The following is a 56438-nucleotide window of genomic DNA, read 5'->3' as shown; positions in this document are numbered from 1 at the left end:
TGGTGCCGGCGGCACCCGCGAGCTTCGTGGCCTCGTTGACGAGGCTGTGGAGCTGCGGGTACTTCTCGAAGTGCGGCGGCTTGAAGTAGTCGGTCCACAGCACCCACAGGTGCTCCTTGACCAGGTTGGAGCGCTGCTCCTTGATGACGATCGCACGCGTGCGGAAGTCGGGGTCGGAGCTGTCGAGCGCCTTCTGGATGACAGCCTTGACCGACTCGGCCTCGATCCGGGCCTGCGCCGGGTCGTAGACACCGCAGGGCAGGTCGCAGTGGGCGGACACCTCGATGGTGGGGGCGAAGAAGCGCGAGAACATGCGGGTCCTCTCTCGTGGATCACGTTGACGGGGGTTGGTTACCCAACTGACTGCGACACTACTCGTCGTGGTGGGGTCGCGGCACGAGGGGCGCAGGCTGGGCTTCGCCGTGGTCCGCGGCGAATCGATGAGCCCGACGCTCTCGCCCGGCGACCGCCTCCTGGTGAGGTACGGCGCCGCGCCCGCCCCAGGACGGGTCGTCGTCGCCCGCTTCGCCACGGGCACGGTAGCGGTGAAACGGATCGCCGAACGCCGCGACCAGGGGTGGTGGTTGCTGTCCGACAACGCTGAGGCGGGCGAGGACTCGCGGGCACGAGGCGCCGTCCCTGAAGACGACGTGCTGGCCGTCGTACTCCTGCGGGTGTGGCCGCGCCCACGGCTGCTCTGACCGTCACCGGAGGCCCGGTGTGAGGCCGGTCACGGTGGTTGCAGCAGTCCGTTGGACTCTGGTCCTGCTCGCGGCCCCGCTGTGGAAGAATCGTCGCTCGTGGCCGCCGACGTCCCTTCCTCCCACCCCCGCGCGGGTGAACCGGTCTTCGACCTCCACGTCGGCGGCAAGATGGAGACCGTTGCGACCGTCGGTCTGACCAACAAGGCCGAGCTGTCGCTCGCCTACACGCCCGGCGTCGCCGAGGTGTGCGAGGCCATCGCCGCCGATCCGTCGTTGACCCGGCACTACACCTGGGTCCCCAACACGGTCGCGATTGTCAGCGACGGCACCGCGGTGCTCGGTCTCGGCGACATCGGCCCCGCTGCCGCGATGCCGGTGATGGAGGGCAAGGCCGTCCTCTTCAAGCAGTTCGGCGGTGTTGATGGCGTGCCGATCTGCCTGGCGACGACCGACGTCGACGAGATCATCGAGACCGTCGTGCGGCTCGCGCCGAGCTTCGGTGGCATCAACCTCGAGGACATCTCCGCGCCGCGCTGCTTCGAGATCGAGGACCGGCTCAAGGAGCGCCTCGACATCCCCGTCTTCCACGACGACCAGCACGGCACCGCGGTCGTCACCCTCGCGGCCCTGGTCAACGCGCTCAAGCTCACCGGCCGCAACGCCGAGTCGACCCGGGTCGTGATCTCGGGTGCCGGCGCCGCCGGCGTCGCGATCGCCAAGATCCTGCTCGAGGCCGGGATCAAGGACCTCGTCGTGACCGACCGCAAGGGCGTCGTGAGCTCCGAGCGCCACGACCTCACGCCGTCGAAGAAGGCGCTCGCCGAGATGACCGCCGACCTCACCGGTCGCAGCGGCACCCTGGCCGACGCCTTCGTCGGTGCCGACGTCTATGTCGGTGTCTCCGGCGGGACGATCCCGGAGGAGGTCGTCGCCACGATGGCCGACGACGCGATCATCTTCGCGATGGCCAACCCCAACCCCGAGGTGCACCCCGACGTGGCGCACCGCCACGCTCGCGTCGTCGCCACGGGCCGGTCCGACTTCCCCAATCAGATCAACAACGTGCTCGCCTTCCCCGGCATCTTCCGCGGGGCGTTCGACGTGCACGCGTCGGCGATCACCGAGGGCATGAAGGTCGCCGCCGCCCAGGCACTCGCCGATCTCGTCGGTGACGACCTCAGCGAGGAGATGGTCATCCCCTCGCCGTTCGACCCGCGCGTCGGCCCGGCCGTGGCCGCTGCGGTGTCCGCCGCTGCCCGGCGCGACGGGGTCGCTCGCATCTGAGCGATAGCGTCTGCGGCATGTTCGCCGTCTACGCGCAGTCCTTCAGCACCGACGACCCGCTCTCCGGCCTGGTGCTGGGCGAGCGCCCCGACCCGGTGGCTCCGGACGGCTGGACGACCGTGACCGTCAAGGCGGCCTCGCTCAACCACCACGACCTCTGGTCGCTGCGTGGCGTCGGGCTCAAGGAAGACGCGCTGCCGATGATCCTGGGCTGCGACGCGGCCGGCTACGACGAGGACGGCAACGAGGTCGTCGTCCACGCGGTCATCTCCGACCCGTCGTGGAATGGTGACGAGACGTTCGACCCGCGTCGCTCGCTCCTGTCCGAGCGCTACCAGGGCACCTTCGCCGACAAGGTCGTCGTGCCGAAGCGCAACGTCGTCCCCAAGCCCGCCTCCCTGTCGTTCGAGGAGGCCGCGTGCCTCCCGACGGCCTGGCTCACGGCCTACCGGATGCTCTTCACCCAGGGCGGTCTCAAAGCCGGCGACACCGTGCTCGTCCAGGGCGCCGGCGGCGGGGTCGCCACCGCTCTGATCGCGCTCGCACGCGCGGGCGGGCTCAAGGTCCTCGCGACCAGCCGCGACGAGGGCAAGCGCGCGAAGGCGCTCGAGCTCGGCGCGCACGAGGTCTACGAGTCGGGCGCGCGGCTGCCCGCCAAGGTCGACGCGGTCATGGAGACGGTCGGCCGGGCCACCTGGGCCCACTCGATCCGCTCCCTGAAGCCCGGCGGCAAGATCGTCATCTCCGGCACGACCTCGGGCCCGAACCTCGACGACGCCCTGCTGACCAACATCTTCTTCCTGCAGCTCAGCGTGATCGGCTCGACGATGGGCACGCGCGACGAGCTCGCCTCGCTCGTGACGATGCTCGATGCGACCGGCGTCCGTCCCGTCCTCGACCGGGTCCTGCCGATGGAGCAGGCCCGCGACGGGTTCGCGGCCATGGCCGAGGGCGACGTCTTCGGGAAGATCGTCCTCACCCGCTGAGACCTGGGTCACGCCTCAGGCGTGACCGTCCGGAAAAGACTTCGACCACTGTCGGTGGTCTCGGGAAGCATGGGGCCTCCCGACGTGTTGTGGCCCGAGCGATGAATTTTCTCGCGCCGCAATGTCGAAAACGGCGTCGCCTGTTCGTGGAACACATGTACGGCGACCCGGACAGCTCGCGGCCGGCTCGCGCACCCCGACGAAGACAGGACCCCAGAGATGACTGCCCCCACCGAGGCCGGAGGCCTCACGCCGGAGCAATCGGCGGCTGACGTCGCCGACTTCGAGCAGGAGTTCGTCGCGACCAGCGGCAAGACCCCGCTGGTGATCAAGCTGCTCGTCGCCGCGACGTTCGTGGTGATCCTCAACGAGACGATCATGATCAACGCGATCCCGACGCTGATGGCCGACTTCAAGATCGACGAGCGCGCCGCCCAGTGGCTCTCGACGGTCTTCATGCTGACCATGGCCGCGGTGATCCCGCTGACCGGTTGGTTCCTCCAGCGCGTCAGCACCCGCACCGCCTACAAGGTCGCCATGGCGACGTTCTGCGCTGGCACCGCGCTGGCGGCCGTCGCGCCCAGCTTCGAGATCCTCCTCGCCGGTCGCGTCGTGCAGGCCGGTGGCACCGCGGTGATGATGCCGCTGCTCATGACGACGCTGATGACGGTCGTCGCCGAGTCCGACCGCGGCCGGGTCATGGGCCAGGTCACGCTCGCGATCTCGGTCGCTCCCGCGCTCGGTCCGGCCGTGTCCGGTGTCATCCTCGAGCTCGGCTCGTGGCGCCTGATCTTCGTCTTCGTGCTCCCGATCGCCGCGCTCGTCGCCCTCGCGGGTCTGCGCCAGCTGGAAAACGTCGGCGAGGCCGAGGTCAGCAAGGTCAGCTGGCTCAGCGTCGTGCTCGCCGCGAGCGGGTTCGCCACGCTGGTCTACGGCCTCAGCGAGATCGGCAATGGCTCGGCCGGCACGGTCACCACGCTGGTCATCGTCGGCGCGGCTCTGGTTGCGGCGTTCGTCGGCTACCAGCTGCGCCTGCAGCGCACCGACGCTCCGCTGCTCGACCTGCGCACGCTGAAGCACCGGACCTACGCGGTCTCGCTGCTCCTGATGTCGGCCGCGTTCATGGCATTCCTCGGCTCGATGATCCTGCTGCCGCTCTACCTGCAGAACATCCGCCAGCTGACCGAGCTCCAGACCGGCCTCCTCGTCATGCCCGGTGGTCTCGCGATGGGCCTGCTCGGCCCGCAGGTCGGCAAGCTCTACGACCGGTTCGGTTCGCGCCCGCTGGTCATCCCCGGCTCGATCGGCATGGTCGTCGCGCTCGGCGTGCTGAGCCGGATCGACCTCGACACGCCCTACTGGCTGATCCTCGCGACCCACGTCGTGCTGATGGCCTGCCTCGCGGCGATCTTCACCCCGGTCTTCACCATGGGTCTGGGCGACCTGCCGATGAACCTCTACTCCCACGGCAGCTCGCTGCTCGGCACGCTGCAGCAGGTCGCCGGCGCGATCGGTACCGCTGCGCTGATCGTCGTGCTGCAGAACCGCAAGGAGCACCTGGAGGCCGGCGGCTCCACGGCGTCCGAGGCCTTCGTCGGTGGGCTGCAGTGGGCGTTCGTCGTCGGTGCCGTGATCGGCGTGGTCGTGATCGTGCTGGCGCTGATGCTGCCCTCACGCGTGGAGACGCCCGAGGGCGCCCCCGTGGGTCACTGACCCAGGAACACGTCGAGCGACGGCCAACTCAACATCGGCGCCTTCGGGCCGGCCACCAGACCCAGGTGGCTGAGCCCGTCGGCCGCGACGTAGCGGGCACCCGGGATCACCTGGGTGCCCGCTTCGACTGCGGGGCCGTTGGCGATGTTGTCGGTCGCGCTGCCGACGAGCAGCACGCGGGTGGTGATGTCCCTGAGCCGGACCTCGCGGTCCTGGGTGAGCCGCACGGTGCCCTCGGCCAGTTCGTTGCGCGCCATCAGGCGGGAGTGGAGCTGGTGGTAGGCCCGGCCGGGGTAGCCCGGCATCGACCCGATGAAGTCGTCGATCGCCTCGGTGCGGGCCAGCGCCTCGACGTCGAGGATGTTGCGCGCCAGATGGAGGGCCTTGGTCAGCTCGCGGCGAGGTGCCATCGCGCGATAGCTCGCTCGGACCAGGTGGCGGGGCACGCCACCCATCGCGCCGGTGAGGGTCATCGCGCGGCGGGTGCCGAGCAGCCGGTCGATCGTCAGGAGCGGCTGGACGGCGGGGATCAGGGTGTAGTCGAAGGGCGTCCCGAAGGCGGTCAGCGAGGCGATCGGCAACCGGGGATGGCTCGCGGCGGTCAGCAGGCTCATCGTGCCGCCGAGCGACCAGCCGACGACGTCGACCCCGTGACCGCCGGATGCGGCATTCGCGGTCATGATCGCGGTCGCGAGGATGTCGTCGATCCAGTCCTCGAAGCCCATCTCGCGGTCGGCGAAGGTGATGGCGCCGTAGTCGATCACGTAGGTGGCGCGGCCTGAACCGACCAGGTGGGCCGCCAGGCTCTGGCCCGGGCGCAGGTCGTAGCAGCGCGTGGAGACCGCCAGGGGCGGCACCAGCAGCACCGGACGGCCGGCGGGCACGCGGGTCTCGGGGCAGTAGCGACGCAGCTGCCGGTGCGGCTCGTCGTAGAGGATCTCGGCGGGCAGGCCGTCGTAGGACTCGATGCCCTGGCCCAGCGGCGACACCGCCCAGGCATGCCGGGCGGCGGTGGCCAGCTGCTGCCTCACCGCGAGGAGTCCCAGCTGAGGGCGCCGATGAGCACGATGTGCAGCTGCCGGCGGGCGGTGTCCTCGATCCGGCGTACGACGTCGGGGCGGCCGTTGGCCAGCGCCAGCTCCTCGGCGTGGGACAGCATCGCGTTGACCAGGAGGTTGGCCAGGATCTGCAGGTCGTCGGCCGACCAGCGACCCGCGCCCGGCACCCGCGCGATGTCGGTGGCGAGCTCGCGCTCGATCAGCTCGAGCTGGTGGCGGACGGCCTCGCGCACGAGGAGCGAGCCGGCCAGCCGCTCGCGGGCGATGAACCGGAAGTGACGCTCGGCGCGGGGCACGTGGCTGACCAGCGCCTTGACCGAGTTGTCGACGACCGCGAGGAAGAGGGCGCGGTCGCTGGACGGGGGAGTGTCGAAGGTGCGCGCTGCCTTGAGCAGATCGCGCAGGGCCGAGAACGACTCGTCGACGAGCTCGAGACCGAGCTGGTCGATCGACTCGAAGTGGCGGTAGAAGGCGGTCGGCACGACGCCGACCTGCTTGGCCACCTGGCGCAGCGACAGCGCCGCCAGCGGCTGGCCCTCGCACAGCTCAAGAGCGGCGTCGAGGATCGCACGGCGGGTGCGCTCCTTGCGCTCGACGCGGGTCTCGGTCACCGGACGATCGTACCGTGAGTGAACATGTGTGCACCCTCACGTCCCGAGGTGCTTGCTTCCGCGCAGGGGGAGCAGGCAGAGTTCTCGGTGTACACACGTACACCGAAACTTCTGGAGGAACCCGATGAGCATCGTCGCCAACGCGACCACCCGGGTCTTGCGCTCCCGCTTCGCCGCCACCCTGGCCACCCCGCACGGTGTCGACCGCTATCTCGAGCTGGTCAACCCGATGTGGGCCGCGAACGAGGTCCGAGCCCGCATCGTCGACATCACCCGTGAGGTCGACGTGCCCGGCCACCCGCCGGTCGCCACGATCACCCTGCAGCCCACCTCGACCTGGCGCGGCCACCGTGCCGGCCAGCACGTCCAGCTGGGCGTCGAGGTCGACGGCGCGCGCCGTACGACGCGCGTCTTCACAGTCTCGAGCCCCGACTCCAAGGGCGGCGACCGGTTCACGATCACGATGCGTGCCAACCCCGACGGCGTCGTCTCGCGCTTCCTGGTCGAGCGGGCGCAGGTCGGCACCATGGTGCACCTGTCCCAGGCGCAGGGCGAGTTCGTCCTGCCCGACCACGTGCCCGACCACATCATCTTCATCACCGGCGGTTCCGGCATCACGCCGGCCATGTCGATGCTGCGCTCGCTGCAGCGCCGCACCCACCGCGGTCGCGTGACCTTCCTGCACTACGCGCAGAGCCCCGAGCACCAGATCTTCGCTGCCGAGCTCGAAGAGATCCGCCGCTCGGGCTACGGCATCGACGTGCACCTCGTCTATCCCGAGCAGGGGGGCCGCAACTTCTCGGCCCTCGAGCTCGAGCGGATCGTCCCGGGCTACCGCGACATCGACACCTGGCTCTGCGGCCCGGCAGGCCTGGTGGACGCGGTCCGTCCGGCCTTCGAGGGCTCCGACAAGCTGCACGTCGAGTACTTCAAGCCGCCGGCCGTCAGCAACGGCAACGCCGAGGGCGACGTCTCGTTCACCCGCTCCGGCGCGACCGCCGTCAACTCCGGCGCCACGCTCCTCGAGCAGGCCGAGGCCGCGGGGCTCACCCCGCAGTTCGGCTGCCGGATGGGCATCTGCTTCTCCTGCACCGCCACCAAGAAGGAAGGCACGGTCCGCAACGTGCTGACCGGCGAGACCTCCTCCCTGCCCGACGAAGACATCCGTATCTGCGTGAGCTCGCCTGAGGGCGACTGCTCCGTCGACCTGTGACCCGAAAGGAACTGACATGACCAGCGTCATCCAGCCCAGCATCGAGCGCCCCCCCGTCAAGACCAAGACCGACCAGGTGCTCAGCGACAAGTACACCCTCACCGCCGAGCAGCTCGACGCCTTCGGTGACGAGATGGACGCCATCCGTCAGCGCGTCGTCGCCGACCTCGGCGAGGTGGACGCCAACTACATCCGCAAGGTCGTGAAGTACCAGCGGGCCTTCGAGGTCGCCGGCCGCGTGATGTTCTACCTCCCGCCGCTGTGGCCCGCCGCGGTCGCTTCGCTCTCCGTGTCGAAGATCCTCGACAACATGGAGATCGGCCACAACGTCATGCACGGCCAGTACGACTGGATGGGCGACCCGGCCCTCAACTCCCGGATGTTCGACTGGGACACGATGGCCCCGGCCGAGAACTGGAAGTACGGCCACAACTACATGCACCACACCTACACCAACATCGTGGGCAAGGACCGCGACGTGGGCTACGGCATCCTCCGGATGGACGAGGAGCAGGAGTGGCGCCCCTACTACCTGGGCAACCCGGTCTACGCGTTCCTCCTGATGATGTTCTTCGAGTGGGGCGTGATGCTCCACGACCTGGAGACCGAGGAGGTCCTCGCGGGCCGTCGCCACCTGTGGAAGGGCGAGAACGCCCCGATCATGCGCCGCATCCGTAAGAAGGTCGGCAAGCAGGTCCTGAAGGACTACGTCGTCTTCCCGCTCCTCACCGGACCGTTCTTCCTGAGCACCCTGGCCGGCAACGCCGTCGCCAACCTCGTGCGGAACATCTGGACGTTCAACATCATCTTCTGCGGTCACTTCCCGGCCGGCGTCGCGACGTTCTCCATCGAGGAGACCGAGAACGAGTCGCGCGGCGGGTGGTACTACCGCCAGCTGCTGGGCTCGGCCAACATCACCGGCAGCAAGCTGATGCACGTGATGAGCGGCAACCTCAGCCACCAGATCGAGCACCACCTCTTCCCGGACATCCCGGCGCGCCGTTACCCGGAGCTGTCGGTGGAGGTGCAGGAGATCTGCCAGCGCTACGGCCTGCAGTACAACACCGGCCCGCTGCACAAGCAGCTCGGCAGCGTCGCGGCGAAGATCTTCCGCCTCGCCCTGCCGGACCGCAAGGCGAAGGGCGACTCGCCCGCCGGTGTGACTGAGACCCCTTTGGCCGCATGACGCCCGACCGGCAGAATGTCCGCATGAGTTCCGACGGTCAGGACCACCTGAGCAAGGCAGAGATCTCCAAGGACGCGATGCAGGCCGGGGCCCAGGCCGCAGCCGGCGCGGTCGGTGAGGTCGCGACGATCATCACCGGAGCCGTCAAGGACGTCGCCGGCGCGATCGGCGGCCTGGCCACCGAGCTGTTCGAGATCCGGGACGCGTCCAAGCGAGCCATCGCCCAGCACGTCGACCTGGACGACCAGGACCTCGCCGAGGGCGAGAACCTGCTGGACGACGAGGACTAGTCGAACCGCAACCGGAACGACTTCATCCGGAACGACCCGATCTGACGGGCCTCTCGCAGGAATGCGAGGGGCCCGTCGGCATTGAAGCTCCAGTGGCCCCGGCAGGGCAGTGCTCGCGCCGAGCCGCTCATGGCGGTCGTCACCGGCTGGGTGTGGTCGTCGATGGGCGGCTGCATGACCAGGCCCTTGGAGGGTGCGCGCGGGGCGAGGCGCGACACGTCGGTGAACGACGCCTCGGCGATCGGGCGGCGCTCGATGGTGGCGGACCAGTCGGTAGTCGTGACCGGGCCGCGGAAGGAGCTCTCCATGTCGAAGTCGCACAGCTCCTTCGGGATCGCCCACAGCTCGCGGCCGCCGGCCATCGACGCAGGGGAGTCGACCCAGATGTCGGTGATCGTCACTGCGCGCTTGCCCTCGTAGGTACGCGTCGTACGTGCGACGAGGAGCTCGCCGTAGGTCAGCGGACTGGGGTCGACGTAGTCGACCAGGGCGACGCCGTAGATCCCGGCGGGGTGGCGGGGGCTGGCGTCCTGCCCGAGCCGGAAGACCGACATCCACATCGAGCCGCGCATGTGCCACGGCGCGGCGGGATAGGCGACCTCCGTCATGCCTTGCTCTTCGGCGCCCGTCACCTCTCGGCCGATCCGGAGGGTCCGACGCCCTTCGCAGCCCGCTCGATCGCAGCGCCCACGTCGATGACCATCGCCTCTTGCAGGTAGGGCTTGGCGAGCTCCTTGGTGACGTACTTGGCCACGAAGCGCTTGAGCTCGCCCTCGACGCCCGCCGCGGCCCCGAGGAGCTGGGCGCGCAGGCCCTGGGCCTGCAGGTCGACCCGCACTGTGTCCTTGGTCGGCGGCGTGATCTGGATGACGATCGCGAGGTCGTCACGTGCCCGCGCGGTGATGGTCAGCGGCACCTCGAGCAGGGCGTTGAAGCGCTGCTTGTCCATGCCGAGGTCGATCGTGAACTCGATCGGTACCGGCAAGGTCACGTGGAAGGAGACGGGGTCGTCGCCGACGCGCTGGCCCGTCGCCGTACCGATGGCGCCCTTGGCCGTCACCTTGACCAGGCGGCCCGGACCCACGCCCATCGGGCCGACGTCGATCGGCCGACCGGAGAGCACGTTGACGCCCCGCAGGACGCGCTCCTCGGTGACAGCGCGGTGGAAGAACTCGACCCCCCAGGACCGGTAGTCGATCAGCTCGTCGCTCACGATCGACAACCTAGCGGTGCCGGTGCCGCTCAGTCCTCCGGGTCGTCGAGACGGGCCAGCCACGTGGCGAACCTCTCGACAGCGGTCTCGAACTCCGGGTGGGTGTCGGTGAACTCCTGCAGCCGTTCGGCCAACCACGCCAGGGTGACTTCCTCGTCACCCCGGCGCTTCTCGAGCTCCTCGATACCGCGATCGGTGTAGTACATCGGCTCGCTCAGCCGATCACTCGAAGGCCTTGGCGATGAGGACCTTCGCCTCCTCGAGGTGGCGCTTGGCCGTGCCGACCGCCGTCGTGGAGGACGCCTTGCGCGTGACCGCCTCGACCGGGCGGTCGAGCGCCGGCACCACGTTGAGGGCGTACGTCGGCCACGGGCCCTGGTTGAAGGGCTCGTCCTGGACCCACTTGATCTTGGCGTCGGGGAAGCGCGCGAGCTCGGCCTTGAGCTCCTCGATCGGCCACGGGTAGAGCTGCTCGACCCGGACGATCGCGACGTCGTCGCGCTCGCTCTTGGCGCGCTCGACCATGAGGTCCCAGGTCAGCCGGCCCGAGACGAGCAGCACCGTGCGCACCTTCGACGCGTCGGCCACGTCGTCGCCGATCACCGGACGGAACGAGCCCGAGGTGAAGTCGGCAGGCTGCGAGGCCGCCTCCTTGCGCTTGAGCATCGACTTCGGGGTGAAGACGATCAGCGGCTTGTGCTCGCCGCCCAGCGAGTGCGAGCGCAGCAGGTGGAAGTGCGACGCCGGCGTCGACGGTTGCGCGACGACCATGGCCTCGTCGGCGCACAGCGTCAGGAAGCGCTCGATGCGTGCCGAGGAGTGGTCGGCGCCCTGGCCCTCGTAGCCGTGCGGCAGCAGCAGCACGACGCCGGAGTCCTGGCCCCACTTGGTCTTGCCCGCGGAGATGTATTCGTCGATCACCGACTGCGCGCCGTTGACGAAGTCACCGAACTGGGCCTCCCAGAGGACCAGCGCGTCGGGGCGGGCGACCGAGTAGCCGTACTCGAATCCGAGCGCGGCGTATTCGGACAGCAGCGAGTCGTAGACGTGGAACTTCGCCTGCTCGTCGGTGAGGTTGGCCAGCGGCGTCCACTCGTCGGCGTTGTGGCGGTCGATGATCGTCGCGAACCGCTGCACGAAGGTGCCGCGGCGCGAGTCCTGCCCGGCCAACCGGACGGGACGACCGTCCATGAGCAGCGCGCCGAACGCGAGGATCTCGCCGGTGCCCCAGTCGATCGGACCGTCGGCGATCGCCGCTGCCCGGCGCTGCAGCTGCGGCATCACCTTCGGGTGGACGGTGAAGCCGTCGGGCGGCGTGACGTAGGCGTCGGCGATCGTCTTCAGCGTCTCCATCGAGACCGCGGTCTGGGTCTCGCCGGCCGGCTTGTCCGGGTAGTCGGGGACGGTCGTCCACGACGTCGGCGTCGTGTCGGCGTCACGGACCTCGGTGAAGACGCGCTCGAGCTGCGCCTGGTAGTCGCGGATGACCTGCTCGGCCTCCTCGATCGTGATGTCGCCACGACCGATGAGCGACTCGGTGTAGAGCTTGCGCACCGACCGCTTCTGCTCGATGAGGTCATACATGAGCGGCTGCGTGTACGACGGGTCGTCGCCCTCGTTGTGACCGCGGCGGCGGTAGCAGACCAGGTCGATGACGACGTCGGCGTTGAACGCCTGGCGGTACTCGAACGCCAGCCGCGCGACGCGGATGCAGGCCTCCGGGTCGTCGCCGTTGACGTGGAAGATCGGCGCCTGCACCATCCGGGCCACGTCGGTGCAGTAGAGCGAGGAGCGCGACGAGCCGGGGGAGGTGGTGAAGCCGACCTGGTTGTTGATGACCAGGTGGATCGTGCCGCCCGTGCGGTAGCCGCGCAGCTGCGAGAGGTTGAGGGTCTCGGCGACCACGCCCTGGCCGGCGAACGCGGCGTCACCGTGCAGCAGCAGCGGGAGCACAGGGAAGGCCTCGCCCTGGTTGAGCACGTCCTGCTTGGCGCGGGCGATGCCCTCCAGGACCGGGTCGACGGTCTCGAGGTGGCTCGGGTTGGCCGCGATCGAGACCTTGACCTTCTCGCCGGTGCCGGCGGAGAACTCGCCCTCGGCGCCGAGGTGGTACTTCACGTCGCCGGAGCCCTGGACCGTGCGCGGGTCGATGTTGCCCTCGAACTCGCGGAAGATCTGGTTGTAGGACTTGCCGACGATGTTGGCCAGCATGTTGAGACGGCCACGGTGGGCCATGCCGATGGTGACCTCGTCGAGGCCGGCCTGAGCGGCCGCCTCGCAGATCTCGTCGACGACCGGGACCGTGGTCTCGCCGCCCTCCAGGGAGAAGCGCTTCTGGCCGACGAACTTGGTCTGCAGGAAGGTCTCGAAGGCCTCGGCCTGGTTGAGCTTCTGCAGGATCCGCAGCTGCTCCTCGCGCGGCTCCTTGGTGTGCGGGCGCTCGACCCGCTCCTGGATCCAGCGACGCTGCTCCGGATCCATGATGTGCATGTATTCGATGCCGGTCGTGCGGCAGTAGGAGTCGCGCAGGATGCCGAGGATGTGGCGCAGCTTCATGAAGCGTCGACCGGAGCCGCCGAACTCACCGGTCGGGAACTCGCGGTCGAGGTCCCAGAGGGTGAGGCCGTGTGACTCGATGCGCAGGTCGGGGTGGCTGCGCTGCTTGTATTCCAGCGGGTCGGTGTCGGCCATCAGGTGGCCGCGCACGCGGTAGGCGTGGATCAGCTCGAGGATGCGCGCCTGCTTGTCGATCTCGTCGTCGTGGGACGTCGCGATGTCGGAGTTCCAGCGGATCGGCTCGTAGGGGATCCGGAGGGCGCGGAAGATGTCGTCGTAGAAGCCGTCCTCGCCGAGGAGCAGCTGGTGGACGCGCTTGAGGAACTCCCCGGACTGTGCGCCCTGGATGACCCGGTGGTCGTAGGTCGACGTGATCGTCATGACCTTGCTGATGCCGTTACGGGCGACGGCCTCCTCCGAGGCGCCCTGCCAGGCGGCGGGGTATTCCATCGCGCCGACGCCGATGATGGCGGCCTGGCCGGCCATGAGGCGCGGCACCGAGTGGACGGTGCCGAGGCCGCCGACGTTGGTGAGGCTGACCGTGGTGCCGGAGTAGTCGTCCATCCCCAGCTTGTTGTCGCGCGCCTTGCGGATCATCTCCTCGTAGGCGGTCCAGAAGCCGGCGAAGTCCATCGTCTCGCAGCCCTTGATCGAGGGCGCGACGAGCTGGCGGGTGCCGTCGGGCTTCTGCTGGTCGATCGCGAGGCCGAGGTTGATGTGGGCCGGGGTCACCATCGTCGGCTTGCCGTCGACCTCGGCGAAGGAGTTGTTCATCTCCGGCATCGACTTCAGCGCCTTCACCAGGGCGTAGCCGATGATGTGGGTGAAGGAGACCTTGCCGCCGCGCGCACGCGCCAGGTGGCTGTTGATGACGATGCGGTTGTCCCACAGGAGCTTGACCGGGACCACCCGGACCGACGTCGCGGTCGGGACGGTCAGGGAGATGTCCATGTTCTTAGCGGTCGCGGCCGGGATGCCGCGGAGCACGGTGTAGGTCGGCTCGTCGCTGGCAACGGCGGGCGCCGGCTTCGGCGCGTCCTTGGGCGTCGGCTTGTCCTCGGCCTTGCCAGAGGTCGGCGGGGTCGGGGTGGTCTTCGACGCCGGGCTCACCTGGGGAGCCGGGGTGGCCTTCGGAGTCGGCCGTGCGGCCGGGGCCTCGGCCGCGGGTGCCGCAGCGGGAGCCGACGCGGGCGCCTGCGCAGCGGGGGCGGCCGGTGCCGCCGCGCCGTTGCCGGTGGCGGCCGCAGCCGCACTGCCGAAGTAGGCGGCCCAGGCGGGATCGACGCTGCTGGGATCAGCGTCGAACCGCTCCTTCATCTCCTCGACGAGCCACTCGTTGGCTCCAAAATCCGACGAGCTGGGACCAGTGTTTGCTGATGGGCCTGTCGACTGCGACACGACGTGCTTCGCCTCTTCCGGTGAGCTGCTGGCGTAGGGTCTTGAGACCTGGACAAGACCGGAGCCAAGGCTAGACCCACAGCGAAGTTTTGTGGCATCTGTCCGCAAGCAAGGGAGTGGCGAGTCGTGCGGAGATCCTCCGGATCCCGGAGATGGGTCGCGGTCCCCACGACCGCACTGGTGCTGGGTGTCGTGATGACGCTCGCCGGATGCAGCGGCGACGACGACGCGAAGCAGCCGGACGAGAAGACGAGCTCGTCCAACACGACGGTCACCGAGCACGCGGGCATCGACACCCGGGTCGAGGTCGGCGACGTCGTCGGCAAGCTCGACAAAGCAGCGGCGAGCGAGGTCGCGGCCGAGGTCGCGACGGCCGTCGACCAGTGGATCGACGCGGCTTACGTCGGCGGTGACTACCCCCGCGCGAGCTTCGCTGATGCCTTCGCGAGCTTCACCGACGACGCGGCGAAGATCGCCACGAAGCAGAAGGACCTGATGAGCAACGCGGCCCTCGGCGACAAGCTCGACGAGGTCACTGCGGTCCGCCGCGTCGTGAGCGTCGATCTGCTCGCTCCGAAGGGCGAGACCGCCGGCGCAACGGCGCACGTCAACTTGGTGATCGACCTCGAGGGCGACGTCGACCGCACCGACCAGGTGCGCGGCCGCCTGGTGCTGACACCGACCAAGAAGGGGTGGCGGATCTTCGGGTTCGACATCGCGCGGGGCGAGGTGAGGGACTGATGAAGACCCAGCAGATCTCCCGGTGGAACCGTGCGCTGCGCACCTGCGCCCTGGCTCTGGTGCTCGGCGTCGCCGCACTCGTGGTGCCCAACGGAGCGGTCGCGCCGACGTACTTCACGTTGGTGAAGTACGAGCACGCCTCGGGTGTGGACACCGATCCCGACGTGATCTGGATCCTCGCGGTCGGCTCCGACGCGCGGCGCGGGGAGGACCCGCTGCACAGCCGGGGCGACACATTGCAGCTGGTCGGGATGGACACCAAGACCGGCGCAGCGACGTCGATCGGTATCCCGCGCGACAGCTGGGTCCCGATCGCCGGCTACGGCAGCAACCGCATCAACTCCGCCCTCTTCTTCGGCGGCCCGCAGCTGCTCGGCCAGACGGTGGCCGACCTGATCGGGATCGAGCCCGACTACGTCTTCGTCACCACTTTCTGGGGAGTGGAGGCGATCGCCGACGACATCGGACCGATCACCGTCAACAACCCGGTCGCGTTCGCCGACGAGTACCTCAAGCCGAAGGGCTTCCCGAAGGGCAAGGTCGTGCTGCGCGGCTACAACGTGGTGGCCTTCGGTCGCATCCGCCACGAGCTCATCGGCGGCGACTTCGACCGGTCGGCCAACCAGCAGCGGGTGCTCAAGGGTTTCCAGCGCAAGGTGGCAGACAACGCCGACAACCCCGGCTGGATCGAGCGCGGCGTGCTGTCGGTCATGGACAACGTGCACACCAACCTCGACCCCGCCGAGCTCTTCGAGATCGCCCAGGCCGTCGCGCACGTCGACCCGAAGAAGATCACCGGCTGCGTCGTGCCCGGCGGCATCGGCAACATCGGGGGAGCCAGCGTCGTGCTGCCCTCCACCTCGACCGCAGCGCGCTACGGCGACGACGCCCGCAAGGACGCCACGATCAAGAACTGCTGAGCGACTACTCGTCCTCGGCCTGGTCGATCGCGTCGTTGAGGTCGTCCAGCGCGGAGCCGGAGGGTGCTCCCTCGACGCCGGTCCAGTCGGGGGAGGGGAGCAACTGCTCGGACGTCTTGCCGTCACGGACGTCGCGGATCGCCTGCACGATCTCGTCGATGTTGTTGGGGACTGCCAGACCGCAGGCCTTGAGTTCCGACGTGAGCTCGAGGGTCAGCCGCGGGCGGCCGGCGTCGACCGCCTCAGCGGTGGTGCCTGACGTGTTGTCCTTGCCCGCGATGTCCGGAGCGTCGTCGCACACGTGGTAGACCGACCCGCTGGTGGACCACCAGACCTCGTCCTTGCCCAAGAGCTGGATCACGGCCTGCTGGTCGGCGGTGTACTCCTCTTGCGACGGCGGGTCGTAGTTGATGCCGAGCGCGACCGCGATGAGTCCGACGACGATGCCGACCCCGCCGGCCCAGCCCTTCTGCTGCTTGCTCATGTTCTTGTTGAGGAAGATGAACACGATGATCGGCACGAAGGCGACCAGCGGGATGATCGCGCCGAGCTGGCTCTTCAGGAAGAACGAGACCGGGTTCTGCTCCGAGGGCGGGTCGAGCGCCTGTGCCTTTTTCCAGAGCTGAGATCCGATGATCGTCACGATCCCCATGACCACGAGCAGCCCGATGAGCACCCAGAACGCCCAGTCAGGGAAGGTCTCGCCGGCCTTGAGGGTGCCGTCGCCCTCCACCGACGAGCTGGACTCGAGGATGCCGTCGTTGAGCAGGAGTCCGAAGATGCCGTAGAGCTCGAGGCCGATGGCGAGGGCCCAGAGGGCGGCAGCGACCAGGCGGAGCCGGGTGGCTCTGCTGTTGGCCTCAGCGGTCGGCTTCCACGACTGACCACTGCTTGCGGTGGTCTTGCGTCGGACGTTCTTGGCTGCCATGGCTTCCCCCGAGATGTCGGCGATGTCTGGCGAGGCTAGGGCGTTCGCCTTGCACCGTGCCAGTGGTCAGGGTCACGCACGAGATGTGGCGTGGCCCACGGTGCGGGTGCTTGCTGACAGCTAGCGTTGTTAGCGGTCGTGTTCCACGACCTGACTCCGGCCAGTAGAGGTCGGGGCCGCCCGTGTCGCGCCGAGGCCCGTCACGTCACGGGGAGACGTTGATATCGATGGGATGACGGGCACGGGGGCACCACGCAGTACGCCGGCTCAGCCGGCTTGGGGTGAAGGCCGAGATCCGCTCGCACAGGGGTCCAGCCCGGGCATCAGCAGCCCGAATCCGACAGGTCCACCTTCGCAGGCGTCGCTGCCCAAGGACTCTTCCGATGCACACCGTCGCTGTGCGCGCTGCTGCGCGCCTCTCCGTCGCATCCACCATCGCCGCGCTCGCCACGAGCGCCGTGTTCCTCGCTCCGACCGCCGAGGCCACCGCGCCCCAGGACGGTTCGGTCGCACCCGCCGTCGTGCGGGCCCAGCACCAGGCCGAGGTCCGGGCGCACCGCGCCGCCGTACGCCGGCACAAGGCGCACCGTGCCGCGGTCGCTGCCGCCCACCGAGGCGAGCAGGTCCTCGAGCTCGCCAGCCGCGAGGCCGGCGACCCCTATGTCTACGGCGCAGCCGGTCCGAACGCGTTCGACTGCTCGGGCTTCACGATGTTTGTGTTCGCCCAGCTCGGCATCTCGTTGCCGCACTCGTCGTCGGCCCAGGCCGCGATGGCGCAGCCGGTCAGCGACCCGCAGCCCGGTGACCTGGTCTTCTTCACCGGAGGTGGTGGGGTCTACCACGTCGCGATCTACGCCGGCGACGGCATGATCTGGCACGCGCCCCACACCGGCGCGGTCGTGAGTCTCGAGCCGATCTGGACCAGCAGCGTCTTCTACGGCCGAGTGCTCTGAGGCTCGGCTGAAACAACCGACGCAGGCCGGCGTCCGGGCAGCAGAGCGGCGCAGACGAGCGCCGCGCACAGGACGCCGGTGAAGACCACCAGCACGGTGTGGTGGGAGGAACGGATGTCGGCGGCGCTGCCGTCGAGGTCGAGCATCCTGCCGAGGAACGCGATGCCGGCGACCCCGCCGAGGTAGCGCATCGTCGAGCTGACGCCGGCCGCCATGCCGCTCTGTTCGGGGGCGATCGCCGACATCGACGCGGTCTGGGCCGCCGGGCTGCAGAGTCCCAGCCCGACGCCGAGGAGCGCCATCGGAAGTCGCACCTCGCCCGAGGTGGCGAGGTCGTCGGTCAGCAAGATCACCAGTCCGACGAGGGAGACGAGCGATCCGGCGACCGCGAGGGTGCGTGGGCCGAGCCGGTCGGTCAGCCGCCCGGTCACCAGCGACATCAGCACCATCGCGGCCATCAGGAAGATCAGCAGCTGACCGGTCTCCCGGGCGGTGAGGTCGAAGAGCTCTTCGAGGACCAGGGGGATCTCGAAGATCAGGGCATACATGACCAGGTTCTGCAGGCAGACCAACAACGTGCCGGCCGCGAACGGACGCGCGCGGAAGATCGCGAAGTCGATCACCGGGTCCGCAGCGCTCCGCTCGCGGACCACGAAACCGGTGAGCAGCACCAGCCCCGCGCCGACGAGAGCCAGCACGGCCCCGTCGGTGCTTTCGGCGCCGAGCACGAGGAGCGCCAAGGCAGCGGTGAGGAGGACCGACCCCGCCCAGTCGAAGGCCGCGGTCGGGCGTGCGTCGCGCGTGTGGTCGACGCCCGCGATCAGCAGCGCTGAGATCAGCAGGACCGGCAGGTTGGCGACGAAGACCGCCTCCCAACCGAAAGCGTCGACGAGGACACCTCCGATGATCGGGCCGAGCGCGGCGGCCGAGGCCATGATCGCCCCGAACGTCCCGAACGCCCGACCGCGTCGTTCGGGTGGGAGCTCGATCCTGAGGAGCGCGAGCGTCGCAGGTACGGCGAGTGCGCCGCCGGTCGCCATCAGCACCCGCGAGCCGGCGAGGACGGGGAGGCTGGGAGCGAGGAAACCGACGACGGCGCCGACCGCGACGACGACCTGGCCGAAGACACAGACTCGCCAGTGGCCGAGCCGGTCGCCGAGCTTGCCGCCCGGACCCTGCAGCGCGATCGCCGCGATGAGGTAGGTGGCGACGAGCGCCTGGGTCACGTCGGCAGGGTCGTGGTGGAAGGTGCGCGCGATCGAGGGCACCGCGACGGCGATCATCGTCGAGTTCAGCGGCATGAGCGCCGCAGCGAGCAGGGCGCCGGCCAGACCGCGGGCGGTGCGGGAGGGAGCCTCTGCCTGGTGCGACAGGGTCGGGTCAGCCATGCGTGATCGGGCGCCGTTGCAACAGGTAGAGGCGGTCCCCGACGAAGGCGAACTCGATGTCGTGGTCGGTGGCCTCGAAGACCGTGTCGCAGGCTGCCGCGAGCCGGTGCAGGGCCTGGAGGCGCCCGTCGTCCAGGCAGCGCGCCTCGACGAGATCGGCCGCGACGTCGTGCTCCTCGACGAGCCCGTCCGCACCCAGCTGCAGGGCGATGTCCTTCTCGCCGGTGGTGCACTCCAGCGGCACGCCGTCGGACGAGAGCCGGTACTGGTCGGGGGTCACCTGGCCGCTCACCACCACCTCGCCGAGTCCCCAGCTCGCCTCGATGAGCCGCTCCTGCGCGCCGGTGAGGGGATGGCGGGTGAAGAGGACCCCGGCCACCTCGGAGGCGACCATCTCCTGCAGCACGACGGCCATCCGCGGCGCGGGGTCGAGGCCGTGCTGCTCGCGGTAGGCGATGGCCCCCGGGTCGAGCGCCGAGTCGTGCACGCGTCGTACGGCGTCACCGACCGCCGCCGCTCCCACCACACCCAGCACGCTCAGGTGGGTGCCGGCGAAGGAGGCACCCTCGGAGTCCTCGCCGACGGCACTCGAGCGCACCGCCCACGGGCCGTCGCTGAGGCCGGTGAGCAGCGCGGGCAGGTCGATCGCGCCGGCCACGACGCCGCGGACCGCCTCCCAGCCGAGCGCGTAGCCGCCGGGCACCGGCAGGCCCGCGCGCAGGGCAGCGCCGAGCTGGGCCGCCTTGCCGCCGTACTGGCACTCGTCGGCGGTCGCCTCCAGCGGGGCGAGCGCGCTCGGTCCTCGGTCGTCACTCACTCCACGAGGCTCACTTCGCCAGTGGTCCCGTCGACCCGGACGCGCGCGCCGTCGGGGATGGTCGCGGTCGCGTCGCGGGTGCCGACGATGCCGGGGATGCCGTACTCACGGGCCACGATCGCGGCGTGGCAGAGCTGGCCGCCCCGGTCGGTGACGATCGCGCCGAGCATCGGCAGCACGACGTTGAAGTAGGGCGACGTCATCCGGGTGACCAGCACGTCGCCCTGCTTGATCCGGTCGAAGTCCGCGGAGCTCTCGACGAGCCGGGCGGTGCCCTCGTAGACGCCGGTGTTGACCGAGAGCCCGGTGAGGACGGTCGCCGTGTTGGGCGTGTCGGGCACACCGAAGAGGCTGCCGAGGAACGTGTTGATGGCCACGTGCGTACGGCGGGCCTGCTGGGGCAGCCACTCGGCCGGCGGGGGAGGAGCCGGGAGCGCCCGCAGGTGGTCGGGCACGTCGCTGGTCGTGGTGGTGGTGCGCCACTCGAAGCGGTCGGCGACCTCGTCGGCCGACGGCCCACCGCCGCCGACGAGCAGTGCTCGCGCCTCGTCGGCGCCGAGCTCGACGGCGTGCTCGGCGTCGTCGAGCTTGCCGATGGTGTGGAGCCGATGACCGACCTCGAGCATCGCGCGACGGGCCAGCCCGGTCGCCCAGCCGTCGGAGAAGACGCCGCGCTCGTCGCGGATCCGGTAGACGTGGCGGAGCTCGGCCAGCCGGTCGTCGAAGTCCTCGCGGTGCTCGGCGGGAACCCGCTCGCGCAGTGCGGCGAGGGCGGTGTCGTCGTCGGGGGCCGAACTCCAGCTGCCTGCCAGGGAGGTCTTGAGAGATTCGACGAGCACCTCGGGGAGCTCGCCGGCCACCTGGTCACCGACGTCGTAGCCCACGCTGCGCCAGCGCACCGCGTCGAGATAGGCGGTCACCTCGGCGCCGACATCGGGGTGGGACGAGAGGGCGGCGAGGACCGCATCGGCCGGGTCGCCGCTCGTCAGCACCGCCTGAGCGGCGTCCGACGTCGTCAGCGCCTTGGCGGCGGCGTCGAGCTCGGCGGCCGCGAATCCGCGGGAGATGGCCGAGCGGCCCCGGAGCAGCCCCATCAGCTCGCCGATGTCCGCGCCCGTCCACTCGATCGCGCCGGCGAGGAAGTCGCCGACCGGCAGGCACGCGGTCATCGTGTACTTGTGGTGCAGGTAGCCGCCGTCGGACGCGTGCTGGGCGCACCGGTCGACGTGGTCGGCGAGGTCGGTGTCCGACAGGGCCGCGACGTCGACGGCCTGGATCGCGAGGTGCGCCTTGATCGCGGCCGGCTTGTCGACCTGGTCCCACTCCTCGAGGTCCTTGCGCCACAGCTTGCCGGCGATCGCCGCGGCGGCCGCCTTGTGCCGCTTGCGCATCTCCGGGTGGAGCCGGCTGGCGATCATCAGGATCGGCTTCGGCGGCGGGCCCATCGCGCCCGGGGGAGCACCGACCGCGACCGGCTGGGCATAGAGGAAGGACTGCACGAACGCCGGCTCCAGGTGGTCGAGCAGCACGCCGTAGCGCGCCGTCCCCTCCTTGAACCCGCGCGGGAAGCCGTCCATGAACGCGCGCTGCGTGATGAGCGTCATCGGCCGCGCACCATGGGTCGACTCGAGCTCCCACGGCCCCTTGCCGGGAGGGTCGAAGGAGCGACCCTTGACGACGACGGACTGCTCTTCTGGCATCGGAAACCCCCAGGGAGTAGGTGTGACCGAAGTGTCCACCTGCTGTTCACCTGCGGGCGAGGGTTTTGATGAAAACCCACGTCGAAATGGCCGGGCCGGAAGTCCGGGTCAATGGGGCGCCTCCGGCAGGATTCGAACCTGCGGCACCTGGTACCGGAAACCAGTGCTCTATCCCCTGAGCTACGGAGGCATGCGCCGTTTCCCTTGCGGGAGTGGCGCGGTGAGGACCTTACCGGGCGATATCAGTGCGAGAGAAACCGGAGCCCGCCGATACCCTTGCCAGGTGAATCCTGCGGAGCTCTCCACCACCATCGTCGACGCGTTGTCGGCGCTCGTCGCCCAGGGTGCGATCACCCTTCCCGACGGCGTCCCGGCTGAAGTCACGGTGGAGCGCCCGCGACAGAAGGGCCACGGCGACTACGCGACCAACGTCGCGCTCCAGCTCTCGAAGAAGGCTGGCACCAATCCGCGCGCGTTCGGCGAGCTGTTGGCCGCCGAGCTCCTCAAGGCCGACGGGATCAGCGCGGTCGAGGTCGCCGGCCCGGGCTTCCTCAACATCTCGGTCGAGGCCGGTGCCCAGGGCCAGGTCGCCGCTGTGATCGTGGCCGCCGGGGCGTCGTACGGACACACGGAGACCTTGGCCGGGCGGAAGATCAACGTCGAGTTCATCTCGGCCAACCCGACCGGTCCGCTGCACCTCGGGCACACCCGGTGGGCGGTGCTGGGCGACGCGATCGGGCGGGTGCTGAGCACCGCAGGTGCCGAGGTGACCCGGGAGTTCTACATCAACGACCGCGGCGTCCAGATGAACCACTTCGCCGCGTCGATCGAGGCTGCCGCTCTTGGTGAGCCGGCACCCGAGGATGGCTACAAGGGCGACTACATCGCCGATCTGGCGCGTCGCATCGTCCAGGACGAGCCGGCGATCGTGGACCTGCCTGCCGACGAGCGGCGCACTGCGTTCCGGGAGCGCGGTTACGCCCTGCAGCTCAAGGAGCAGCAGGACCAGCTCGACGGCTTCAACACCCACTTCGACGTCTGGTTCTCCGAGCTCTCGCTCCACGATTCGGGCTCGGTCCCCGAGACGCTCCAGCGGCTCAAGGACCTCGGCCACGTCTTCGAGGACGGTGGCGCGCTGTGGATGCGCACCACCGACTTCGGCGACGACAAGGACCGGGTGCTCATCAAGTCCGACGGAGAGCTGACCTACTTCGCCTCCGACACCGCCTACTACCTCAACAAGCGGGCGCGGGGCTTCGACCACTGCATCTACCTGCTCGGCGCCGACCACCACGGCTACGTCGGTCGGCTCCGGGCGATGGCGGCCTGCGTCGGCGACGACCCCGACCAGACGCTCGACGTGATGATCGGGCAGCTGGTCAAGATCCTTCGGGGTGGCGAGGAGTTCCGGCTCCAGAAGCGCAAGGGTGATCTGGTCACCCTGGACGACCTGGTGCAGGAGATCGGAGTCGACGCGCTGCGCTACTCGATGGTCCGGTACCCGGCTGACAGCCCGCTGGCTCTCGACATCGAGCAAATCACCAAGCAGTCCAACGACAACCCCGTCTACTACGTCCAGTACGCGCACGCCCGCACCTGCCGGATGCGGGAGAACGCCGCCGACCTCGGGATGTCGCTGCCCGACGACTTCGACCCGGCCCTGCTCGCTCACGAGCGGGACGGCGACCTGCTGCGGGCGCTCGCCGAGTTTCCGCGAGTGGTGGCGAGTGCTGCCGAGCTCCGCGAGCCGCACCGGATCGCGCGCTACCTCGAGGACACCGCCTCGGTCTTCAACAAGTGGTACGACACCAAGGAGTGCCGGATGCTGCCCCAGGGCGACGAGCCGGTCACGGCCGCCAACCTGGCGCGGCTGGTGCTCGTGGTCGCGACGCAGACGGTCTTCGCCAACGGGCTCGGCCTGCTCGGCGTGACGGCCCCGGAGCGGATGTAATGACCCACGAAGCCGGCTGGGCACACGCGCCCGGAGCCCTGCGCGGACCTGCCTGGCTGCAGGCGCCGCGCGATGTCAACGCCCTGGTCCCGCTCCTCTGGTCGGGCACCGCCCACAAGACCGACACCGGTGACCTGGTCGTCGGCGGCGTGCCGATCGCCGACCTGGTGGCCGAGCACAACACCCCCGCCTACGTGCTGGACGAAGCCGACTTCCGGGCCCGCGCCCGGGCCTTCCGCGACGCCTTCAGTGGCTGGGACGTCTACTACGCAGGCAAGGCCTTCCTCTGTACGGCGGTCGCCCGCTGGATCTCCGAGGAGGGCCTCTGCCTCGACGTCTGCTCCGCGGGTGAGCTGACCGTCGCGCTGCGCGCGGGCGTCGACCCGGCCCGAATCGGCTACCACGGCAACAACAAGACTCATCCCGAGCTGCGGCGTGCGGTGGCCGAGGGCGTCGGCCGGATCATCGTCGACTCCTTCCAGGAGATCGACCGGATCGCGTCGATCACGGCCGAGACCGGGATGACCGCTCGGGTGATGGTGCGGGTGACCGCGGGCGTCGAGGCGCACACCCACGAGTTCATCGCGACGGCCCACGAGGACCAGAAGTTCGGCTTCTCGATCACCTCGGGCGCCGCCTTCGAGGCGGTCCGGCGGCTCAACGAGGCGCCGGGCGTCGAGCTGCTCGGTCTCCACTCCCACATCGGCAGCCAGATCTTCGACTCCTCCGGCTTCGAGGTCGCCGCGCGCCGGGTGCTGGCCCTCCACGCGAAGGTCTCCGACGAGCTCGGCGTGACCATGCCCGAGATGGACCTGGGTGGTGGTTTCGGGATCGCCTACACGACCCAGGACGACCCGTCCGACCCTGCGCAGCTCGCGACGGAGATGGGCAAGATCGTCGAGCACGAGTGCCGAGCCCTCGGCATCGACGAGCCGCACCTGTCCATCGAGCCCGGCCGCGCGATCGTCGGGCCCGCGATGTGCACCGTCTACACCGTCGGCACCGTCAAGGCGGTCGAGCTCGATGCCGGTGCGGTCCGCACCTACGTCAGCGTCGACGGCGGGATGAGCGACAACATCCGCACCGCCCTCTACGACGCCGACTACTCCTGCACCCTGGCCGGCCGGCGCTCCGAGGCGACCCCCGTGCTCTCGCGGGTGGTGGGCAAGCACTGCGAGGCCGGAGACATCGTGGTCCGCGACGAGTTCCTCCCCGGCGACCTGGTCCCGGGCGACCTCCTGGCGGTCCCCGGCACCGGCGCCTACTGCCGTTCGATGGCCTCTAACTACAACCACGCGCTCCGCCCGCCGGTGATCGCGGTACGGGACGGAGTCGCCACCGTCGTCGTACGGCGGGAGACTGAGGCCGACCTGTTGGCGACGGATGTCGGGTGAGTGTTGTGACTGTGGATCCTGACTTGCCCCTCAAGGTGGCGGTGCTGGGTTGCGGCGTCGTGGGATCGCAGGTCGTGCGGTTGCTGGGCGAGCAGTCCGGCGACCTCGCCGCACGGGTCGGCGCACCGGTCGAGCTCGCCGGTGTCGCCGTACGACGCCTCGACGCCCCGCGTGACGTCGACGTCCCGGAGGGCCTGCTGACCACCGACGCGCTCGGGCTGGTGAGCCGCGGTGACATCGACGTCGTCGTCGAGGTGATCGGCGGCATCGAGCCGGCACGCACGTTGATCCTGGCCGCGCTCGACGCGGGTGCCTCGGTCGTCACGGCCAACAAGGCGCTGCTCGCCGAGGACGGACCGACGCTCTACGAGGCGGCCGAGAAGGCCGGACGCGACCTCTACTACGAGGCCGCTGTCGCTGGTGCCATCCCGATCCTGCGGCCGCTGCGCGAGTCGCTCGCCGGTGACAAGGTCACCCGGGTGCTCGGCATCGTCAACGGCACCACCAACTTCATCCTCGACAAGATGGACACCCACGGCGCTGGCTTCGAGGAGGCGCTCGAGGAGGCCCAGGCCCTCGGCTACGCCGAGGCCGACCCGACGGCCGATGTCGAGGGATTCGACGCCGCGGCCAAGGCCGCGATCCTCGCGAGCCTGGCCTTCCATACCCGCGTGACCGCGGCCGACGTGCACCGCGAGGGCATCAGCGACGTCACCGCCGCCGACGTGCGCTCGGCCCGTGACATGGGCAGCGTCGTGAAGCTGCTCGCGATCGCCGAGCTCGCGCCGGCAAACGGCGGTGAGGCGGGCGTGAGCGTCCGCGTCCACCCGGCGATGATCCCGCGGACCCACCCGCTCGCCAGCGTGCGTGAGGCCTACAACGCCGTCTTCGTCGAGTCCGAGGCCGCCGGACAGCTGATGTTCTACGGACCCGGAGCCGGTGGCGCGCCCACCGCGAGCGCCGTCCTCGGTGACCTGGTGACCGTCGCCCGCAACCACCGCCAGGGTGCACGTGGAGTCGGCGAGTCGGCCTACGCCGACCGGGCGGTCGTGCCGATGGGGGAGACCCGCACCCGCTACCACGTCGCCATCGACGTCGACGACCGTGCCGGCGTGCTGGCTGCGGTCGCGACCGCGTTCGCGACCCACGGGGTCTCGATCCAGATCGTGCGCCAGGAGGGCCGCGGCGACGACGCGCAGCTGGTCGTGGTGTCGCACGAGGCGACCGACGCGCAGCTCTCGGCGACCGTTGCGGAACTGCGGGGCATGGACATCGTGCGTGACGTCACCTCGGTGATGCGTGTGGAAGGGACCGAGGAGTGACCGAGGCGAGTGGCCGCCACCAGTGGCGGGGCGTCATCGAGGAGTACCGCGAACTGCTGGCGATCCCCGTGGACACGCCGGCGATCACCCTGGGCGAGGGCGGCACTCCGTTGGTCCGCTCGGGCTGGCTCTCGGAGGCCGGTGACGCCGAGGTCTGGCTGAAGGTCGAGGGCGCCAACCCGACGGGCTCCTTCAAGGACCGCGGCATGACGACGGCGATCTCGGTCGCCGTCCACGAGGGTGCGAAGGCGTGCGTGTGCGCGTCGACCGGCAACACCTCGGCGTCGATGGCCGCCTACGCCGCGCGCGCCGGCATCACGCCGATCGTGCTCGTGCCCGAGGGCAAGATCGCTGCCGGCAAGATGGCCCAGGCGCTGGTCCACGGCGCCCAGGTGATCCAGGTGCGCGGCAACTTCGACGACTGCCTCAACCTGTCGCGCGGTCTCGCCGAGCACTACCCGGTCGCGCTGGTCAACTCGGTCAACCCCAACCGCCTCGAGGGACAGAAGACCGCGTCGTTCGAGGTCGTCGACCGCCTCGGTGACGCGCCCGACGTGCACCTGATGCCGGTCGGCAACGCGGGCAACATCTCGGCCTACTGGCTGGGCTACACGCAGTACCGCGACCACACCACCAAGCTCCCGAGGATGCGCGCCTTCCAGGCGGAGGGTGCGGCGCCGATCGTCTACGACCGGGTGTTCCCTGCCCCGGAGACCCGCGCCAGCGCTATCCGGATCGGCAACCCGGCCTCGTGGAAGCTCGCGACGGCCGCGGCTGAGGAGTCGGGCGGCGGCTTCGCCGCGCTGAGTGACGACGCGATCCTGCACGCGCAGGCCGAGCTGGCCCGCAACGAAGGCGTCTTCGTCGAGCCCGCGTCGGCCGCCGGGGTCGCCGGCTATCTCGCCGACCTGGCCGCGGGCACCAGCTATGCCGGCCAGACCGTCGTCATCACCGTCACCGGCCACGGCCTCAAGGACACCGTCACGGCGCTGGAGTGGTTCGGCGAGGTGACGCCCGTTGTCGTCGACGCCGACCTCGACGCGGCTGCCAGGGCCGCGGACCTCGTCTGAACGCGATGACCACCCGATGACCAACTTCGTCACCGGGCCGGTGCGCGTCTCCGTGCCGGCCACCTCCGCCAACCTCGGCCCCGGCTTCGACTCGCTCGGCCTCGCGCTCGACCTGCGCGACCGGCTCGAGGCCGAGATCATCGACAGCGGCCTCGTCGTCGAGGTCGAAGGCGTCGGCAGCGAGGACGTGCCGCTCGACGAGCGCCACCTCGTGGTGCGCTCGATGCGCGCGGCCTTCGACGAGCTCGGGGTGCAGCCGCCCGGGCTGCGGCTCTCCTGCACCAACGTCATCCCCCACGCCCGGGGCCTCGGGTCCTCCTCGGCCGCGATCGTCGCCGGGGTGTGGCTCGCGCGCGAGCTGGTCGCCGGCGGACGGCTGCTGCTCGGCGACGAGGGCCTGCTCGACCTGGCCGCCCGGATCGAGGGGCACCCCGACAACGTCGCGCCCGCACTCCTGGGCGGTTTCGTGATCGCGGGCCAGGACGCGGACGGGTCGTTCTACGCCGTACCTTCCGAGGTCGACCCGCGGATCGGCGCCGTCGTCTTCGTCCCGCCGGAGCCGGTCTCCACCGAGCTGGCGCGCGGTCTCCTCCCGAAGGAGGTCCCGCACGCCGACGCAGCGACCAACGCGGGTCGCGCGGCGCTCCTCGTCGCGGCCCTCGGTGGCCGGCCAGAGGAGCTGTGGCGGGCGACGGCCGACCGGCTGCACCAGGACTACCGCCGTCCGGCGATGCCGGCGAGCCTCGAGCTCGTCGACGCGCTCCGCGCCGAGGGCGTGCCCGCGATCGTCTCGGGCGCCGGCCCGACCGTGCTCGCGTTCACCGACACCACCGACGGCCTCATGGCCCGGTGCCCCGAGGGCTGGACCGCCCTGCAGCTCGAGATCGACTCCCGGGGCGCCCTCGCGTGGTGAGTGTCACCGCTCTCAACGGCGGTGGTACATTGACGGAGCGTCGCAGCTCACCGATCTGTCGGTCCTCGACGCCGCGCCACGCAGTCAACGCTGTAGCGCGCGCATCTCTTTCCTCGCCCCGAGTCGGGCACCATCCCGCATCGGCCGGAGCGCTCGCGTGCGAGCGCATCGGCGGAGCGGCCGTATTACGTGGGAAGGACCTCACGTGACTGAGACCATCGAGACCCCAGCCGCCCCCGCCGAGAAGGCGGAGGGTGCCCCCAAGACCGGGGCGCCCAAGAAGCGCAGCGGCGGGCTCAACACCATGCTCCTCGCCGACCTGAAGGCGATGGCGGGCGGCATGGGCATCGCCGGCGCCGGCACCATGAAGAAGGCCGACCTCGTCGACGCCATCAAGGCTGCGCAGGCGCGGCCGAAGGCCGAGGACAAGGCCCTCGACAAGGCCGAGAAGCCGAAGGCCGAGGAGAGGGCCGAGAAGCCGAAGGCCGAGGAGAAGGCCGAGAAGCCGAAGGCGGACAAGCCCGCGACCGACGAGTCCAAGGCTGACAAGCCCGAGACCGGCGAGCCCAAGGCGCAGAAGAACCAGGGCCAGCAGAAGCAGTCGGGCCAGGGTCAGGGTCAGCAGAAGCAGGGCCAGGGCCAGGGCAAGCAGCAGGACCCCCAGGGCAAGCAGCAGGACCCCCAGGGCAAGCAGCAGGACACGCAGGACAAGCAAGACGGGCAGCAGCAGGGCCAGCAGGGCCAGGCCGGTGAGGACGACGGCGAGGGCGGCGCGCGTCGCAACCGGCGCCGTCGGGGTCGCGACCGCAACCGTCCGCTGGCCGCCGCCGGTGGTCCTGGCGGCGGTGGGGGTGGTGGGCGCAACGAGCCCGACACCACGATCCTCGAGGACGACGTCCTCGTGCCGGCCGCCGGCATCCTCGACGTGCTCGACAACTACGCCTTCGTCCGCACCAGCGGCTACCTCGCCGGTCCTGACGACGTCTACCTGTCCTTGTCGATGGTGCGGAAGTACGGCCTGCGCCGTGGCGACGCGATCGTCGGCCAGGTGCGTCAGCCGCGCGAGGGTGAGCGCCGGGAGAAGTTCAACCCGATGGTGCGCATCGACAACGTCAACGGGGTCGACCCCGAGCAGGCGCGGCACCGCGTCGACTTCGCGAAGCTGACCCCGCTCTACCCGAGCGAGCGGCTCCGCCTCGAGACCGAGCCGGGCAACATGATCGGCCGGGTCATCGACATCGCCTCGCCGATCGGCAAGGGCCAGCGCGGCCTCATCGTCTCCCCGGCCAAGGCCGGCAAGACGATGATCCTCCAGTCGATCGCCAACTCGATCACGACCAACAACCCCGAGTGCCACCTCATGGTGGTGCTGGTCGACGAGCGTCCCGAAGAGGTCACCGACTTCGAGCGCTCGGTGAAGGGCGAGGTCATCTCCTCGACCTTCGACCGGCCGGCGACCGACCACACCACCGTCGCCGAGCTGGCCATCGAGCGCGCGAAGCGACTCGTGGAGCTGGGCCACGACGTCGTCGTACTCCTCGACGGCATCACGCGCCTGGGCCGTGCCTACAACCTGGCGGCGCCGGCGAGCGGCCGGATCCTCTCCGGTGGCGTCGACTCCGCGGCTCTCTACCCGCCGAAGAAGTTCTTCGGCGCGGCCCGCAACATCGAGAACGGCGGCTCGCTCACCATCCTCGCGACCGCGCTCATCGACAGCGGCTCGAAGATGGACGAGGTGATCTTCGAGGAGTTCAAGGGCACCGGCAACATGGAGATCCGGCTGCGCCGCGACTTCGCCGACAAGCGCATCTTCCCGGCGATCGACGTCATCCAGTCCGGCACCCGTCGCGAGGAGCTGCTCCTGAGCAAGGAGGAGATGGCGATCATCTGGAAGCTGCGTCGCGTGCTCTCGGCTCTCGACAGCCAGCAGGCCCTCGAGGTGCTGCTCGAGAAGCTCAAGAAGTCGAGCACCAACATCGACTTCCTGATGCAGGTGCAGAAGACCACTCCTTCGCCCGAGGTGGGCGAGTAGACGCGGAATAGGCAGGGACGCGAAAGCGCTCTTACACTTGCCTGTCGGCTCCGGTTCACGTCCGCATGAGGCAGACGACCCGGCGCCCCTAGAGATGAGGACACCATGAAGAAGGACATCCACCCCGACTACGTCGTGACCCAGGTGACCTGCACCTGTGGCAGCTCGTTCACGACCCGCAGCACCATGAGCACCGGGACGATCCACTCCGACGTCTGCTCGCAGTGCCACCCGTTCTACACCGGCAAGCAGAAGATCCTCGACACCGGCGGCCGCGTCGCCCGCTTCGAGGCCCGCTACGCCAAGAAGACCGCCGACAAGTAGCTGTCTCCGAGCGCCGACCTACCCGCTATGCGGGTCGGTCGGCGCTCGTCATTTGCAGGGTTTCGAGGCTCGCTTCGCTCGCACCTCAACCACCGCCACGTCGTACGGAGTCATCGTGTTTGAAGCTGTGGAGGGCATGCTCGCGGAGCATGCTGAGCTCGAGGGGCGGCTGGGGCTGCCTGAGACCCACGCGGACGCTCGGCTGGCTCGGACCCTCAACCGGCGCTACGCCGACCTCGGCAACATCATCGGCGCGTGGCGCGAGTGGCAGCAGCACGGTGAGGACGCCGGGGCCGCTCAGGAGCTCGCTGCTGATGACCCGTCCTTCGCCGAGGAGGTCGTCGACCTGCTGGCACAGCAGGAGGTGGCGGCCGAGCGGCTGCGCCGACTGCTGGTGCCGCGCGACCCGGGCGACGACAAGGACGCGATCCTCGAGGTGAAGTCGGGGGAGGGCGGCGACGAGAGCGCGCTGTTCGCCGGTGACCTGCTGCGGATGTACACCCGCTACGCCGAGAAGCGCGGCTGGAAGATCGAGATCCTCGACGCCGCCGAGTCCGACCTGGGCGGCTACAAGTCGGTGACCGTCGCGGTGAAGGGCGGCTCGTCCGAGCCCGGACAGGCGCCCTACGGGCTGCTGAAGTTCGAGGGCGGCGTCCACCGGGTGCAGCGGGTCCCGGTGACCGAGTCGCAGGGGCGGATCCACACCAGCGCGGCCGGCGTGCTCGTCGTCCCGGAGGCCGAGGCCGTCGACGTCGAGGTCAACGACAACGACCTGCGCATCGATGTCTTCCGCAGCAGCGGACCCGGTGGCCAGAGCGTCAACACGACCGACTCCGCCGTCCGCATCACCCACCTGCCGACGGGGATCGTCGTCAGCTGCCAGAACGAGAAGAGCCAGCTGCAGAACAAGGAGCAGGCGATGCGCATCCTGCGCGCCCGCCTGCTCGCGGCTGCCCAGGAGGCGGCCGACGCCGAGGCCAGCGAGGCGCGGCGCAGCCAGGTCCGCACGGTCGACCGTTCCGAGCGGATCCGCACCTACAACTTCCCGGAGAACCGGATCTCCGACCACCGGACGGGCTACAAGTCCTACAACCTCGACCAGGTGCTCGACGGCGACCTGCAGCCGGTGCTCGACTCCTGTGTCGACGCCGACATGGCCGCGCGGCTCGAGGCGCTCGAGCAGTGAACCTGCGCGCTGCGATCGAGGCGCTCCGCGAGGCCGGCGTCGCGTCGCCGGACCACGACGCCCGTGAGCTGCTCGCTCACCTGACCGGATCCAGTCGCCTGCTCCTCGCCGACCCGACGCCGGAGCAGGCAGCCGAGTTCGGTCGGCTGATCGCCCGACGTGCTGCGCGCGAGCCGCTCCAGCACCTCACCGGCATGGCCTACTTCCGCCACGTCGAGCTCCGTGTCGGTCCCGGCGTCTTCGTCCCACGGCCAGAGACCGAGCTCCTCGCCGGGTGGGCGATCGACCGTGCGCGCGAGCTCGAGGCTCCGGTCGTGGTGGACCTGTGCACGGGGAGTGGCGCGGTCGCTGCGGCGGTCAGGGACGAGGCGCCCCACGCCGAGGTCCACGCGGTCGAGCTGAGCGCGGACGCCTTCGCCTATGCCGAGAGCAACCTGACCGGGGTGGACCTCCGGCTCGGGGACGCGTTCGTCGAGTTCGACGACCTCGTCGGCGCGGTCGACATCGTGGTCTGCAACCCGCCCTACGTGCCTCTCGAGGCGTGGGAGTCGGTGGCGGTCGAGGCCCGCGACCACGATCCGCACCTCGCGCTCTTCTCGGGCGACGACGGCCTCGACGCGATCCGGGTCCTGGCGGCGCGCGCGGCGCGGCTGCTGAAGCCCGGAGGGGTGATCGGCGTCGAGCACGCCGACGCCCAAGGGGAGTCGGCGCCGGCGGTCTTCGCGGCGCAGGGCAGCTGGGAAGAGGTTCGCGACCATCGCGACCTCAACGACCGGCCTCGGTTCCTCACGGCACGCCGGACGCTCCGCGGCTCGCCGACGGGGGAGTGACAGGATGGGCGACGTGAGTGAGTCCGGCACGGCGAGGATCTACGACGTCACCGACGAGGAGAACCGAGCGGCAGCGGTCGACGCGGCCGCGCTCGCGATCCAGCGGGGCCGACTCGTGGTGCTCCCGACCGACACGGTCTACGGGCTGGCCGCTGACGCCTTCGACCCCGACGCGGTCACGCGGTTGCTCGACGCAAAGGGACGCGGTCGCGAGATGCCGCCGCCGGTCCTGGTCAGCACCGCGACCACCCTCGACGCGCTCGCGACCAAGGTGCCCGCCTACGCACGGGCACTGACCGACGCCTTCTGGCCTGGTCCGCTCACCCTCGTCTGCCACGAGCAGTCCTCGCTGCGGTGGGACCTGGGGGAGACGCGGGGGACCGTCGCCGTACGCATGCCTGATCACGACCTCATGCGTGAGCTCCTCGATCGCACGGGTCCTCTTGCCGTCAGCTCGGCCAACCTCACCGGGCAGCCGGCGGCGACCGACGCTGCCGCGGCTGCCGAGATGCTCGGCGACAAGGTCGCGATCATCGTCGACGGGGGCGAGTGCGCGGACGCGGTGCCCTCCACGATCGTCGACGTCACCGGTGAGCGGCCGCGCCTGCTGCGCCTGGGGGTCGTCTCGGTCGCCCAGCTCGACGAGGCGCTCGCCGAGCACGACGTCACGGTCGAGACCGACGTCGACGCGACCGAGGGCTGAGCGTGCGCGAATACGTCCTCGTCTTCCTGGTCGCCGCTGCGGTGACCTACCTGCTGACGGTCGTCGCCCGCGAGATCGCGGTCCGGTCCGGAGCCGTCGCGCCCGTGCGCGACCGTGACGTCCACGCGGAGCCGGTGCCTTACCTCGGCGGCATCGCGATGCTCGGCGGGCTGTTCGCGGCCTTCCTCGTGGCGAGGGAGCTGCCGTTCCTGTCGGGGAGCAAGCCGTTCGTCTTCGACGACACCTTGTCGGTCCTCTTCGCTGGCGCCCTCGTGTGCGCTGTCGGCGTGCTCGACGACATCTTCGACCTCGACGCGCTGACCAAGTTCGGCGGTCAGGTGGTGGCGGTCGGCGTGCTGATCTACTCCGGCATCCAGTTCCGCTACTTCTTCTTCGCCGACGGCCGCCAGTTCTCGCTCGACGGCACCCAGGGTGCTCTGCTGACGGCGGTCATCGTCCTCGCGACCGTCAACGCCGTGAACTTCATCGACGGCCTCGACGGCCTGGCGGCCGGCGTGATCGGGATCAGCGCGCTGGCGTTCTTCGTCTTCTGCTACCGCCTCACGGTCGTCAACGAGGTGGAGCGCGCGACCACCGGCGCGCTGCTGTCGGCGGCGCTCGCGGGTGCGTGCGTCGGCTTCTTGGTCCACAACTTCCACCCGGCGCGCCTGTTCATGGGCGACAGCGGCTCGATGCTCATCGGACTGGTGCTGTCCTCGACGGCGATCACGGTCACCACGCAGTTCTCCGACGTCGACATCGCGCAAGGGGAGCAGGGCGCTCGCGCCAGCCTGCTGCCCATGCTGCTCCCGGCCGCGTTGCCGATCCTGATCCTGGTCGTGCCGCTGGCCGACCTCCTGATGGCCGTGGTCAGACGTACGGCGGCCGGCCGGTCGCCCTTCGCTCCCGACAAGCAGCACCTGCACCACCGGTTGCTGGAGATCGGACACTCGCACCGCCGCGCGGTCCTCATCATGTGGCTGTGGGCGGGTCTCATCGCCTTCGGGACGGTCGTGGCGAGCCTCTACGACGAGGTCGTGGTGTGGATCAGCATCGGGTCCGCCTTCGTCCTGACGGTGGCGCTGACCTTCGTCGTACCCCTCCTCCCCAAGTGGGGGCACCGCGACAAAGAGGTCGATCCGGACCCCGATGTGAGCGCCCAGAAGACCTTGTGATAACTTTCACGAGCACTCAGGAAGTGTTCAGAAAGTGACCACTGAAGGGCGGCCGCCGATGCTGACGACCACCACCCACGGACCGCTGGCCGTTGCGGCCGCGGCGACGACGGTGGTGGGCGTGCTCCTGGTGGCGGTGGCAGCGATCGCGAGCGACGCACCCGCCGCCTACGGCGCCCTCGTCGGCACCCTGATCGCCCTGGTCGTCTTCTCTTTCGGTGCCTTCGCGGTCGATGCCGTGGCCCGTCTGATGCCGGTTGCTTCGCTGCTGGTCGCGATGCTGACCTACACGATGCAGGTCCTGCTCATGCTGGTCGTCTTCGTCGGTCTCAACCGGGCCGACGTCTTGGACCGCGACCTCGACCGGTCGTGGCTGGGCGGCGCGATCATCGTCGCTGTCCTGGTCTGGTCGTTCGCCCAGCTGCTCGCCTCGGTCAAGGTCCGGATCCCGGCCTACGAGACGACTCGTGAGACGACGGATGAAGAGTCGGTGAACCCGGCCGCGCAGGGTGTCCGTCCGGCAGCGGAGGGCGGTGCGCGATGACCTCCAGCCCCTGCTATTGTCCGGCACGCAATGAGTCAGCCCGAGGAGCAGCCCAAGGGCGACCCGTGGCACGCTTTCGGCTACATCGTGGCCGGGGTCGCGTTCTACGGGTTCGTGGGCTGGCTCGCGGACCTCTGGCTCGGCACCCGCTTCCTGGTGGCCATCGGCATCTTGGCGGGCGCAGCGTTGGGGATCTACCTGACGTTCGCCCGGTTCAAGCCGCTAGCAGCAGAGCAAGCCACGCAGAAGCCCGAGCAGGACGAGTAGAGGAGATCCGGTGATCAACGTAGCCACCGTCACGGCGGAGAAGTTCGAGGCTCCGGGCCCCGGGATCTTCGACCTGCCGGGCATCGCCGGCAGCGAGATCACGAAGCCGATGGTCCAGCTGGTCCTGGCCGCGATCCTCGTCTTCGGCTTCCTCTTCGTCGCGGCCCGTCGCCGCGCGCTCGTCCCCGGCAAGCTGCAGTTTGCAGGCGAGGGCGCCTACGGCTTCGTCCGCAACAGCGTCGCCCGCGACATCATCGGCGGCCACGACTTCCAGAAGTTCGTGCCCTACCTGGTCACCGTCTTCTTCTTCATCCTGGTCAACAACCTGTTCGCCAGCATCCCGTTCATCCAGTTCCCGACGTTCAGCCGCGCGAGCATGGCCTACGCCCTCGCCGGCATGTCGTGGCTCGTCTACAACGCGGTCGGCGTCGCCAAGCACGGCCCGCTCGGCTACCTCAAGCTGCAGAGCGTCCCGAGCGGTGTCAGCCCGGCGATGTACCCGCTGCTCGTCCCGCTGGAGTTCTTCTCCAACATCTTGGTCCGCCCGGTCACGCTGGCCCTGCGTCTCTTCTGCAACATGTTCGCCGGCCACATCCTGCTGGTCCTGTTCGCGACCGGTGGCCTCTACCTGATCGAGACCGCGTCGCCGGTCAACGTCGTCGCCGGCTCGCTCGCCTGGGTGCTGGCCATCGCGATCAGCTTCCTCGAGATCCTGGTGCAGTTCCTCCAGGCTTACGTCTTCACGCTCTTGAACGCCATGTACATCCAGGGTGCGCTCGCCGACGAGCACTGACGGCTCAGCGCACCACCAAACCCCACAGTTCTCACACGAGAAAACAACCCGAAAGGAAAGTAGCCATGGGTGGCTCTCTCAACATGATCGGTTACGGCCTGGCTGCCATCGGCCCGGGTATCGGCATCGGTCTCATCTTCGCCGCTTACATCAACGGCGTTGCCCGCCAGCCCGAGGCGCAGAGCCGCCTGCAGTCGATCGCGATCCTCGGCTTCGCGCTCGCTGAGGCGCTCGCCATCATCGGCATCGCGCTCGCGTTCGTTCTGACCGGCAGCAGCACTCAGTGATCGGAGTCGTCCTCGACGACTCCCGTCCGACGTACTGATCGTTCCCAGTAGATCGACAAGGTCAGGTCCATGAAGTCACTTTTCGTGATCCTCGCTTCGGAGGGCGGCCACGAGCCGAGCCCGCTCGCAGTCGAGTGGATCGAGGTTGTCATCGCCCTCGTGGTGTTCGGCATCCTCTTCTTCGCCATCTGGAAGTTCGTTGCACCGAACTTCGAGAAGACGTTCACCGAGCGTTCTGCGGCGATCGAGGGCGGCCTGGCCGCAGCCGAGACGAAGCAGGCCGAGGCTGACGCCAAGCTCGCTGAGCTCGAGGCCCAGCTCGCCGACGCTCGCCACGAGGCCGCCCGCATCCGTGAGGAAGCGCGCGAGCAGGGAGCGGCGATCATCGCCGAGATGCGGGAGCAGGCCCAGGCCGAGTCCACCCGCATCGTCGAGCACGGCAAGGCCCAGATCGAGGCCGAGCGCCAGCAGGCGGTCACCTCGCTCCGTGCCGAGGTCGGCTCTCTCGCGACCAGCCTCGCCGGCCGGATCGTGGGCGAGTCCCTCGACGACGACGCCCGTCAGGGCCGCGTCGTGGAGCGCTTCCTCGCCGAGCTCGAGACCGGGACCCCGGGGGCGAACTGATGGTGTCCTTCCGAGGTGCGTCCGCCGATGCCGCGGCCGCGCTGGCCGAGCAGGTCAGCGGGTCCGCGACGGTCGCCGACGACCTGTTCTCGGTGGCGGCGACCCTCCGCTCGGAGGGTTCGCTCCGGCGATTCGCCACCGACTCGTCGGTTCCGGCCGAGGCCAAGTCCGGCCTCGTGTCGGGGCTCCTCGACGGCAAGGTCGACGCGGCGACGCTCGAGCTGGTCAAGGATGCGGTCGCTCGTCGTTGGACGCGCACCCGCGACCTGGCCGACGCCCTCGAGCAGGCCGGCGTCGTCGCGGCGGTCCGCTCCTCGGGGGACGACGCAGGCCGGTTGGTCGACGAGCTGTTCACGGTGCGCAGCACCGTCGGCAGCAACAGCGACCTCCGCAGTGCGTTGTCCGACCCCGCGCGCAGCGCGGCGGACAAGGCGGCCCTGGTCGACTCCCTGCTGGCAGGCAAGGCGCTCCCGGCGACGGTGGCCCTGGTCAAGCAGGCTCTCGCCGGCAGCTTCCGCACCGTGAGCGCGGCACTGGAGGACTACGAGAAGGTCGCCGCTGATGTCCACGGGCAGGGCGTCGCGACCGTTCGGGTCGCGCGGCCGCTCGCCGACGGTGAGCAGCAGCGGCTGGCGGACGCACTGTCCGCGCAGTACGGCCGATCCGTGCACCTCAACGTGGTCGTCGACCCCGAGGTCCTCGGCGGCGTCAAGGTGGAGATCGGTGACGACGTCATCGACGGCACCATCTCCAGCCGCCTCGACGCAGCTCGCCGCAAGATCGCCGGCTGACCCCGCACCGGCACCCACACCTAAGACTTTCGAAGCACAGAAGAGAGAAGGCGACTAACGATGACGGAACTCTCCATCCGCCCGGACGAGATCCGCGACGCCCTTGCCAAGTACGTCGCGGACTACGAGCCCGCTGCTGCCAGCAAGGAGGAGGTCGGCACCGTCGCCTCCGCCGGTGACGGCATCGCCCGCGTCAGCGGTCTCCCGTCGGCCATGGCCAACGAGCTGCTCGAGTTCGAGGACGGCACCCGCGGCCTGGCCCTCAACCTCGAGGACCGCGAGATCGGTGTCGTCATCCTCGGTGACTTCGACAAGATCGAGGAGGGCCAGACGGTCCGCCGCACCGGCGAGGTCCTCTCGGTCCCCGTCGGCGCCAACTTCCTCGGCCGCGTCGTCGACCCGCTCGGCAACCCGATCGACGGCCTCGGCGCGATCGAGGCCGAGAGCCGCCGCATCCTCGAGCTCCAGGCGCCCGGCGTGATGGCGCGCAAGTCGGTCCACGAGCCGCTTGCGACCGGCATCAAGGCGATCGACGCCATGACCCCGATCGGCCGCGGCCAGCGCCAGCTGATCATCGGTGACCGCGCGACCGGCAAGACCACGGTCGCCATCGACACGATCATCAACCAGAAGCAGAACTGGGACTCCGGTGACCCGGAGAAGCAGGTGCGCTGCATCTACGTCGCCATCGGCCAGAAGGGCTCGACCATCGCCTCGGTGCGTGGCGCCCTCGAGGAGGCCGGCGCGCTCCAGTACACGACGATCGTCGCCGCTCCGGCGTCGGACAGCGCGGGCTTCAAGTACCTCGCTCCCTACACCGGCTCGGCCATCGGTCAGCACTGGATGTACGACGGCAAGCACGTCCTCATCGTGTTCGACGACCTGACCAAGCAGGCCGAGGCCTACCGCGCCGTGTCGCTGCTGCTGCGCCGCCCGCCGGGCCGTGAGGCCTACCCGGGTGACGTGTTCTACCTGCACTCCCGGCTGCTCGAGCGTTGCGCGAAGCTCTCCGACGAGCTCGGCGCGGGCTCGATGACCGGTCTGCCGATCATCGAGACCAAGGCCAACGACGTGTCGGCCTACATCCCGACCAACGTCATCTCGATCACCGACGGCCAGATCTTCCTGCAGTCCGACCTGTTCGCCGCCAACCAGCGTCCCGCGATCGACGTCGGTGTCTCGGTGTCCCGCGTCGGTGGCGCGGCGATGACCAAGGCGATGAAGCAGGTCACCGGTTCGCTCAAGGTCGACCTCGCGCAGTACCGCGCGATGGAGGCCTTCGCGATGTTCGCCTCCGACCTCGACGCCGCCTCGAAGCAGCAGCTGGCCCGTGGCCAGCGGCTGATGGCGCTGCTCAAGCAGCCGGCCTACAGCCCCTACGCGCTGCCCGAGATGACCGTGTCGCTCTGGCTCGGCACCAGCGGTCGCCTGGACAAGGTGCCCACCGGCGACGTGCTCCGCTTCGAGCAGGAGTTCCTCGACTACCTGCGTCGCTCCCACGAGGGCCTGCTGGCCGCGATTCGTGAGACGCAGAAGTTCGAGGACGAGGACGGCGTCGCCGCGGCGTATGACGAGTTCCTCAACCAGTTCGAGACCTCCGAGGGCAACAGCATCAAGGTCGGCCACGAGGCCGAGGCCGAGGCGCTGGGCGACGACGAGCTCGAGCAGGAGACGATCGTCAAGCAGAAGCGGGGCTGACCCAGATGGCCGTATCGCTGCGGGAGTACCGCGCGCGGATCAAGTCGACCGAGTCGATGAAGAAGATCACGCGTGCCATGGAGCTCATCGCTGCGTCCCGGATCATCAAGGCGCAGCAGCGGGCTCAGCAGGCCGCCCCCTACGCACGTGAGCTCACCCGGGCCGTGTCGGCGGTGGCGACGTTCTCCAACGTCGACCACCCGCTGACGAAGGAGGAGGAGAACCCGAAGCGCGCCGCGGTGCTGGTCATCACCAGCGACCGCGGTCTGGCGGGTGCCTACTCCTCGAGCGTGCTCAAGGAGACCGAGCGCCTCGCCGAGCGTCTGCGTGACGAGGGCAAGGAGATCGACTACTTCCTTGCCGGGCGCAAGGCCGAGGCCTACTTCAAGTTCCGCTCGCGCCCCTTCGTCGAGTCCTGGACGGGCTTCTCGGACCAGCCGACCTACGACAAGGCTGCCGAGATCGGCCGCGCGCTGATCGAGGCGTTCCTCAAGGAGCAGGGCGAGGAGGGCGACGTCGACGAGGTCCACGTCGTCTACACCCGCTTCCGCTCGATGCTGGTCCAGGAGCCGACCGCTGTCCGGCTGCTGCCGCTGGAGGTCGTCGAGGCCGATGAGGGCGCAGAGGCTCCGGCCCCTGAGGACCTGTTGCCCCTCTATGAGTTCGAGCCCTCGGCTTCCGAGGTCCTCGACGGGCTGCTTCCGCAGTACGTCCAGAGCCGGATCTTCTACAGCCTGCTCCAGGCGGCCGCGTCCGAGCTGGCTGCCCGTCAGAAGGCGATGAAGGCGGCGACGGACAACGCCGACGAGCTCATCAAGAAGCTCACCCGGATCGCCAACCAGGCCCGCCAGGCCGGCATCACCCAGGAAATCAGCGAGATCGTCGGTGGCGTCAACGCCCTTGCCGACGCTCAAGCCGCCGCCAACGACTGACCCCGACTGACCCAAGAATTACGGAGAAGACAATGACTGCAACCGCTGAAGAGACGACGACCTTCGGTCGTGTCGCGCGGGTCATCGGCCCGGTCGTCGACATCGAGTTCCCGATCGACGCGATGCCCGAGATCTACAACAAGCTCGAGGTCGAGGTGACCCTCGCCGGTGAGACCACGGTCCTGCCGCTCGAGGTCGCCCAGCACATCGGTGACGGCATGGTCCGCGCGATCTCGCTGAAGCCGACCGACGGCGTCGTCCGCGGCGCCCAGGTGTCCGACACCGGCGGCCCGATCTCGGTGCCCGTCGGCGACATCACGCTCGGCCACGTCTACAACGCGACCGGCGACGTCCTCAACCTCAAGGAGGGCGAGGCCTACGAGGTCACCGAGCGCTGGGGCATCCACCGCAAGGCGCCGGCCTTCGACCAGCTCGAGTCGAAGACCCAGATGTTCGAGACCGGCATCAAGGTCATCGACCTGCTCACGCCCTACGTGACCGGTGGAAAGATCGGCCTGTTCGGTGGTGCCGGTGTCGGCAAGACCGTGCTCATCCAGGAGATGATCGCCCGCGTCGCCAAGAACCACGGTGGTGTCTCCGTGTTCGCCGGTGTCGGCGAGCGCACCCGTGAGGGCAACGACCTCATCGTCGAGATGCAGGAGGCCGGCGTCTTCGACAAGGTCGCCCTGGTCTTCGGTCAGATGGACGAGCCGCCGGGCACGCGTCTGCGCGTCGCCCTGTCGGCGCTGACGATGGCGGAGTATTTCCGCGACGTGCAGAACCAGGACGTGCTGCTCTTCGTCGACAACATCTTCCGCTTCACGCAGGCCGGTTCCGAGGTCTCCACGCTGCTCGGCCGCATGCCGTCCGCCGTGGGTTACCAGCCCAACCTCGCCGACGAGATGGGCACGCTCCAGGAGCGCATCACCTCGACCCGCGGTCGCTCGATCACCTCGATGCAGGCGATCTACGTGCCGGCTGACGACTACACCGACCCGGCTCCGGCAACGACGTTCGCGCACCTCGACGCCACGACCGAGCTCTCGCGTGAGATCGCTTCGCTCGGTATCTACCCCGCGGTGGACCCGCTGACGTCGACCTCGCGGATCCTCGACCCGCAGTACATCGGTCAGGCTCACTACGACTGCGCGATCCGCATCAAGCAGATCCTGCAGCGCAACAAGGAGCTGCAGGACATCATCGCGATCCTCGGTGTCGACGAGCTGTCCGAGGAGGACCGCATCATCGTCAGCCGGGCGCGCCGCATCCAGCGCTTCCTGTCGCAGAACACCTACGTGGCCAAGCAGTTCACCGGCATCGAGGGTTCGACGGTTCCGGTGGCCGACACCATCGAGGCGTTCAACAAGATCGCCGACGGTGACTACGACCACGTCGCCGAGCAGGCGTTCTTCATGTGCGGTGGCCTCGACGACGTCGAGGCCAAGTGGGCCGAGATCCAGAAGAACCTCTGACATGGCGACCGCTGCTGGTTCCGAGGCGCTGCACGTCGAGCTCGTCGCAGCCGACCGCACGGTGTGGTCGGGCGACGCGGCGATGGTGATCGCGCGGACGACCGAGGGTGATGTCGGCGTCCTGCGCGACCACGCGCCGGTGCTGTCGCTGCTGTCCGAGGCTGTCGTGGAGGTTCAGGTCGAGGGGACCGACGACGTCGTCGTCGCTGCCGTCGACGGTGGCTTCCTCTCCGTGGCCAACAACCGCGTTTCGATCCTCTCCGAGCACATCGAACTCGGCGAGGAGATCCACGTGGAGAAGGTCAAGGCCGAGCTGGAGGAGGCCCGCGGCCTCATCGGCGCCAACAACGAGGCCGAGCGCCGCGTTCGTCGCGCCGAGGCGCGGCTCCGGGCGGCCGAGAAGGTCTCCGGTTCAGGCGTAGGACACTAGCCGTCCATGGCGTGGTGGGAGTGGCTGCTCGATGTATCGGGTCTCGTGCTGCTCCTGCTCGTCGGCTACGGCGCCGCGCTCGTCGCGCGGCGCCGGCTCCTCGCCCGACACGGGGGCACGTTCGAGCTGAGCCATCGGCTCAACGCTGATGCCCCCGGGCGCGGCTGGGTGCTCGGCATGGGGCGCTACGAAGGCGAACGCCTCGAGTGGTTCCGTGTCTTCACCCTGTGGCCCAAGCCCAAGCGCACCTGGGCGCGCGACCAGCTCACCTATGACGGTCGGCGCGAGCCGGTTGGCGCGGAGCAGGCCTCGCTCTACCCCGACCACGTTGTCATCCGGTGCGCGTCGCGAGACGGCGAGGTCGAGCTCGCGATGAGCCCGGCGTCGCTCACCGGCTTCCAGGCCTGGCTCGAGGCCAAGCCGCCGGGCACCGACTGGAACGTGCGCTGATCCCTTGTCCGTGACGTCGTCGACGTCACGTTGACCGCGCTCGACGAGCGCGAGGATGGTGGGGGCGTGGCTACGGCGCGTCGGCTCCCGGCACCTTTCCTACCTGCTGTGCTCCTCGTCGCGGGGATGCTCGTCATGACCGCGTGCGGCGACGACTCGGGTGGCGGGGCTGTCGAGCGGGTGACGAGCACGGTGACGGTGACGGAGTCCGTCACTGCGACGCCGCCCCAGTCCAGGGATCCGAGGATCGCGACCGCAGGGCTGGCCCTGCGGGTCGAGACGAGGGTGCGACGCCTGGGCGTCGGCGAGGTGGTCGACGGCGCGATCCTCGGCGACGAGGCCTTCTGTGCCGGCGGGGACTTCCGTGACCAGCACGGGGACTCGCTGGACGAGGGGCTGGTCATCAAGACGTTCCGCTGCGCTGAGGGCCGGCTGACGGTCGCGTTCAGCCCCCAACAGCTCTCCTACATCCAAAGCTGCCCGTGGCACGTGGTCGAGGGGACGGGGCGGTTCGCCGGAGCAGTGGGCGAGGGCTGGGTAACGGCCGAGTTCCCTGAGGACAGCAACGGCGGAGGTAGGGAGACCATGACCGGGGCGATCCTCCTCGCCAAATGACAGCGACTCGGTCGCTGCTCACTGGAACAGGCCGCGGATGTCATCCGCGTTGATCCCCTGGGTCATCGCGCCGTCCCCGTCGATCACCTGGGCGAAGAGCTCGGCCTTGCGGCCCTTGAGCTCCATGACCTTCTCCTCGATCGTGTCGGTGGCCACCAACCGGTAGACGTGGACGTGCTGGGTCTGGCCGATGCGGTGAGCGCGGTCGACCGCTTGGGCCTCGGCCGCGGGGTTCCACCACGGGTCCAGCACGAAGACGTAGTCGGCCTCGGTCAAGGTGAGCCCGACGCCGCCTGCCTTCAGGGAGATCAGGAAGACGGGCGCCTCGCCGTTGCGAAAGTCGTCGATGACGGCAGCGCGGTCGCGGGTCGAGCCGTCGAGGTAGGTCGTCGCGATGCCCTCGGCGTCGAGCCGGTCACGCACGCGCGTCAGGAATGACGTGAACTGACTGAAGACCAGAGCACGGTGCCCCTCGGCGGTGATCTCCTCGAGGTGCTCAGCGAGCAGGTCGAGCTTCGCCGACCCCACGGCGTCGTGGGCGGGATCGACCAGCGCGGGGTCCAGAGCGAGCTGGCGCAGCTTGGTGAGTGCGCTGAAGATCGCCACCCGGTTGCGGTCGAACTCCTCGACGAGGCCGAGGATGCGTTGTCGCTCCTTGGCGAGGTGGGTGTCGTAGATCTTGCGGTGCTGGGGCTCCAGGACGACGTCGAGCACCTGCTCCTGCTTCGGCGGCAGGTCGGCGGCGACGAGCTCCTTGGTGCGTCGCAGGAGGAAGGGGCGGATCCGTGCGCGGAACCGGTCGCGCACCTGCTGGTCGCCGGCTCGCTCGATCGGACGCGCCACGCGGTCGTTGAACTGCCGCGGCCACGGGTAGAGGCCCGGCACCGTGATGGAGAGGAGAGCCCACAGCTCCATCAGCCTGTTCTCGAACGGGGTGCCCGTCACCGCGAGCTTGAACGGCGCCGGGATCGTGCGGACGGCACCGTAGGTCTTGCTCTGGTGGTTCTTGACCTGCTGGGCCTCGTCGAGGACCAGGCCGCCCCAACGGACCGAGGCATAGCTGGTGTGCGCGAGGCGGGCGACGGTGTAGGTGGTGACGACGACGTCATTGTCGGCTGCGATCGCCGCCACGTCGTCCGTGCGCCGGCCGCACACCCCGACCCGGAGGTCGGGTGCGTGCCGGGCGGCCTCATGGGCCCAGGCGGTCACGACGCTGGTCGGCGCGACGACGAGGAAGGGGCCGTCGTCGGGCCGTCGCTCACGCGCGTGCTGGATCAACGCGAGGACCTGCAGCGTCTTACCGAGCCCCATGTCGTCGGCCAGGATGCCGCCGAGGCCGTGCTCCCAGAGGAAGGCGAGCCACCAGAACCCCTCCTTCTGGTAGGTCCGGAGCTCGGCGGTCAGCCCGGTGGGCGAGGGCTGCGGGATCTCGGTCAGGTCGCGCAGCGCCTGGGCGCGTTGGACCCACGCGGCTGCCTCGCTGTCGACGATGCCGGTCTCGGCGAGCTGGGCCCACAGGCCGAGGTCGTGGGTGCCGATGCCGATCCGGTCGCCCTGGCTCTCCCGGAGCTCGGCAGCTGCGGCGACGACCTCGCGCAGGCGGTCGAACTCGGGCCGGTCGGTGGTGAGGAACAGTCCGCTCGGCAGCACGAGGAACTCGTGCCCGAGGGTGAGCGCCGCGATGACGTCGGGCAACGGGATGCGTTCGCCCTCGACGTTGACGCTCACCTCCAGGTCGAGCCAGTCGGTGTGACTGTCGGTCTCCTCCGGCTCGACGAGGTCGAAGGAGATCTCCGGCGCGGAGGTGGCCTCGCGGAAGTCGGGTCGCTGGAGCTCGACGACCTCCACATCCGGGAGGCCGCGCAGGTGGGGCAGGTCATGGATCGCGAGGGACAGGGCATCGCCGGCGGTCACGGTCCGCCGGCCGAGCAGCTCGGCCGGGACGAGTGCGCGGACGACCTTCTCGGTGCCGCGGTCGCGCAGACCGTCGAGGCGGTCGTGGGCGTCGAGTCCGCACCGATGGCGATCGTCGTAACGCCACTCCCAACCCAGGTCGGCGGTCGTCGAGCTGCGCCACGTCACAGTGACCACGAGGGTCGGGCGCAGGGGAGCCGGCACCTCCACCGAGCCGTCGGGGGAGCGCACGGTCACCTGACGCAGCAGGCCGGACAGTCGGTCCCGGAAGGCGTCGAGGTCGGCCGCCGGCACCTCCAGCGGTGCGTTCTCGATCAGCTGGCGGGCGATCGAGGGGACCTCACGGTCGACCTCGCCGATCTGCAGGTGACCGTCGCGCAGCAGGACGAGGACGCGGTCGCGCCCCACGAGACGTGCGTGTGGTCCTCGCCAGGTCTCACCGTCGACCTCGACCCCCAGCGTGAACCGCGCGACCTCCCCGTCGCTGGTGACCTCGGCGACCAGGCCGACCGGCTTCTCCCGGATCGTCACCGCCGTCAGTGGAGGAACGGGGACGAAGTCGATGCCAGCGGTCTCCGCGGCTCGCAGCAGACGAGGAAGGTGAGGGCCGAACTGCACGAGCGAGGGCACCACGCCGGCGGCGTGGTAGCCGCGGTGCCGCTGCAGCGCCGTGTGGAGGGCGCCGACCGCCTCGCCCTGCTCGGCCCGCAGGCTCCGGGTGTTGGTCAGCCCCGGCACGTCGGACCAGTCGGCTCCCGACCGGATCCAGGCTTGCTTGGAGCCCGGTCGAAGGGGGCGGATGCCGACCATGGGCCCCTCGTCGCGGTAGGAGTAGATCCGCCGCTCGTCCAGCGTGAACTGCAGGGCGATCGGGAACTGAGCGACGTCGTCGGCCGCGGTCCGGTTCAGGTCGTCGGCCAGCGACGCGAGCTGGCGCTCCCACTCCGGCACCCGCTCGACGCCGACGTGGCCCTCGCGGATCGCGAGGGCCACTGCTGCGCCGTGCTTGCACATGTTGCGGACGGGGCAGGTGCACAGGCTGAAGATCCACCCTGCCGTGCGGGCCTGGCTGCGTCCGCTGGGCCGGCCGATCTCGCAGTGCAGTTGCACGTGGTAGGCCGTGGGCATCGACCCGTAGACGTAGGCCGTCGCGGTCACCGACCCCGCGCTCAGCTGCTGCAGAGTCGGAGGGCCGTCGATCCGCTCGACGTAGACCTGGGCGCGCTCCAGCGTCTCGGGGGCGAAGTGCTCCTCGAGGAAGTCGTCGGTGAGCGAGGCGAGGACGTCCATGGCTCGCCCATCGTGGCACGTGGTCCGGACAGCACCGGACCGCTCTCCACAGGCGTCATGAGGTCGCCACTCCGTCCTCGAACAGGCGGGGCACCGCGTGGTTGGCGAGGAAGACGCCGTGCGGGTCCACCGCGCTCCGGATCCCGACCAGCTGGCGCCACGCCTCGGGCCGGTAGCCGGTCCGCACGTCGGTGGGGTTCTCGGCGAAGTTGAGGTACGTCGCCCCCGTCGAGTACGGCGCCAGCGCCTCCGTCACACGGACAGCGTCGGCATGACCCTGGGCGCCCATGTCAGGGGTCGGAGCCATCGCCAGGTTGAACGCCGCGAAGGCACCGTCCAGGTGGGTGAGCACCCCACCGCCCTCGTGCGCCCGGGCCAGTGCGCCTCCGAGCTGGCGCAGCTCGACCACATTGAGCGACGTGGACGAGTCCGGACCGACCTCGGCGAGCCACGCGTCGATCGCCGCGTCCGGCATCCCGGCCAGCATGCTCGTGTCGGAGACCGCGGGAGCGCCGCCCTCGGGGTCGAGGTGCAGCCGGTCGAGTGCCTGGGCGGGCATCCGGGTGAAGGTGTCGAGCTCGGGCTTCAGCGCTCGCAGGCCAGCGAGCAGCTCGGCGCCACGGGCGTCGGAGCCGAGGACGGCACCGTCGATTATCGCGACCTGGCGGCCCGCGAGGAAGGGCGGCACGTCGGGGATCAGCGGGAAGCGGAGCACCCGGAAGGAGGTGGTCACCTCGTCGGGCGCCTCAGGTGCCCACGCCGCCCACTCGCGCAGGACCGGCTCGACATCGGCGAGGTCCCACATGAGGAGGCCGGCGTACGCGCTCTGGATGTCGAAGGTGCTGAACTCGAGCGCGGTGACGACGCCCAGGTTGCCGCCCCCGCCGCGGAGGGCCCAGAAGAGCTCGGCGTCGTGCTGCGCGTCGGCCCGCACCAGGCTGCCGTCGGCCAGCACGACCTCGATCGCGGTGACGCTGTTGGCGGCCAGTCCGAGCTTGCGTGCGTACCAGCCGATGCCGCCGCCGAGCGTGTAGCCCGCGATGCCGACGTCGGGGGAGGAGCCGTGCAGGACGGCTCGGCCGTGCGCGGCGGCGGCGACGACCGCGGCCTCCCAGAGGGCGCCGCCCTGGGCCCGGATGATCCCGCGGGCAGGGTCGGCGATGGTCAGGTCGAGCTCGGACATCCGCAGCAGCACCACGTCGTCGAGGCCACGCTCGGCGAGCGGTCGGGCGTTGTGGCCGGTGCTCTGCGGGGCGACCTTGAGCCCGTTCTCGGCCGCGAGCCGGACGACGGTCGCGACCTCTGCTGCGGAGCGCGGTAGGGCGATCGCGGCGGGGCGCTGGTCGACCGCGAGGTTCCACGCGGTGCGCCGCAGGTCGTAGGCGTCGTGGCAGGGGAGTGTCACCCGGTCCCCGAGCACGCTGCGGAGGGCGTGCGCCGCCGTGTCGATGTCGGAGTCGGTGCAGGGGAGGTCGCGTTCGATGGTCATGAGAGTCGGTCCTTCGTGAGGGTCGCTGGTTGATGCCCTGACGATGCGGCCGACCGGTTGGCATCGACTTGGGGTCGACTTGGATCGCCGCGCGACTTGGGGAAATCTGTGGTTCAAGCGACCTGCTCGTCCCTATCCTTCGGGGGTGTCACGACTCGAGATGGCCGTCCTCGGTGGCCTGGAGGCCCGGAGGGACGGTGACCTCCTCGATGTCGGCACACCCAAGCAGCGGGCGCTGCTCGCCGCGTTGGTGCTTGCACGCGGTCGACCGGTCTCCGTCGACGGGATCATCGACCACCTCTGGGGTGATGAGGCCCCGGCCGGAGTGACCGGCACGCTCCAGGCCTACGTCTCCCAGCTGCGACGGGTCATCGAGCCTGATCGCGCGCCCCGGACCCCGGCCGCGATCCTCATCACCGCGGCGCCCGGTTACGCGCTCGTGTGCGGCGACGACGACGTCGACGCCCACAGGTTCGAGCGGACGATCACGCGCGTGCACAAGCGGCTGCAGCCCCTGTCCTGGTGGGACACGCCGGCTCTCGACGCGGTGCAGCTCGAGGCCGCGCGGGCGGAGCTCGACGGCGTCCTCGGGCTGTGGCGCGGCACGCCGTACGGCGAGCTCGGTGACGCCGACTCCGCGGTGGCCGAGCGGACCCGCCTCGACGGCCTTCGCCTGGTGGCTCTGGAGGATCGCGCTCTGGTCGCGCTCGCGCTCGGTGACCATGCGACGGTCGCCTCCGAGGTCGAGGCGCTCGTCAGCAGCCACCCCCTGCGCGAGCGGCTCTGGGCGCTGCGCGTGGTCGCCCTGGCGCGGTCGGGTCGGCAGGCCGACGCCCTCGACGTGCTGCGCCAGGTGCGCGAGGTCCTCGACGAGGAGCTGGGCATCGAGCCCTCGGCCGAGCTGCGCGACCTGCAGACCGCGGTCCTGCGGCAGGACGAGCGGCTGGCCTGGGTCGCGCCCGCCGCAGGGGAGGCCGTCGTCGCTCCGGTGGATCCGCCCGCGCCGACGACTCTGTCCCCGGCAACGAGCGCGCCCCCGGTGCCGGCGCAGGTCGCTCCCTGGCCGATGGTGGGCCGGGACGCCGAGCTCGCTGCTCTCGGCGCGGCTCTGGCCGATGCCGAGGCCGGCACGCCGGCCTTCGCCGCGCTCGTGGGCGAGCCGGGCATCGGCAAGTCCCGGCTCTGCGCGGAGCTGCTCCTCCAGGCCCGGCGACGGGGCCTACGGGTGCTCGTCGGTCGTTGCTCCCAGGACGAGGGCGCGCCGCCGCTGTGGCCCTGGCAGGCCGTCGTCGAGGCGCTGGGCGGCGACCTCCTGAGCCTTGCCGCCGACGTCGGTTCGGCTGACGAGGGTGGCCGGTTCCGCACGTGGGAGCGGGTCGCGGCGACGGTCCGCGACGCGGCCCCGGACGTACCGACGGTGCTGCTCCTCGAGGACCTCCACTGGGCCGACGAGGCCACCCTGCGCGTCCTTCGCCTGCTGCTGGAGTCACTGGTCGACCAACGGATGCTGGTCATGGCCACCTGGCGTTCCCACCCCGCGCCGACGGGGGTGCTCGCCGACGTCACGGAGGTGTTCGCCCGACGGCACGCGCTACGGCTCGATCTGCACGGCCTTCCCGAGCGCGACGTCCGCACCGTGTTCGAGGCCGTGGCCGAACGTGCGACGGTCGCTGACGAGGCGGCGGCGCTCCTGCGGCGCACGGACGGCAACCCGTTCTTCCTCGTCGAGCTCGCCCGACTGGCCGGCGAGCGAGGTGCCCAGGCCGACGTCGCCGGTGCCGCGCTGCCGTCGGCCGTCGGCGACGTCATCGACCGCCGCCTCGGGCGGCTGCCTGAGGAGACCGTCGCCGCGTTGCGGACCGCGGCCGTGATCGGGCGTCGGTTCGACCTCAGCACCCTCGCGGTGGCCGCGGCGGTCGACGAGGACGACGCGCTCGACGTCGTCGAGCCGGCCCAGGCGGCCGGACTGCTCCGCGAGAACGGCGTCGACCACTACGTCTTCACCCACGCCCTGGTCCGCGACCGGCTGCGTGAGGGCATCAGCGCGAGCCGCACGGCGCGGATGCACGCCAAGGTCGCCGGCGCCCTCGCCTTGCGTCCGGGCTACGTGTCCGAGGTCGCCGACCACTGGCGCTCCGCGGGCCCGGCCCACGCTCGCCCGGCCTGGCACGCGGCCGTCGAGGCAGCGGGACTGGTGCGGTCCCTCAACGAGTACGACGAGGCCGCCACCTGGCTGCGCTCGGCGCTCGACAGCCAGCGCGACGACCCCGAGGCTACCGAGGAGGAGCGCCTGGCGCTGCTCATGGACCTCATCGACGACTACCGCTGGGCCGCTCGCCTGCCCGACCTCGTCGCGGCCACCGAGGAGGCGATCGCTCTCGCCCGGAGCCGCGGCGACATCGAGGCGGTCGCGCAAGCGGCCATCTCGGCGAGCCAGGACGTGCTCTGGCGATCGGCGCCGCCGGGAGAGATCAACGAGGTCGTGGTCGGCGCCCTCGAGGAGGCGCTCGAGCTGCTGCCGCCGGGCGACGGCGAGCTGCGCTGCCGCGTGCTCCAGGCGCTCGCCCTCGAGCGGTCCGGCGTCGAGCCCGCCGACCGGCTCCGGCCGCTCGTCGAGGAGAGTCTCGACATGGCCCGCCGCCTCGACCTCGCGTGTCCGCGGATGGGTGCCAACCAGGTCGCGTTCATGGCCTTGTGGCGCCCCGACACCGCCGACGAGCGGCTGGTGTGGGCCACCGAGGCGCTGGAGATCGCCCACCGTCGGGGCTATCAGCGCGGTGCAGTGGTCGCCGGTGCCCTGCGGGCCACCGTGCTCAGCGAGCTCGGCCGTCCCGAGGAGATGGCCGAGCAGGTCGCCGCCACGAGGGCCGAGGCCCTGCGCCAGAAGATCTGGTACGGCGACCTCGTCCTCACCAGCATCGACGCCAACTGGGCCGCGTTGGCCGGGCGGCTCGACGACACGCGTGCGGCGATCGACCGGATGAACGAGCTCGGCGACGCGATCGACCACGACACCATCGCGCCGGCGATCGCGGCCGTCGCGGCGACCCTGGGCTACTGGGCCGGCGACACCGCACCTCACGTGCCCGTGCTCGCCTCGTTCGCCGAGGCGGGGGAGCCGCTCGAGGCGACGGTGGGCGTCTACCGCTGGCGGGCTGGCGACCACGACGGTGGGCGGGAGATCGCGGCCGATCTCGACATCTCCCACGACAACGAGTCCTCGCTGCTCGCGTGGTGCCACAGCGCCGAGCTGGCCGCCTACGTCGGTGACGCCGGGCTGGCCGCAGGCGTCTACCCGCTCCTCCTGCCCTACGCCGGCCGGCCCGGCGTGATCGCCCAGGCTTTCGTGCTGCCACCGGTCGACGCCTACCTCGCGCTCGCCGCGGCAACGGCCGGGCAGGCCGACGACGCCGCCCGGCACGCCGACGACGCGCTCGCGCTTGCCGACAAGTGGGGCCTCGCGGCGGTCACCGCGTGGTTGGGTGACCTGAGGGAGACCCTCGCCTTCTGAGCTCGACAGGCGGAGGATCCGACGCATGAGCATTCTCCTCAACCACCTGCGGTCCAACGTGGTCGGCTACCTCGCGCTGGTGGTCGCCACCGGCGGCACCTCCTACGCCGTCGCGGAGCTGCCGCGAGACAGCGTCGGCACCGCCCAGCTGCAGCGCGAAGCGGTCACCACCAACAAGCTCGACGACGAAGCCGTCGGGGTGTTGAAGATCAAGCCGGGAGTGGTTCCGCGGACCACCGCGAAAGTCACGTCGGTCGACTTCGCGGGTCAGCTCGGTGATCCCGTGGCGGCACCGGACTACCCGGACCGCTACCAACCGCTCGAGTTCACGATGCCCGCTTCAGGGCATGCCGCGATCACGGGGATCGTCTCGGCCCTGACTCAGGACTGTACGTCCGGGTCCGGAAACGCAGGCCTCTACGTCGACGGGCTGCCGGTGCCGGGGACCCGCGTGGTGGTCGCGTCCCTGTCCTTCACTGACGGGCACGGCACGGCGGGCGAAGTGTTCGCCGGGACGGTCGCGCTCGGAAAGGGGCCGCACACCGCCAACCTGGGTATGGACTGTCCCAGCGGTGACATCAGCAGCTCGGCCACCGGGGACATGGCCTGGTCGGTGACCGTCAGCAGGTGATGGCTACACCTCGCCCCGCTCGCCCCCGGGCACCCACAGCACGTCGCCCTGCTCGCGGTTGGCGACGCGGGCGAGGATGAAGATCAGGTCGGAGAGCCGGTTGAGGTAGGTGATCCCGAGCTTGTTCATGGACTCGCCGTGCTCGGCGTAGGCCGCCCAGGCGGATCGCTCGGCACGGCGTACGACCGTGCGGGCGACGTGGAGGTGCGCTGCCGCCGGCGTCCCGCCGTTGAGGATGAACGAGCGCAACGCCGGGACCATCTCGTTGTAGTGGTCGCACCACCGCTCGAGCCGGTCCACGTAGTCCTGCTCGATCCGCAGCGGCGGATACTCGGGGTCGGCGACCACGGGATTGCAGAAGTCGGCACCCACGTCGAAGAGGTCGTTCTGCACGTGGACCAGGACGGCGGCGACGTCGTCCTCGAGTCCGCCGGTCGCGAGTGCGACGCCGATCTGGGCATTGGCCTCGTCGACGTCGGCGTAGGCCTGCAGGCGCGGGTCGAGCTTGGAAGTCACGCTCATGTCGCCGAGCCGGGTCTCGCCGGCGTCGCCGGTGCGGGTGTAGATGCGCGTGAGGTTGACCATGCGCCGAGCCTACGGCCGGAGGCAGTGTGACCGACGACACACCGGGGCGATCTGGGCCTGACATGCAACCGATCGGGCATGTGAGGCGTCATGGTGGGTAGAGACACCACAGCGTCTCGGGAGAAGACCACGCTGATGAGGCGGAAGGGGAGGACATGCAGATCATGGCCGACGGCCCGACCTTGGTGTTGAGCGGTGACTTCGACGTCCGCAGCACGAGTCAGGTGCGCAACGCGGTCTACGACCACCTGCGCAGCAACGACGAGGGTGCGATCACGATCGACCTCACCGAGGTCGACACCGTCGACCTCACCGCGCTGAAGGTGCTGGCCGTGGCCAGCCGCTTCGCGCTGCGCGACGGGCAGCGGATGGTGCTGCGCGGTTCGTGCCCGGCGGTGCGCCGGATGCTGCACCTGACCCATCTGATCCGCTTCTTCGAGATCGAGCGCGAGGCGATTTCTGCCTGACGGTGTGTTGAAAACCCCACACGTCCGTTGAGTTACCCAGGGGTAGCCAAGCATCTAGGCTTCGCGCTATGAGCGAGTCTTCGAGCACCCAGCCCCAGAAGGACCGTCCGTGGGTGATGCGCACCTACGCCGGTCACTCGACGGCTGAGGCCTCCAACGCGCTGTACCGGAACAACCTCTCCAAGGGGCAGACCGGTCTCTCGGTCGCGTTTGACCTGGTCACGCAGACCGGTTACGACCCCGACAGCCCGATGGCGCGCGGTGAGGTCGGCAAGGTCGGCGTGCCGATCCCGCACCTCGGCGAGATGCGCAAGCTCTTCGACCAGATCCCCGTCACCGAGATGAACACCTCGATGACGATCAACGCGGTCGCCATGTGGATGCTCGCGATGTACCAGGTGGTCGCCGAGGAGCAGAACCCCGACATGGAGCCGGCCGAGGTCGCCCAGCTCCTCGCCGGCACGACCCAGAACGACATCATCAAGGAGTACCTCTCCCGCGGGACCTACGTGTTCCCGCCCGAGGCCTCGCTCCGGCTGATCGCCGACATGATCGCCTACACGGTCAACTACATCCCGAAGTGGAACCCGATCAACATCTGCAGCTATCACCTGCAGGAGGCCGGCGCGACGCCGACGCAGGAGCTGGCCTACGCGCTGTGCACCGCGATCGCCGTACTCGACCAGGTCAAGAACTCCGGCCAGGTCGGTGACGACGACTTCGAGAAGGTCGTCGGCCGGATCTCGTTCTTCGTCAACGCCGGTGTGCGGTTCATCGAGGAGACCTGCAAGATGCGGGCCTTCACCGAACTGTGGGACGAGATCACCCGGGAGCGCTACGGCGTCCAGGACGAGAAGATGCGCCGGTTCCGCTACGGCGTCCAGGTCAACAGCCTGGGCCTCACCGAGGCGCAGCCCGAGAACAACGTCCAGCGCATCGTGCTGGAGATGCTCGGCGTGACGCTCTCGAAGAACGCGCGTGCGCGCGCCGTCCAGCTCCCGGCGTGGAACGAGGCCCTCGGCCTGCCGCGCCCCTGGGACCAGCAGTGGTCGCTGCGGCTGCAGCAGGTCCTCGCCTTCGAGTCCGACCTGCTCGAGTACGGCGACATCTTCGACGGCTCGCACGTCATCGCGGCGAAGGTCGCCGAGCTCAAGGCGGGCGCCCGGGCCGAGATGGATCGGGTCCAGGCCATGGGCGGCGCGATGGGTGCCGTCGACTACATGAAGTCCGAGCTGGTCTCCTCCCACGCCCGTCGCCGGGCGCGGATCGAGGCGGGCGAGGAGATCATCGTCGGCGTCAACAAGTTCGAGACGACCGAGCCCAGCCCGCTGACGGCCAACCTCGACGACGCGATCATGACCGCCGACCCCAAGGCCGACGAGGCTGCTCGGGCATCGGTCGTGGCGTGGAAGGGACAGCGCGACGAGACCGAGGTGGCCGCCGCGCTGGCCCAGGTCGTCGAGGACGCCAAGAGCGGCGCCAACCTGATGCCCGCGACCCTGGCTGCCGCTCGGGCGGGCGCGACCACCGGTGAGTGGGCCGGCACGCTGCGCGAGGTCTTCGGCGAGTTCCGCGCCCCGACCGGCGTCTCCGGCGCGGTCGGCGTCGCTGAGGCGGGCGCCGAGCTGACCACCGTGCGCGAGGCCGTCCGGAAGACCGGCGAGGAGCTCGCCGGTCACGCCAACGGCCGCCTGCGCCTCCTCGTGGGCAAGCCCGGACTCGACGGCCACTCCAACGGCGCCGAGCAGGTCGCCGTACGCGCTCGTGACGCGGGCTTCGAGGTCATCTACCAGGGCATCCGTCTGACGCCGGAGCAGATCGTGGCCGCGGCCGTGGCCGAGGACGTCCACTGCGTCGGCCTGTCGATCCTCTCGGGCTCGCACATGGAGCTGGTGCCGAGCGTGCTCGACGGCCTGCGTGAGGCCGGCATGGCTGACGTGCCGGTCATCGTCGGCGGGATCATCCCCGAGTCCGATGGCAAGAAGCTGATCGAGCAGGGCGTCGCGGCGGTCTACACCCCGAAGGACTACGGCCTGACCGAGATCATGGGCGGCATCGTCGAGGTCATCCGGAAGGCCAACGGTCTCGACTGACCGCTAGCCGGCGTCGATCACCTTCGCGACCGAGGCGGCGTCGCGTCCGACGACGGTCGTGCCGTCGGACGCGGTGATGATCGGGCGCTGGATCAGCTTCGGTTCGGTGCTCATCAGCTCGAGCCACTCCCCGCGGTGCTCCTCGTCCTTCGCCGGGAGGGCGAGGCCGAGCTTGCCGGCGTCGGCCGTCCTCGCGATGTCCCACGGCTCGAGGGCGAGCCGCGCCAGCACGTCCTCGAGCTCGGCGACCGTCGGGGGAGTGTCGAGGTAGCGGCGTACGACGTAGTCCTTGCCGGCGGCGTCGAGCTCGCTGACCGCCGTACGGCACTTCGAGCAGGCGGGGTTCAACCAGATCTCGATCACCGGGGCAGCCTAGGGGGCCGTGTCGGCGTTCATGTGGCGGACCCAACATAGGCAAGCCTCACCTATTCCGCGTACCATCGTCGGCATGGGCAAGAGCAAGAAGTCGAAGGCATGCAAGGTGCCGAAGACCGAGTGCTGCATCTCGAAGTCGAAGTGCGGCCGCTGCCCCCTGCGCATGCTCAAGGAAGGCACGATGCCCGACGGGTTCACGGTCAAGAAGCGCGTGGTCGTGAGCACCAAGAACGGCAAGAAGGCCTCCAAGAAGGATCTCCAGAAGGCCGCCTGAGGTCTTGGATAAGGTTCCGCCCATGGCTGCCACCCGCTTCACCGAACAGCTCAACGCGCAGATCGGCAACGAGTTCGCCGCGCACAACCAGTACCTCGCGTGCGCCGTCTATTACGACGCCCTGACGATGCCGCAGACGGCGGCGTTCTTCTACGCGCAGGCGCTCGAGGAGCGCGAGCACGCGATGATGATGGTGCAGTACCTCCTCGACACCGACGCGGCCGTCTCCATCCCCGCGGTCGAGGCGCCGGTCTCCGACTTCGCCGACGTGATCGCGCCGATCAAGCTCGCGCTCGACCAGGAGAAGCGGGTGACCGAGCAGATCAACAACCTGCTGCGCATCGCGC

At 69.9% G+C, this 56438-nt stretch carries 54 protein-coding genes and 1 tRNA gene (2 of these 55 running past the window's edge); 39 read left to right on the top strand and 16 right to left on the bottom strand.

Annotated features, from left to right (window positions below; translation table 11 throughout):
- Nucleotides 1–313: the 5' portion of a superoxide dismutase, Ni gene (gene sodN / locus F0U44_RS00535; protein WP_149726333.1), read on the bottom strand. It extends 89 nt beyond the left edge of the window; 313 of the gene's 402 nt are visible here — the first part of the coding sequence; the start codon lies at nt 311–313; its stop codon lies off the left edge, out of view.
- A 67-nt stretch (nt 314–380) separates the two neighbouring features.
- Here sodN and F0U44_RS22815 point away from each other — a divergent pair, with 67 nt between their 5' ends.
- The 4 genes from F0U44_RS22815 (at nt 381) to F0U44_RS00515 (ending at nt 4687) form a co-directional block, all read left to right on the top strand.
- Nucleotides 381–701, top strand: coding sequence for a S24 family peptidase (locus F0U44_RS22815; RefSeq protein ID WP_246160214.1), 321 nt, complete (start codon nt 381–383; stop codon nt 699–701).
- 171 nt (nt 702–872) lie between these two features.
- Entirely contained in the window at nt 873–1988 is a 1116-nt protein-coding gene (locus F0U44_RS00525; protein WP_149726332.1) for an NAD(P)-dependent malic enzyme, read from the top strand.
- Between the two features lie 17 nt (nt 1989–2005).
- Nucleotides 2006–2974, top strand: a complete 969-nt coding sequence (locus F0U44_RS00520; RefSeq protein ID WP_149726331.1) for a zinc-binding dehydrogenase — start codon at nt 2006–2008, stop codon at nt 2972–2974.
- Nucleotides 2975–3193: 219 nt separating this feature from the next.
- Nucleotides 3194–4687: an MDR family MFS transporter gene (locus F0U44_RS00515; protein WP_149726330.1), complete on the top strand. Its 1494-nt coding sequence runs from the start codon at nt 3194–3196 to the stop codon at nt 4685–4687.
- Here F0U44_RS00515 and F0U44_RS00510 read toward each other — a convergent pair.
- Together F0U44_RS00510 and F0U44_RS00505 are read right to left on the bottom strand one after the other, a co-directional pair.
- Complete coding sequence (locus F0U44_RS00510) at nt 4681–5718, bottom strand: alpha/beta hydrolase (RefSeq protein ID WP_149726329.1); 1038 nt, start codon at nt 5716–5718, stop codon at nt 4681–4683. The two genes, F0U44_RS00515 and F0U44_RS00510, sit on opposite strands and share 7 nt — an antisense overlap.
- Complete coding sequence (locus F0U44_RS00505) at nt 5715–6356, bottom strand: TetR family transcriptional regulator (protein ID WP_149726328.1); 642 nt, start codon at nt 6354–6356, stop codon at nt 5715–5717. Before F0U44_RS00505 ends, F0U44_RS00510 begins: the two co-directional genes overlap by 4 nt.
- Before the next feature lie 124 nt (nt 6357–6480).
- Here F0U44_RS00505 and F0U44_RS00500 point away from each other — a divergent pair, with 124 nt between their 5' ends.
- From F0U44_RS00500 to F0U44_RS00490, 3 genes are read left to right on the top strand one after another with little or no spacing between them, the layout of a single operon-like run.
- Nucleotides 6481–7569 (top strand): ferredoxin reductase, encoded by a 1089-nt coding sequence (locus tag F0U44_RS00500; RefSeq protein ID WP_149726327.1) that lies wholly within the window; start codon nt 6481–6483, stop codon nt 7567–7569.
- 16 nt (nt 7570–7585) lie between these two features.
- Nucleotides 7586–8755 carry a fatty acid desaturase family protein gene (locus F0U44_RS00495; RefSeq protein WP_149726326.1) on the top strand — a complete coding sequence of 390 codons (1170 nt, stop codon included), beginning with the start codon at nt 7586–7588 and terminating at the stop codon, nt 8753–8755.
- 23 nt (nt 8756–8778) lie between these two features.
- A complete protein-coding gene (locus F0U44_RS00490; protein ID WP_149726325.1) occupies nt 8779–9045 on the top strand; it encodes a hypothetical protein in 267 nt (88 codons plus the stop codon).
- Here F0U44_RS00490 and F0U44_RS00485 read toward each other — a convergent pair.
- From F0U44_RS00485 to F0U44_RS00475, 4 genes are read right to left on the bottom strand one after another with little or no spacing between them, the layout of a single operon-like run.
- Nucleotides 9042–9653 (bottom strand): acetoacetate decarboxylase family protein, encoded by a 612-nt coding sequence (locus F0U44_RS00485; protein WP_149726324.1) that lies wholly within the window; start codon nt 9651–9653, stop codon nt 9042–9044. The genes F0U44_RS00490 and F0U44_RS00485 overlap by 4 nt on opposite strands.
- 20 nt (nt 9654–9673) lie before the next feature.
- On the bottom strand, nt 9674–10258 hold the full coding sequence (locus tag F0U44_RS00480; RefSeq protein WP_149726323.1) for a hypothetical protein: 585 nt from the start codon (nt 10256–10258) through the stop codon (nt 9674–9676).
- Nucleotides 10259–10287: 29 nt separating this feature from the next.
- Nucleotides 10288–10464: a DUF6104 family protein gene (locus tag F0U44_RS22810; protein WP_188113246.1), complete on the bottom strand. Its 177-nt coding sequence runs from the start codon at nt 10462–10464 to the stop codon at nt 10288–10290.
- Between the two features lie 16 nt (nt 10465–10480).
- Nucleotides 10481–14212: a multifunctional oxoglutarate decarboxylase/oxoglutarate dehydrogenase thiamine pyrophosphate-binding subunit/dihydrolipoyllysine-residue succinyltransferase subunit gene (locus F0U44_RS00475; protein WP_149726322.1), complete on the bottom strand. Its 3732-nt coding sequence runs from the start codon at nt 14210–14212 to the stop codon at nt 10481–10483.
- Nucleotides 14213–14407: 195 nt separating this feature from the next.
- Here F0U44_RS00475 and F0U44_RS00470 point away from each other — a divergent pair, with 195 nt between their 5' ends.
- Both F0U44_RS00470 and F0U44_RS00465 read left to right on the top strand, forming a co-directional pair.
- Nucleotides 14408–14953, top strand: coding sequence for a hypothetical protein (locus tag F0U44_RS00470; protein WP_149726321.1), 546 nt, complete (start codon nt 14408–14410; stop codon nt 14951–14953).
- A complete protein-coding gene (locus tag F0U44_RS00465) occupies nt 14953–15873 on the top strand; it encodes an LCP family protein (RefSeq protein ID WP_149726320.1) in 921 nt (306 codons plus the stop codon). The genes F0U44_RS00470 and F0U44_RS00465 overlap by 1 nt, the downstream gene beginning before the upstream one ends.
- Nucleotides 15874–15877: 4 nt before the next feature.
- Here the strand turns inward: F0U44_RS00465 and F0U44_RS00460 are convergent, their stop codons facing one another.
- Nucleotides 15878–16801: a hypothetical protein gene (locus F0U44_RS00460; RefSeq protein WP_149726319.1), complete on the bottom strand. Its 924-nt coding sequence runs from the start codon at nt 16799–16801 to the stop codon at nt 15878–15880.
- A 383-nt stretch (nt 16802–17184) separates the two neighbouring features.
- Here F0U44_RS00460 and F0U44_RS00455 point away from each other — a divergent pair, with 383 nt between their 5' ends.
- On the top strand, nt 17185–17754 hold the full coding sequence (locus F0U44_RS00455) for a C40 family peptidase (protein WP_149726318.1): 570 nt from the start codon (nt 17185–17187) through the stop codon (nt 17752–17754).
- Here F0U44_RS00455 and F0U44_RS00450 read toward each other — a convergent pair.
- The 4 genes from F0U44_RS00450 to F0U44_RS00435 all read right to left on the bottom strand — a co-directional run bounded on the left by F0U44_RS00450 (nt 17736) and on the right by F0U44_RS00435 (nt 21849).
- Nucleotides 17736–19142: an MFS transporter gene (locus F0U44_RS00450; RefSeq protein WP_149726317.1), complete on the bottom strand. Its 1407-nt coding sequence runs from the start codon at nt 19140–19142 to the stop codon at nt 17736–17738. The two genes, F0U44_RS00455 and F0U44_RS00450, sit on opposite strands and share 19 nt — an antisense overlap.
- Nucleotides 19135–19959 (bottom strand): PEP/pyruvate-binding domain-containing protein, encoded by an 825-nt coding sequence (locus F0U44_RS00445; RefSeq protein WP_149726316.1) that lies wholly within the window; start codon nt 19957–19959, stop codon nt 19135–19137. Before F0U44_RS00445 ends, F0U44_RS00450 begins: the two co-directional genes overlap by 8 nt.
- On the bottom strand, nt 19956–21659 hold the full coding sequence (locus F0U44_RS00440; protein WP_149726315.1) for a PEP-utilizing enzyme: 1704 nt from the start codon (nt 21657–21659) through the stop codon (nt 19956–19958). Before F0U44_RS00440 ends, F0U44_RS00445 begins: the two co-directional genes overlap by 4 nt.
- Before the next feature lie 117 nt (nt 21660–21776).
- A tRNA-Arg gene (locus F0U44_RS00435) sits at nt 21777–21849 on the bottom strand.
- 93 nt (nt 21850–21942) lie between these two features.
- Between F0U44_RS00435 and argS the strand changes: the two genes are divergently transcribed.
- The 23 genes from argS to F0U44_RS00320 all read left to right on the top strand — a co-directional run bounded on the left by argS (nt 21943) and on the right by F0U44_RS00320 (nt 43462).
- Nucleotides 21943–23610, top strand: a complete 1668-nt coding sequence (gene argS / locus F0U44_RS00430) for an arginine--tRNA ligase (RefSeq protein ID WP_188113245.1) — start codon at nt 21943–21945, stop codon at nt 23608–23610.
- On the top strand, nt 23610–25004 hold the full coding sequence (gene lysA / locus F0U44_RS00425) for a diaminopimelate decarboxylase (protein WP_149726313.1): 1395 nt from the start codon (nt 23610–23612) through the stop codon (nt 25002–25004). The genes argS and lysA overlap by 1 nt, the downstream gene beginning before the upstream one ends.
- A gap of 23 nt (nt 25005–25027) precedes the next feature.
- Complete coding sequence (locus F0U44_RS00420) at nt 25028–26326, top strand: homoserine dehydrogenase (protein ID WP_149726312.1); 1299 nt, start codon at nt 25028–25030, stop codon at nt 26324–26326.
- Nucleotides 26323–27396 (top strand): threonine synthase, encoded by a 1074-nt coding sequence (thrC, locus tag F0U44_RS00415; RefSeq protein WP_149726311.1) that lies wholly within the window; start codon nt 26323–26325, stop codon nt 27394–27396. Before F0U44_RS00420 ends, thrC begins: the two co-directional genes overlap by 4 nt.
- 16 nt (nt 27397–27412) lie before the next feature.
- Complete coding sequence (thrB, locus tag F0U44_RS00410; protein WP_149726310.1) at nt 27413–28309, top strand: homoserine kinase; 897 nt, start codon at nt 27413–27415, stop codon at nt 28307–28309.
- Nucleotides 28310–28514: 205 nt separating this feature from the next.
- Nucleotides 28515–30341: a transcription termination factor Rho gene (gene rho / locus F0U44_RS00405; protein ID WP_438616476.1), complete on the top strand. Its 1827-nt coding sequence runs from the start codon at nt 28515–28517 to the stop codon at nt 30339–30341.
- A 105-nt stretch (nt 30342–30446) separates the two neighbouring features.
- Nucleotides 30447–30665, top strand: a complete 219-nt coding sequence (gene rpmE, locus F0U44_RS00400; protein WP_149726309.1) for a 50S ribosomal protein L31 — start codon at nt 30447–30449, stop codon at nt 30663–30665.
- 115 nt (nt 30666–30780) lie between these two features.
- Nucleotides 30781–31851: a peptide chain release factor 1 gene (gene prfA / locus F0U44_RS00395; protein WP_149726308.1), complete on the top strand. Its 1071-nt coding sequence runs from the start codon at nt 30781–30783 to the stop codon at nt 31849–31851.
- A complete protein-coding gene (gene prmC / locus F0U44_RS00390) occupies nt 31848–32681 on the top strand; it encodes a peptide chain release factor N(5)-glutamine methyltransferase (RefSeq protein WP_149726307.1) in 834 nt (277 codons plus the stop codon). The genes prfA and prmC overlap by 4 nt, the downstream gene beginning before the upstream one ends.
- Before the next feature lie 13 nt (nt 32682–32694).
- Nucleotides 32695–33384, top strand: a complete 690-nt coding sequence (locus F0U44_RS00385; RefSeq protein ID WP_246160212.1) for an L-threonylcarbamoyladenylate synthase — start codon at nt 32695–32697, stop codon at nt 33382–33384.
- A 2-nt stretch (nt 33385–33386) separates the two neighbouring features.
- On the top strand, nt 33387–34559 hold the full coding sequence (locus tag F0U44_RS00380; protein WP_149726305.1) for a glycosyltransferase family 4 protein: 1173 nt from the start codon (nt 33387–33389) through the stop codon (nt 34557–34559).
- A gap of 34 nt (nt 34560–34593) precedes the next feature.
- Entirely contained in the window at nt 34594–35103 is a 510-nt protein-coding gene (locus tag F0U44_RS00375; RefSeq protein ID WP_149726304.1) for a hypothetical protein, read from the top strand.
- A 30-nt stretch (nt 35104–35133) separates the two neighbouring features.
- Nucleotides 35134–35370, top strand: coding sequence for an AtpZ/AtpI family protein (locus F0U44_RS00370; RefSeq protein WP_223163527.1), 237 nt, complete (start codon nt 35134–35136; stop codon nt 35368–35370).
- 10 nt (nt 35371–35380) lie between these two features.
- Complete coding sequence (atpB, locus tag F0U44_RS00365; protein WP_246160211.1) at nt 35381–36163, top strand: F0F1 ATP synthase subunit A; 783 nt, start codon at nt 35381–35383, stop codon at nt 36161–36163.
- A 65-nt stretch (nt 36164–36228) separates the two neighbouring features.
- Nucleotides 36229–36450, top strand: coding sequence for an ATP synthase F0 subunit C (atpE, locus tag F0U44_RS00360; RefSeq protein WP_149726302.1), 222 nt, complete (start codon nt 36229–36231; stop codon nt 36448–36450).
- Between the two features lie 69 nt (nt 36451–36519).
- On the top strand, nt 36520–37074 hold the full coding sequence (locus F0U44_RS00355) for a F0F1 ATP synthase subunit B (RefSeq protein ID WP_149726301.1): 555 nt from the start codon (nt 36520–36522) through the stop codon (nt 37072–37074).
- The gene (locus tag F0U44_RS00350) at nt 37074–37865 is read left to right on the top strand and encodes a F0F1 ATP synthase subunit delta (protein WP_149726300.1); all 792 of its coding nucleotides are present in this window, start codon (nt 37074–37076) and stop codon (nt 37863–37865) included. The genes F0U44_RS00355 and F0U44_RS00350 overlap by 1 nt, the downstream gene beginning before the upstream one ends.
- A 60-nt stretch (nt 37866–37925) precedes the next feature.
- The gene (gene atpA / locus F0U44_RS00345; RefSeq protein WP_149726299.1) at nt 37926–39563 is read left to right on the top strand and encodes a F0F1 ATP synthase subunit alpha; all 1638 of its coding nucleotides are present in this window, start codon (nt 37926–37928) and stop codon (nt 39561–39563) included.
- Nucleotides 39564–39568: 5 nt separating this feature from the next.
- Nucleotides 39569–40495: a F0F1 ATP synthase subunit gamma gene (locus tag F0U44_RS00340; RefSeq protein WP_149726298.1), complete on the top strand. Its 927-nt coding sequence runs from the start codon at nt 39569–39571 to the stop codon at nt 40493–40495.
- A gap of 32 nt (nt 40496–40527) precedes the next feature.
- A complete protein-coding gene (gene atpD / locus F0U44_RS00335; protein ID WP_149726297.1) occupies nt 40528–41967 on the top strand; it encodes a F0F1 ATP synthase subunit beta in 1440 nt (479 codons plus the stop codon).
- A 1-nt stretch (nt 41968) separates the two neighbouring features.
- Complete coding sequence (locus tag F0U44_RS00330; protein ID WP_149726296.1) at nt 41969–42397, top strand: F0F1 ATP synthase subunit epsilon; 429 nt, start codon at nt 41969–41971, stop codon at nt 42395–42397.
- Between the two features lie 6 nt (nt 42398–42403).
- Nucleotides 42404–42847, top strand: coding sequence for a DUF2550 domain-containing protein (locus tag F0U44_RS00325; protein WP_149726295.1), 444 nt, complete (start codon nt 42404–42406; stop codon nt 42845–42847).
- 66 nt (nt 42848–42913) lie between these two features.
- Nucleotides 42914–43462 (top strand): hypothetical protein, encoded by a 549-nt coding sequence (locus F0U44_RS00320; RefSeq protein ID WP_149726294.1) that lies wholly within the window; start codon nt 42914–42916, stop codon nt 43460–43462.
- Between the two features lie 18 nt (nt 43463–43480).
- Here the strand turns inward: F0U44_RS00320 and F0U44_RS00315 are convergent, their stop codons facing one another.
- The gene (locus F0U44_RS00315) at nt 43481–46666 is read right to left on the bottom strand and encodes a DEAD/DEAH box helicase (protein ID WP_149726293.1); all 3186 of its coding nucleotides are present in this window, start codon (nt 46664–46666) and stop codon (nt 43481–43483) included.
- Nucleotides 46667–46721: 55 nt separating this feature from the next.
- A complete protein-coding gene (locus F0U44_RS00310; protein ID WP_149726292.1) occupies nt 46722–48155 on the bottom strand; it encodes an FAD-binding oxidoreductase in 1434 nt (477 codons plus the stop codon).
- Between the two features lie 145 nt (nt 48156–48300).
- On the opposite strand from F0U44_RS00310, the gene F0U44_RS00305 reads away from it, so the two are divergent.
- Together F0U44_RS00305 and F0U44_RS00300 are read left to right on the top strand one after the other, a co-directional pair.
- Entirely contained in the window at nt 48301–51666 is a 3366-nt protein-coding gene (locus tag F0U44_RS00305; protein WP_188113244.1) for an ATP-binding protein, read from the top strand.
- A gap of 25 nt (nt 51667–51691) precedes the next feature.
- Nucleotides 51692–52297, top strand: coding sequence for a hypothetical protein (locus F0U44_RS00300; RefSeq protein WP_149726290.1), 606 nt, complete (start codon nt 51692–51694; stop codon nt 52295–52297).
- A 3-nt stretch (nt 52298–52300) separates the two neighbouring features.
- Here the strand turns inward: F0U44_RS00300 and F0U44_RS00295 are convergent, their stop codons facing one another.
- On the bottom strand, nt 52301–52882 hold the full coding sequence (locus tag F0U44_RS00295; protein WP_149726289.1) for a cob(I)yrinic acid a,c-diamide adenosyltransferase: 582 nt from the start codon (nt 52880–52882) through the stop codon (nt 52301–52303).
- A gap of 155 nt (nt 52883–53037) precedes the next feature.
- On the opposite strand from F0U44_RS00295, the gene F0U44_RS00290 reads away from it, so the two are divergent.
- Together F0U44_RS00290 and F0U44_RS00285 are read left to right on the top strand one after the other, a co-directional pair.
- Nucleotides 53038–53349, top strand: a complete 312-nt coding sequence (locus tag F0U44_RS00290) for an STAS domain-containing protein (RefSeq protein WP_149726288.1) — start codon at nt 53038–53040, stop codon at nt 53347–53349.
- Between the two features lie 68 nt (nt 53350–53417).
- The gene (locus tag F0U44_RS00285) at nt 53418–55442 is read left to right on the top strand and encodes a protein meaA (RefSeq protein WP_149726287.1); all 2025 of its coding nucleotides are present in this window, start codon (nt 53418–53420) and stop codon (nt 55440–55442) included.
- Nucleotides 55443–55445: 3 nt separating this feature from the next.
- Here F0U44_RS00285 and F0U44_RS00280 read toward each other — a convergent pair whose 3' ends face one another.
- Nucleotides 55446–55805: an ArsC/Spx/MgsR family protein gene (locus F0U44_RS00280; protein WP_246160209.1), complete on the bottom strand. Its 360-nt coding sequence runs from the start codon at nt 55803–55805 to the stop codon at nt 55446–55448.
- Nucleotides 55806–55890: 85 nt separating this feature from the next.
- On the opposite strand from F0U44_RS00280, the gene F0U44_RS00275 reads away from it, so the two are divergent.
- A complete protein-coding gene (locus F0U44_RS00275; protein WP_149726286.1) occupies nt 55891–56091 on the top strand; it encodes a hypothetical protein in 201 nt (66 codons plus the stop codon).
- A gap of 22 nt (nt 56092–56113) precedes the next feature.
- Nucleotides 56114–56438: the 5' portion of a ferritin gene (locus tag F0U44_RS00270; RefSeq protein WP_149726285.1), read on the top strand. 200 nt of this gene lie beyond the right edge of the window; 325 of the gene's 525 nt are visible here — the first part of the coding sequence; the start codon lies at nt 56114–56116; its stop codon lies off the right edge, out of view.

The sequence above is a fragment of the Nocardioides humilatus genome (assembly GCF_008373755.1).
GTDB classification, from domain to species: domain Bacteria; phylum Actinomycetota; class Actinomycetes; order Propionibacteriales; family Nocardioidaceae; genus Nocardioides; species Nocardioides humilatus.
This window is presented reverse-complemented; position numbering and strand designations above follow the sequence as displayed.

Excerpts from the sequence above, each read along its gene's own strand:
- F0U44_RS00525 (WP_149726332.1), top strand. The coding sequence starts at position 873 with ATGGAGACCGTTGCGACCGTCGGTCTGACCAACAAGGCCGAGCTGTCG.
- F0U44_RS00520 (WP_149726331.1), top strand. The coding sequence starts at position 2,006 with ATGTTCGCCGTCTACGCGCAGTCCTTCAGCACCGACGACCCGCTCTCC.
- F0U44_RS00515 (WP_149726330.1), top strand. The coding sequence starts at position 3,194 with ATGACTGCCCCCACCGAGGCCGGAGGCCTCACGCCGGAGCAATCGGCG.
- F0U44_RS00500 (WP_149726327.1), top strand. The coding sequence starts at position 6,481 with ATGAGCATCGTCGCCAACGCGACCACCCGGGTCTTGCGCTCCCGCTTC.
- F0U44_RS00495 (WP_149726326.1), top strand. The coding sequence starts at position 7,586 with ATGACCAGCGTCATCCAGCCCAGCATCGAGCGCCCCCCCGTCAAGACC.
- F0U44_RS00490 (WP_149726325.1), top strand. The coding sequence starts at position 8,779 with ATGAGTTCCGACGGTCAGGACCACCTGAGCAAGGCAGAGATCTCCAAG.
- F0U44_RS00485 (WP_149726324.1), bottom strand. The coding sequence starts at position 9,653 with ATGACGGAGGTCGCCTATCCCGCCGCGCCGTGGCACATGCGCGGCTCG.
- F0U44_RS22810 (WP_188113246.1), bottom strand. The coding sequence starts at position 10,464 with ATGTACTACACCGATCGCGGTATCGAGGAGCTCGAGAAGCGCCGGGGT.
- F0U44_RS00470 (WP_149726321.1), top strand. The coding sequence starts at position 14,408 with ATGACGCTCGCCGGATGCAGCGGCGACGACGACGCGAAGCAGCCGGAC.
- F0U44_RS00465 (WP_149726320.1), top strand. The coding sequence starts at position 14,953 with ATGAAGACCCAGCAGATCTCCCGGTGGAACCGTGCGCTGCGCACCTGC.
- F0U44_RS00460 (WP_149726319.1), bottom strand. The coding sequence starts at position 16,801 with ATGGCAGCCAAGAACGTCCGACGCAAGACCACCGCAAGCAGTGGTCAG.
- F0U44_RS00455 (WP_149726318.1), top strand. The coding sequence starts at position 17,185 with ATGCACACCGTCGCTGTGCGCGCTGCTGCGCGCCTCTCCGTCGCATCC.
- F0U44_RS00450 (WP_149726317.1), bottom strand. The coding sequence starts at position 19,142 with ATGGCTGACCCGACCCTGTCGCACCAGGCAGAGGCTCCCTCCCGCACC.
- F0U44_RS00440 (WP_149726315.1), bottom strand. The coding sequence starts at position 21,659 with ATGCCAGAAGAGCAGTCCGTCGTCGTCAAGGGTCGCTCCTTCGACCCT.
- lysA (WP_149726313.1), top strand. The coding sequence starts at position 23,610 with ATGACCCACGAAGCCGGCTGGGCACACGCGCCCGGAGCCCTGCGCGGA.
- thrB (WP_149726310.1), top strand. The coding sequence starts at position 27,413 with ATGACCAACTTCGTCACCGGGCCGGTGCGCGTCTCCGTGCCGGCCACC.
- rpmE (WP_149726309.1), top strand. The coding sequence starts at position 30,447 with ATGAAGAAGGACATCCACCCCGACTACGTCGTGACCCAGGTGACCTGC.
- F0U44_RS00370 (WP_223163527.1), top strand. The coding sequence starts at position 35,134 with ATGAGTCAGCCCGAGGAGCAGCCCAAGGGCGACCCGTGGCACGCTTTC.
- atpE (WP_149726302.1), top strand. The coding sequence starts at position 36,229 with ATGGGTGGCTCTCTCAACATGATCGGTTACGGCCTGGCTGCCATCGGC.
- F0U44_RS00355 (WP_149726301.1), top strand. The coding sequence starts at position 36,520 with ATGAAGTCACTTTTCGTGATCCTCGCTTCGGAGGGCGGCCACGAGCCG.
- F0U44_RS00350 (WP_149726300.1), top strand. The coding sequence starts at position 37,074 with ATGGTGTCCTTCCGAGGTGCGTCCGCCGATGCCGCGGCCGCGCTGGCC.
- atpA (WP_149726299.1), top strand. The coding sequence starts at position 37,926 with ATGACGGAACTCTCCATCCGCCCGGACGAGATCCGCGACGCCCTTGCC.
- F0U44_RS00340 (WP_149726298.1), top strand. The coding sequence starts at position 39,569 with ATGGCCGTATCGCTGCGGGAGTACCGCGCGCGGATCAAGTCGACCGAG.
- atpD (WP_149726297.1), top strand. The coding sequence starts at position 40,528 with ATGACTGCAACCGCTGAAGAGACGACGACCTTCGGTCGTGTCGCGCGG.
- F0U44_RS00330 (WP_149726296.1), top strand. The coding sequence starts at position 41,969 with ATGGCGACCGCTGCTGGTTCCGAGGCGCTGCACGTCGAGCTCGTCGCA.
- F0U44_RS00325 (WP_149726295.1), top strand. The coding sequence starts at position 42,404 with ATGGCGTGGTGGGAGTGGCTGCTCGATGTATCGGGTCTCGTGCTGCTC.
- F0U44_RS00315 (WP_149726293.1), bottom strand. The coding sequence starts at position 46,666 with ATGGACGTCCTCGCCTCGCTCACCGACGACTTCCTCGAGGAGCACTTC.
- F0U44_RS00310 (WP_149726292.1), bottom strand. The coding sequence starts at position 48,155 with ATGACCATCGAACGCGACCTCCCCTGCACCGACTCCGACATCGACACG.
- F0U44_RS00300 (WP_149726290.1), top strand. The coding sequence starts at position 51,692 with ATGAGCATTCTCCTCAACCACCTGCGGTCCAACGTGGTCGGCTACCTC.
- F0U44_RS00295 (WP_149726289.1), bottom strand. The coding sequence starts at position 52,882 with ATGGTCAACCTCACGCGCATCTACACCCGCACCGGCGACGCCGGCGAG.
- F0U44_RS00290 (WP_149726288.1), top strand. The coding sequence starts at position 53,038 with ATGCAGATCATGGCCGACGGCCCGACCTTGGTGTTGAGCGGTGACTTC.
- F0U44_RS00285 (WP_149726287.1), top strand. The coding sequence starts at position 53,418 with ATGAGCGAGTCTTCGAGCACCCAGCCCCAGAAGGACCGTCCGTGGGTG.
- F0U44_RS00275 (WP_149726286.1), top strand. The coding sequence starts at position 55,891 with ATGGGCAAGAGCAAGAAGTCGAAGGCATGCAAGGTGCCGAAGACCGAG.